51 protein-coding genes (2 of these 51 cut by a window edge) are annotated in these 57,671 nt (G+C 35.0%); 22 read left to right on the forward strand and 29 right to left on the reverse strand.

Annotated features, from left to right (window positions below):
- The 3 genes from KBJ98_RS09865 to KBJ98_RS09875 all read right to left on the reverse strand — a co-directional run.
- Positions 1–479, reverse strand: the start of a protein-coding gene (locus KBJ98_RS09865) for a phosphoenolpyruvate carboxylase (RefSeq protein ID WP_210790179.1). 2,107 nt of this gene lie to the left of the window's left edge; only the first 479 of its 2,586 coding nucleotides appear in the window; the start codon lies at positions 477–479; its stop codon lies off the left edge, out of view.
- A 95-nt stretch (positions 480–574) separates the two neighbouring features.
- Complete coding sequence (locus KBJ98_RS09870) at positions 575–1,054, reverse strand: Lrp/AsnC family transcriptional regulator (protein WP_072943262.1); 480 nt, start codon at positions 1,052–1,054, stop codon at positions 575–577.
- Between the two features lie 76 nt (positions 1,055–1,130).
- Positions 1,131–2,285 carry a M14 family metallopeptidase gene (locus tag KBJ98_RS09875; protein WP_210790182.1) on the reverse strand — a complete coding sequence of 385 codons (1,155 nt, stop codon included), beginning with the start codon at positions 2,283–2,285 and terminating at the stop codon, positions 1,131–1,133.
- 310 nt (positions 2,286–2,595) lie between these two features.
- Here KBJ98_RS09875 and KBJ98_RS09880 point away from each other — a divergent pair, with 310 nt between their 5' ends.
- Entirely contained in the window at positions 2,596–3,057 is a 462-nt protein-coding gene (locus KBJ98_RS09880) for a helix-turn-helix domain-containing protein (RefSeq protein ID WP_210790184.1), read from the forward strand.
- Between the two features lie 30 nt (positions 3,058–3,087).
- On the opposite strand, the gene KBJ98_RS09885 is transcribed toward KBJ98_RS09880, so the two are convergent.
- On the reverse strand, positions 3,088–4,089 hold the full coding sequence (locus KBJ98_RS09885) for a hypothetical protein (RefSeq protein WP_210790187.1): 1,002 nt from the start codon (positions 4,087–4,089) through the stop codon (positions 3,088–3,090).
- A gap of 13 nt (positions 4,090–4,102) precedes the next feature.
- The gene (locus tag KBJ98_RS09890) at positions 4,103–4,666 is read right to left on the reverse strand and encodes a 1-acyl-sn-glycerol-3-phosphate acyltransferase (protein WP_210790189.1); all 564 of its coding nucleotides are present in this window, start codon (positions 4,664–4,666) and stop codon (positions 4,103–4,105) included.
- A gap of 62 nt (positions 4,667–4,728) precedes the next feature.
- Here KBJ98_RS09890 and KBJ98_RS09895 point away from each other — a divergent pair, with 62 nt between their 5' ends.
- Positions 4,729–5,397, forward strand: coding sequence for a spermidine synthase (locus KBJ98_RS09895; RefSeq protein ID WP_210790191.1), 669 nt, complete (start codon positions 4,729–4,731; stop codon positions 5,395–5,397).
- Between the two features lie 2 nt (positions 5,398–5,399).
- On the opposite strand, the gene kdsB is transcribed toward KBJ98_RS09895, so the two are convergent.
- The 4 genes from kdsB to KBJ98_RS09915 all read right to left on the reverse strand — a co-directional run bounded on the left by kdsB (position 5,400) and on the right by KBJ98_RS09915 (position 9,015).
- Positions 5,400–6,131 carry a 3-deoxy-manno-octulosonate cytidylyltransferase gene (kdsB, locus tag KBJ98_RS09900; protein WP_210790193.1) on the reverse strand — a complete coding sequence of 244 codons (732 nt, stop codon included), beginning with the start codon at positions 6,129–6,131 and terminating at the stop codon, positions 5,400–5,402.
- Positions 6,132–6,234: 103 nt separating this feature from the next.
- Positions 6,235–7,065 (reverse strand): 4,5-DOPA-extradiol-dioxygenase, encoded by an 831-nt coding sequence (gene ygiD / locus KBJ98_RS09905; RefSeq protein WP_210790195.1) that lies wholly within the window; start codon positions 7,063–7,065, stop codon positions 6,235–6,237.
- A 95-nt stretch (positions 7,066–7,160) separates the two neighbouring features.
- Complete coding sequence (locus KBJ98_RS09910) at positions 7,161–8,582, reverse strand: ATP-dependent DNA helicase (protein WP_210790197.1); 1,422 nt, start codon at positions 8,580–8,582, stop codon at positions 7,161–7,163.
- A 151-nt stretch (positions 8,583–8,733) separates the two neighbouring features.
- Positions 8,734–9,015 carry a hypothetical protein gene (locus tag KBJ98_RS09915; protein WP_210790200.1) on the reverse strand — a complete coding sequence of 94 codons (282 nt, stop codon included), beginning with the start codon at positions 9,013–9,015 and terminating at the stop codon, positions 8,734–8,736.
- A gap of 466 nt (positions 9,016–9,481) precedes the next feature.
- Between KBJ98_RS09915 and porX the strand changes: the two genes are divergently transcribed.
- The 5 genes from porX to KBJ98_RS09940 all read left to right on the forward strand — a co-directional run bounded on the left by porX (position 9,482) and on the right by KBJ98_RS09940 (position 13,722).
- Positions 9,482–11,062, forward strand: coding sequence for a T9SS response regulator signal transducer PorX (gene porX / locus KBJ98_RS09920; protein WP_210790203.1), 1,581 nt, complete (start codon positions 9,482–9,484; stop codon positions 11,060–11,062).
- 69 nt (positions 11,063–11,131) lie between these two features.
- Positions 11,132–11,539, forward strand: coding sequence for a tRNA (adenosine(37)-N6)-threonylcarbamoyltransferase complex ATPase subunit type 1 TsaE (gene tsaE / locus KBJ98_RS09925; protein ID WP_210790206.1), 408 nt, complete (start codon positions 11,132–11,134; stop codon positions 11,537–11,539).
- 5 nt (positions 11,540–11,544) lie between these two features.
- Positions 11,545–12,030, forward strand: coding sequence for a GNAT family N-acetyltransferase (locus tag KBJ98_RS09930; RefSeq protein WP_210790209.1), 486 nt, complete (start codon positions 11,545–11,547; stop codon positions 12,028–12,030).
- Positions 12,031–12,110: 80 nt separating this feature from the next.
- The gene (locus tag KBJ98_RS09935) at positions 12,111–13,310 is read left to right on the forward strand and encodes an alanine dehydrogenase (RefSeq protein WP_210790211.1); all 1,200 of its coding nucleotides are present in this window, start codon (positions 12,111–12,113) and stop codon (positions 13,308–13,310) included.
- 37 nt (positions 13,311–13,347) lie between these two features.
- Positions 13,348–13,722: a DUF4258 domain-containing protein gene (locus tag KBJ98_RS09940; protein ID WP_210790212.1), complete on the forward strand. Its 375-nt coding sequence runs from the start codon at positions 13,348–13,350 to the stop codon at positions 13,720–13,722.
- Positions 13,723–13,872: 150 nt separating this feature from the next.
- Here KBJ98_RS09940 and ung read toward each other — a convergent pair whose 3' ends face one another.
- Complete coding sequence (gene ung / locus KBJ98_RS09945; RefSeq protein ID WP_210790214.1) at positions 13,873–14,562, reverse strand: uracil-DNA glycosylase; 690 nt, start codon at positions 14,560–14,562, stop codon at positions 13,873–13,875.
- Positions 14,563–14,710: 148 nt separating this feature from the next.
- Here ung and KBJ98_RS09950 point away from each other — a divergent pair, with 148 nt between their 5' ends.
- Positions 14,711–16,876, forward strand: a complete 2,166-nt coding sequence (locus KBJ98_RS09950; RefSeq protein ID WP_210790215.1) for an endonuclease MutS2 — start codon at positions 14,711–14,713, stop codon at positions 16,874–16,876.
- Positions 16,877–16,940: 64 nt separating this feature from the next.
- Positions 16,941–17,357, forward strand: coding sequence for a thiol-disulfide oxidoreductase DCC family protein (locus KBJ98_RS09955; protein WP_210790216.1), 417 nt, complete (start codon positions 16,941–16,943; stop codon positions 17,355–17,357).
- A 74-nt stretch (positions 17,358–17,431) separates the two neighbouring features.
- Here KBJ98_RS09955 and ettA read toward each other — a convergent pair whose 3' ends face one another.
- From ettA to holA, 3 genes are all read right to left on the reverse strand, one after another.
- Positions 17,432–19,126, reverse strand: coding sequence for an energy-dependent translational throttle protein EttA (gene ettA / locus KBJ98_RS09960; RefSeq protein ID WP_210790217.1), 1,695 nt, complete (start codon positions 19,124–19,126; stop codon positions 17,432–17,434).
- Between the two features lie 50 nt (positions 19,127–19,176).
- Positions 19,177–19,359 carry a CAL67264 family membrane protein gene (locus KBJ98_RS09965; protein WP_166134592.1) on the reverse strand — a complete coding sequence of 61 codons (183 nt, stop codon included), beginning with the start codon at positions 19,357–19,359 and terminating at the stop codon, positions 19,177–19,179.
- A 67-nt stretch (positions 19,360–19,426) separates the two neighbouring features.
- On the reverse strand, positions 19,427–20,431 hold the full coding sequence (holA, locus tag KBJ98_RS09970) for a DNA polymerase III subunit delta (RefSeq protein WP_210790344.1): 1,005 nt from the start codon (positions 20,429–20,431) through the stop codon (positions 19,427–19,429).
- A 94-nt stretch (positions 20,432–20,525) separates the two neighbouring features.
- On the opposite strand from holA, the gene KBJ98_RS09975 reads away from it, so the two are divergent.
- The 3 genes from KBJ98_RS09975 (at position 20,526) to KBJ98_RS09985 (ending at position 22,893) form a co-directional block, all read left to right on the forward strand.
- Positions 20,526–20,981, forward strand: a complete 456-nt coding sequence (locus tag KBJ98_RS09975) for a type I restriction enzyme HsdR N-terminal domain-containing protein (RefSeq protein ID WP_210790218.1) — start codon at positions 20,526–20,528, stop codon at positions 20,979–20,981.
- Between the two features lie 9 nt (positions 20,982–20,990).
- The gene (locus KBJ98_RS09980; protein WP_210790220.1) at positions 20,991–21,977 is read left to right on the forward strand and encodes a glycosyltransferase family 2 protein; all 987 of its coding nucleotides are present in this window, start codon (positions 20,991–20,993) and stop codon (positions 21,975–21,977) included.
- A gap of 82 nt (positions 21,978–22,059) precedes the next feature.
- Positions 22,060–22,893: an OmpA/MotB family protein gene (locus KBJ98_RS09985; RefSeq protein ID WP_210790222.1), complete on the forward strand. Its 834-nt coding sequence runs from the start codon at positions 22,060–22,062 to the stop codon at positions 22,891–22,893.
- A gap of 325 nt (positions 22,894–23,218) precedes the next feature.
- Here KBJ98_RS09985 and KBJ98_RS09990 read toward each other — a convergent pair whose 3' ends face one another.
- The 3 genes from KBJ98_RS09990 to KBJ98_RS10000 all read right to left on the reverse strand — a co-directional run bounded on the left by KBJ98_RS09990 (position 23,219) and on the right by KBJ98_RS10000 (position 27,144).
- On the reverse strand, positions 23,219–23,839 hold the full coding sequence (locus KBJ98_RS09990; RefSeq protein WP_210790224.1) for an L-threonylcarbamoyladenylate synthase: 621 nt from the start codon (positions 23,837–23,839) through the stop codon (positions 23,219–23,221).
- Between the two features lie 85 nt (positions 23,840–23,924).
- On the reverse strand, positions 23,925–26,258 hold the full coding sequence (locus KBJ98_RS09995; protein ID WP_210790227.1) for an ATP-dependent helicase: 2,334 nt from the start codon (positions 26,256–26,258) through the stop codon (positions 23,925–23,927).
- Between the two features lie 118 nt (positions 26,259–26,376).
- Positions 26,377–27,144, reverse strand: coding sequence for a sulfite exporter TauE/SafE family protein (locus tag KBJ98_RS10000; protein WP_210790230.1), 768 nt, complete (start codon positions 27,142–27,144; stop codon positions 26,377–26,379).
- Positions 27,145–27,266: 122 nt separating this feature from the next.
- Between KBJ98_RS10000 and KBJ98_RS10005 the strand changes: the two genes are divergently transcribed.
- On the forward strand, positions 27,267–27,788 hold the full coding sequence (locus KBJ98_RS10005; protein WP_210790232.1) for a DUF7935 family protein: 522 nt from the start codon (positions 27,267–27,269) through the stop codon (positions 27,786–27,788).
- An 8-nt stretch (positions 27,789–27,796) separates the two neighbouring features.
- Here the strand turns inward: KBJ98_RS10005 and KBJ98_RS10010 are convergent, their stop codons facing one another.
- A complete protein-coding gene (locus tag KBJ98_RS10010; protein WP_210790236.1) occupies positions 27,797–29,863 on the reverse strand; it encodes a M1 family metallopeptidase in 2,067 nt (688 codons plus the stop codon).
- A gap of 93 nt (positions 29,864–29,956) precedes the next feature.
- Here KBJ98_RS10010 and KBJ98_RS10015 point away from each other — a divergent pair, with 93 nt between their 5' ends.
- Entirely contained in the window at positions 29,957–30,700 is a 744-nt protein-coding gene (locus KBJ98_RS10015; protein WP_210790239.1) for a Dph6-related ATP pyrophosphatase, read from the forward strand.
- A 24-nt stretch (positions 30,701–30,724) separates the two neighbouring features.
- Here KBJ98_RS10015 and KBJ98_RS10020 read toward each other — a convergent pair whose 3' ends face one another.
- From KBJ98_RS10020 to KBJ98_RS10050, 7 genes are all read right to left on the reverse strand, one after another.
- The gene (locus tag KBJ98_RS10020) at positions 30,725–31,936 is read right to left on the reverse strand and encodes a sensor histidine kinase (protein ID WP_210790241.1); all 1,212 of its coding nucleotides are present in this window, start codon (positions 31,934–31,936) and stop codon (positions 30,725–30,727) included.
- A 265-nt stretch (positions 31,937–32,201) separates the two neighbouring features.
- Entirely contained in the window at positions 32,202–33,686 is a 1,485-nt protein-coding gene (locus KBJ98_RS10025; protein WP_210790244.1) for an aminopeptidase P family protein, read from the reverse strand.
- A 422-nt stretch (positions 33,687–34,108) separates the two neighbouring features.
- Entirely contained in the window at positions 34,109–34,657 is a 549-nt protein-coding gene (locus KBJ98_RS10030) for a DUF1697 domain-containing protein (RefSeq protein WP_210790247.1), read from the reverse strand.
- A 99-nt stretch (positions 34,658–34,756) separates the two neighbouring features.
- On the reverse strand, positions 34,757–35,236 hold the full coding sequence (locus KBJ98_RS10035) for a GyrI-like domain-containing protein (RefSeq protein WP_210790250.1): 480 nt from the start codon (positions 35,234–35,236) through the stop codon (positions 34,757–34,759).
- Positions 35,237–35,397: 161 nt separating this feature from the next.
- Positions 35,398–36,033 carry a nitroreductase family protein gene (locus tag KBJ98_RS10040; protein WP_210790253.1) on the reverse strand — a complete coding sequence of 212 codons (636 nt, stop codon included), beginning with the start codon at positions 36,031–36,033 and terminating at the stop codon, positions 35,398–35,400.
- Between the two features lie 22 nt (positions 36,034–36,055).
- Positions 36,056–36,478 (reverse strand): organic hydroperoxide resistance protein, encoded by a 423-nt coding sequence (locus KBJ98_RS10045; RefSeq protein WP_225899106.1) that lies wholly within the window; start codon positions 36,476–36,478, stop codon positions 36,056–36,058.
- A 13-nt stretch (positions 36,479–36,491) separates the two neighbouring features.
- Positions 36,492–36,917, reverse strand: coding sequence for a MarR family winged helix-turn-helix transcriptional regulator (locus KBJ98_RS10050; protein ID WP_210790254.1), 426 nt, complete (start codon positions 36,915–36,917; stop codon positions 36,492–36,494).
- A gap of 420 nt (positions 36,918–37,337) precedes the next feature.
- Here KBJ98_RS10050 and recG point away from each other — a divergent pair, with 420 nt between their 5' ends.
- The 6 genes from recG to KBJ98_RS10080 all read left to right on the forward strand — a co-directional run bounded on the left by recG (position 37,338) and on the right by KBJ98_RS10080 (position 47,200).
- Complete coding sequence (gene recG / locus KBJ98_RS10055; protein ID WP_210790257.1) at positions 37,338–39,449, forward strand: ATP-dependent DNA helicase RecG; 2,112 nt, start codon at positions 37,338–37,340, stop codon at positions 39,447–39,449.
- A gap of 268 nt (positions 39,450–39,717) precedes the next feature.
- Positions 39,718–40,776, forward strand: a complete 1,059-nt coding sequence (locus tag KBJ98_RS10060; protein ID WP_210790260.1) for an efflux RND transporter periplasmic adaptor subunit — start codon at positions 39,718–39,720, stop codon at positions 40,774–40,776.
- Positions 40,777–40,842: 66 nt separating this feature from the next.
- A complete protein-coding gene (locus KBJ98_RS10065) occupies positions 40,843–43,938 on the forward strand; it encodes an efflux RND transporter permease subunit (RefSeq protein ID WP_210790264.1) in 3,096 nt (1,031 codons plus the stop codon).
- Positions 43,939–43,997: 59 nt separating this feature from the next.
- Positions 43,998–45,311, forward strand: coding sequence for a TolC family protein (locus tag KBJ98_RS10070; protein WP_210790266.1), 1,314 nt, complete (start codon positions 43,998–44,000; stop codon positions 45,309–45,311).
- 28 nt (positions 45,312–45,339) lie between these two features.
- Positions 45,340–46,203 (forward strand): bestrophin family protein, encoded by an 864-nt coding sequence (locus tag KBJ98_RS10075; protein WP_210790269.1) that lies wholly within the window; start codon positions 45,340–45,342, stop codon positions 46,201–46,203.
- A gap of 73 nt (positions 46,204–46,276) precedes the next feature.
- Positions 46,277–47,200: an AraC family transcriptional regulator gene (locus tag KBJ98_RS10080; RefSeq protein WP_210790272.1), complete on the forward strand. Its 924-nt coding sequence runs from the start codon at positions 46,277–46,279 to the stop codon at positions 47,198–47,200.
- 1 nt (position 47,201) lies between these two features.
- Here the strand turns inward: KBJ98_RS10080 and KBJ98_RS10085 are convergent, their stop codons facing one another.
- Together KBJ98_RS10085 and KBJ98_RS10090 are read right to left on the reverse strand one after the other, a co-directional pair.
- The gene (locus KBJ98_RS10085) at positions 47,202–47,576 is read right to left on the reverse strand and encodes a DUF779 domain-containing protein (protein WP_210790276.1); all 375 of its coding nucleotides are present in this window, start codon (positions 47,574–47,576) and stop codon (positions 47,202–47,204) included.
- A gap of 76 nt (positions 47,577–47,652) precedes the next feature.
- Positions 47,653–49,158, reverse strand: coding sequence for an aldehyde dehydrogenase family protein (locus KBJ98_RS10090; protein WP_210790279.1), 1,506 nt, complete (start codon positions 49,156–49,158; stop codon positions 47,653–47,655).
- A gap of 284 nt (positions 49,159–49,442) precedes the next feature.
- Between KBJ98_RS10090 and pheT the strand changes: the two genes are divergently transcribed.
- Positions 49,443–51,863 carry a phenylalanine--tRNA ligase subunit beta gene (gene pheT / locus KBJ98_RS10095; RefSeq protein ID WP_210790281.1) on the forward strand — a complete coding sequence of 807 codons (2,421 nt, stop codon included), beginning with the start codon at positions 49,443–49,445 and terminating at the stop codon, positions 51,861–51,863.
- 125 nt (positions 51,864–51,988) lie between these two features.
- Here the strand turns inward: pheT and KBJ98_RS10100 are convergent, their stop codons facing one another.
- Complete coding sequence (locus tag KBJ98_RS10100) at positions 51,989–52,543, reverse strand: fasciclin domain-containing protein (protein WP_210790284.1); 555 nt, start codon at positions 52,541–52,543, stop codon at positions 51,989–51,991.
- A gap of 223 nt (positions 52,544–52,766) precedes the next feature.
- Here KBJ98_RS10100 and KBJ98_RS10105 point away from each other — a divergent pair, with 223 nt between their 5' ends.
- Positions 52,767–53,312: an ExbD/TolR family protein gene (locus tag KBJ98_RS10105; protein ID WP_210790287.1), complete on the forward strand. Its 546-nt coding sequence runs from the start codon at positions 52,767–52,769 to the stop codon at positions 53,310–53,312.
- A gap of 345 nt (positions 53,313–53,657) precedes the next feature.
- Here the strand turns inward: KBJ98_RS10105 and KBJ98_RS10110 are convergent, their stop codons facing one another.
- Together KBJ98_RS10110 and rpsA are read right to left on the reverse strand one after the other, a co-directional pair.
- Positions 53,658–57,032, reverse strand: coding sequence for a DUF7619 domain-containing protein (locus tag KBJ98_RS10110; protein WP_225899107.1), 3,375 nt, complete (start codon positions 57,030–57,032; stop codon positions 53,658–53,660).
- Positions 57,033–57,164: 132 nt separating this feature from the next.
- A protein-coding gene (gene rpsA / locus KBJ98_RS10115; protein ID WP_210790290.1) for a 30S ribosomal protein S1 crosses the window boundary here: on the reverse strand, positions 57,165–57,671 show its 3' end. Its footprint extends 1,269 nt past the window's final position; 507 of the gene's 1,776 nt are visible here — the last part of the coding sequence; the start codon falls outside the window, past its right edge — the gene reads right to left on this strand; its stop codon occupies positions 57,165–57,167.

A 57,671-nucleotide genomic window follows, 5' to 3' on the forward strand; every position in this document is an offset into this window, starting at 1 on the left:
ATGATTCCCAATACTGCACCGGGATAAAACTGCGTTGGATGTGCTGTTAAAACCGTTCGAACATTAAAATTTTCTAAAAAATCGATAACCTCTTCCTCCTTCGCAGTGGCATCTGTTTTTTCTTTAATATCACGCAAAGATCCAATTCCTTCCATATTGTTTACAACAGGAAAAGCAGCATCTTCAATGGCATCAAATAATACTATCTGCCTTTCGATGTATTGAATAAAACGGAACATAATGTCAATCTTTTCAGACTCAGATGCGTTCTGTAAATATTTATCAGCAAAAAAATCGAAGATTTCTTTAGGAGTTTCTTGTTTTTTAAAACCCGTATCGCAAACTTCTGTAAACAGAGGAAGTAATGCTCCCGTATTATCAATAGAGTGAAAAGGTAAAGTTATAAATACACTATTGTAAATATGGTATTTTGATAGAACGTCTTGATTAAAGCGTTCAATTTTAGGTAAAGTATACATAGTTGGTGTTGTGTAGTTGGTTTAGTAAATAGTTGTTATAAAAAAACCCCAAGAACGAACTTGAGGTTATATTTCATATAAGCGTTCAAGATCAATTACATATTTTTGAAAATAGTATGCATTAAACGCTTTTTATCATTGATGCTTTCTTCAAGAGAAATCATAGTTTCAGTTCTATAAACACCATCGATATCATCAATCATAAAAATTACATCTTTAGCATGCTTAGTATCTTTTGCTCTAATTTTGCAAAAAATATTAAACTTACCAGTTGTTACAGAAGCTACAGTCACGAAAGGTATTTCGTTAATGCGCTCCAAAACAAATTTAGTTTGAGAAGTGTTGTTTAAGAATACACCAACGTAAGCAATAAAAGAGTAGCCTAATTTATCATAATCTAAAACCAATGACGATCCCATGATGATTCCAGCATCTTCCATTTTTTTAACCCGTACATGCACCGTCCCCGCAGAAATTAATAATTTTTTTGCAATATCCGTAAATGGAACTCTAGTATTATCTATCAACATATCCAGAATCTGGTGATCTACTTCATCTAAACGAAATTTACTCATAACTTTATTATTAACATTATTAATTGCTTCAACAAAGTATAAAATTATACATAAAAACAATAAAATGAGAAAAATATTAAATATTTATCATTCCATTAACAATTTTTATGTCGTTATCTAAATAAAAATCAGCTTTTTTATTTAATTCAGGAATAGAGTTGCTATCATCTTGGTATAAAGCTCCTTTAGCATCGTACTCTATGTGACCAAAATTATGCTCTAAATCCCCTATTTGTGAGAAAAAAGCATTAAAACAAATTTTATTGTCGACTAATTCTTCTTTGTATTGTAATGCAAAATTGGTGATTATTTCGATACCATCATAATTTATTTTGATGTTTTTATACATAAAATCATAAAAAACGACTTTATTTTGAGAAATATTCAAATATTTCTCGATTCCATTGCTAACTATAACGTTTTCGCTAAGTGCTTTAAATCCAGAAATCAAGGCTATGAAAACATATTTTCGAGTTTCCTCTCGCTCGTAATCACCTTGAAAATGCCCCGCTTCAAATAGCACAGTTGGCACGCCCATGGACTGAAAAGTATCTCCAATACAATTGATATTAAACGAATCATCAAAGCGACCAATTTGTCCCGGCAAATAAACTTGTAACTCCTCGTTAATAGCCGCAATTAAATCAATCGCTTTTCTACGACAGTCATTAATGTCACGATTTTCATTAAAGGAAGGAGCTAAAAAAGACATTGTAGCAGATTTTCCTGTATCACCAACACCGAAAATGGTTCGCTGATCATGTAAATTAAAACAAAAGTCAGGCTGAAAACTTTCAAAAGTAGCCCGTAGTAATTTGCTTTCTGGCTGCGTTAAATTTTGAGAGTCTCGGTTTAAATCTACTTTATTCGCATTTTCTCGAGTATACAAATTAGCTCCATCAGGATTAAGCATGGGAATAGCATAAAATGTAAATGCTTCTAAAAATTGTTTCGCTAATGAATCATCACTGTGCAAAAAATTTATAAAATCAAAGAGCGCTTTCGTAGTTGTACTTTCGTTTCCATGCATTTGCGACCATAAAAAGATTTTGGTTTTACCAATTCCAATTTGATAGGAGTAAATGGGTTTTCCTTGCACAGATTCACCAATAACCTGCAATTGATTATCAGTGTTTAATTGAACTAAAATAGGCTCAATCATTGACAAGGGAAGATACCTGCCGGATATACGTTCTTCTTTATTTTGATAGAATAACTCTTGTAAATTCATAGTCTACTATTTAATTTACAAAAGTAAACATCTTATTATTTACAAATGTAAATCGTTGTTTTTTATTAAATTTCAATTTTGTAAACAAATTAAGCTACTACCAAGAACAATTGATTTATCAACATATTCATAATTATTACATATTTAAAAAATACGTTTTAAATTACATAATAACAGTGTTTTAATAACAATTATATAAAGCAATAGTTTTAATATAATGAGTGTATGACACTAAATACAGACTTAAAATTGGATTATTTGCTTTAATTAATTACATTTGTAAATAAAGTAATTTATAAATTAATTCACAATGGTAAACATAGAAGATTTTATAAAAAGACTAGAGCTACTACTGGATTATTACAGTTTAAATGCTTCTTCGTTTGCGGATAAAATAGGTGTACAACGCTCTAGTTTGTCGCATTTGCTTTCAGGCAGAAACAAGCCAAGTTTAGACTTTATTTTAAAAATTCTAGAGGTTTATCCTGAGGTAGATTTATATTGGATTTTAAACGGCAAAGGTACTTTTCCGGCTTCTGACAAAAAACAAATATCCTCTACTCTAAATGAAGATGTTGCAAAAAAAATAGAAGAAACTACATTATTCACCACTGATTTATTCGCAAGTGATAAAGAAGTGATTACTCCTAAATCTGAAATAAAAGATACGACGTCAAATACAAGCATAGCTACCGATCCAGAAGTTCAGATCGATAAAATAGTTGTTTTTTATACCGATGGTTCCTTTAAAAGTTACCATCCTAAACTATAATCAATTAAAAAAATTGACTTACAGCATTGTTTAACGGGTTGCAAAAATTGAGCTCACACCTGCCTCTGCCCTTACCAACAATGGCGCACTGTCTCCAGATTGACTTGGAAAACGAAAGTACATTACTTGCCCTCCATTTTTTAAATTTTCTGCAATAAAAATTTGCTGAGATTGTTTGTCATAAGCCACGTCAACTGGATTTCCTAACTGCGAATTAGGTCCATAAACGCGTAGTTGTTTGTCCATTTTAAGCGTACCGCCATTTGCGGTAAGTGCAAAAAGATTCGAAAAAGAAGGAAGTACAACAAAACCGCCATCTGATGCTGAAGTTGCACTTGCAATGTCTGTTACAACCATAACGTCATCTGATGCGGAATACGTAATGCCGTGAATTCGATTGATGCCTTCAATACTAATTCGTTTTGTTGGCGTTATTGCTCCGCTATTTGCATTCAATAGGTTTTCAAATTGCACGACATCACCCGTTAAATCAACCACAGCATATAAATCGGTACCGTCTAAATGAATTCCCCAAAGTTTAAATGTTGTACTAAAAGTTTTTAGCAAAGTAAATCCTGTACTCGACTTTTGATAAACAAATAACTTATTGGTTAGGTTATTAGAAGCTGATTGATCTTGTGCAACCACGACAATATCATTTAAAACCGCCGTTTCTCTGGCATTTGTAAAATCAGTTCCTGAACTACTCGAAATTAGTGTAAGATTATCAAGTCCTGCATCACTTGTTGTGCGTAGCCTAGCATAAGCTTCGAGTCGGTTATTAGAACGTGATGCTAAAACAACAGCATCAGAAATCGGATCATAAGAAATACCATCCGCATCAGCTGAAACAATAGTAAATGACCCAACTTTAGGAGTGGCTGCTAATAGATTCGTATAACTTATTTTACCAGAAGTATTACTTGATGTTAATAAATACAAGTTTCTTTCTGTCATTGAATTATCATTAGTACAAGATAATAAAAAAGTACAACTTAATCCAAGTGCGAGTAAACCTTTATAATTCTTCATTCTAGTAAGTTATTTAATTTTTAAAATCAAAATGATATCCATTTTCAGGTATTTTTCCTTCAACTCCTTTATAATGTTCTTTTAATATTGACAAGTCATTTTCAAAATTTCCGGTTGGTTGTAATGGCGCTCCCAAGTGAACTTGTTTTCTACCAAAATCAAAAGAGACAGGAATAATAGGCACATTTGCTTGCAGAGCAATATAATAAAATCCTGTTTTGAGTTCTGTTACTTTGTGGCGTGTGCCTTCTGCTGCCACAGCCAAGCGAAAGGTTTCCTTCTTTTCAAAAATAGCGGCGATTGATTCTACTTTATTCAAACCTCCAGAACGATCCAGTGGCTCACCTCCCATATATCTGAAATAATATCCAAACGGAAAACGAAACAATTCCTTTTTGCCTACCCAATTCATTTCTAATTGCGTAATACCTCTGGTAAAAATTCCTAAATAAAAATCGTGCGCGCTCGTATGAGGCAATACCATCATGACACATTTTTTAACCGAAGCGTCAATGCCTCCCACAATTTTCCAACCCATAAGTTTGAAAAAGATAAACTCGTACAACCGTTTTTTCATTATTTCGAAATTTGGTGTAAAATAAATAATTTAAATCTTATTTTTGAGTAAAACAGACCGTAATGATTAAAAAAATATTGAGCTACTTGACTCCTATCACCATTTTTCAAACTAAATCTGACTTAAGTAAGTCAATCGAAGTAACTTGGAATAATGGTGAATTGGTCCTCGATTCTAAAAACGCGAATTACTCGTACGGAAGTTTACAACGTATTTTACGTCACGGATTAAAAGAAATTGGTTTTAATCGCATTCAACCCATGCAAGACATATTGGTTCTTGGCGTAGCAGGCGGCAGCGTTATTAAAACCTTAGTTGATGAAATAGGATTTAAAGGAAAGATCACGGGTGTTGAACTTGATGCTGAAATGGCTCGCATTGCCAACGCCTACTTTCAATTAGATCAAATTAAAAACGTTTCCCTAATAGTTGATGATGCGTTTGAATTTGTTTTAAAAACCAAACAAAAATACGATCTCATCATCATCGATGTGTTTCAAGATACACACATGCCGAATTTTTTATTTGAGTCCTTTTTTAGCAACAGAATTTGTTACTTATTGCGGAATAATGGTTTTGCGTTGTTCAATACCATGATTTTAAACGAAATACAAAACCAGCGCAATAAGGATTTTATCGCTGGGTTCAATGCTGCCTCTTGTAAAATTCGCTCACTCCCGCGACTTGAAACTCACAACGAATTAATTATCATCTCAAAATTAGAAAGTTAAACTTATTGAGCAATCATTTTTCGTGCTTTTTCGAGATCTTCTGCCGTATCAATTCCAATTCCTACGTGTGTGGTCTCGACCATTTTGATTCTTTTGCCAAACTCCAGATAGCGCAATTGCTCTAGTTTTTCGGATGCTTCCAAAGATTGCATTGGTAAGCTGTAAAAATCTAATAATGCTTGTTTTCTGAAAGCATAAATACCGATGTGCTGCATGTATCGAACACCTACGTTTTGCTCTCGTGGATACGGAATTACAGAACGTGAGAAATACAAAGCAAATCCATTTTGATCCACCACCACTTTTACATTATTCGGATTATAGATATCTTCTTGATGAGTAATTTCGCGCATTAACGACGCTAAATCAACTTTTTTATCCAAATCGTTTCTAAAAACTTCAATGACTTTTGCAAGAGGTTCGGCATCAATAAAGGGTTCATCACCTTGCACATTAATCACAATATCAACATCCAGATTTTCAACTGCTTCAGCTATTCGATCACTGCCAGATTCGTGTTCTTTGACACTCATAATCGCTTTTCCATCGTTAGAAATAATTTCGTCATAAATCAAATCAGAATCTGTCACCACAAAGACATCGTCAAACAGTTGCGTGTTTATGGCTGCCTCGTAAGTTCTTAAAATTACGGTTTTCCCTCCAAGATCTTGCATTAATTTTGCTGGAAATCGTGTAGAGGCGTATCGTGCTGGAATGACTGCTATTATTTTCATGTGGCTAAAAAAGTTTTGGTTCAAAAATACATCATTGCAACTAAGGATGAAATTATTTTAATGCCATTTTAAAATTCGTTTTAAATGGCTTATTTTTTCAATGTTACATTATTTTTACCGAAGTCATACTCAGCGAACCTCCCAATAATTTATCATTGAACAAACCGAGTTCTTCTTGTTTTCCTTTTAAACCCAAAGTATAAATCAAAGGTAAATAATGTTCTAGTGTTGGTATCGCTAATTGTAATGCATGGCTTTGTTTTTCAAAATCAATAAGCGGTTTGAAATTTCCATCTAGCAAAAAAGCATTGATCGTTTCTCGAGCTTCAATTGCCCAATCATAGCCGTAATTATCTTTATCTAAATTCGGGAAATCGACTAATCTCAAATTATGAATAATGTTTCCACTACCAACAATTAAGATACCTTTGGTACGTAAAGCACTTAATTTTTGTGCCAAATCAAAATGGTACTGCGCAGGTTTTGTATAATCAATACTTAACTGAATTACAGGAACATTGGCATTGGGATATAAATGTTTAATTACACTCCAAGCACCGTGGTCCAATCCCCAATGTTCATCGAGTTCAACCGCTATCGGCGTCAATAATTGTTTAGTTTCTACTGCTAATTCAGGACTACCTTTTGCAGGATATTGCACGTCAAACAACGCTTGCGGAAAACCTCCAAAATCGTGAATGGTTCTTGGCATTTCCATTGCTGTAACCTTAGTCCCGTGGGTAAACCAATGCGCCGAAATACACAAAATAGCGTTGGGTTGTGGCAGTGTTTTGGCTAAATTCCGAAAACCTGTTACAAACTGATTTTCTTCAATGGCATTCATTGGACTTCCATGACCAAGAAACAAAACGGGCATTTTTTCGGTATTTGAAAAAGAGCCTGAAATTTTATGTAAATCGTTTAATGAATCCATAACGAAACTATTTTAAAAAATTGAACCATATAAGTCATTTAAGGTCATTTAAGTTTTCTTTAATTTTCCTTACATGACTTATATGGTAACATGATTTACTCCACAAAACTATCATCCTTGAAACCTATTAAATACAATTTGTTTTTGGCACGTGTCATAGCGGTATACAACCAACGAATATAATCCCTATCAACACCATCAGGTAGATACGGTTGCTCAATAAAAACGGTGTTCCACTGCCCTCCTTGCGATTTATGACAGGTAATGGCGTAGGAGAATTTCACCTGCAAGGCATTAAAATATTCATTTGCTTTTACTTTTTGGAATTTTTTGAATTTGGTTTCGCCTTCGTAATCTTTCAAAACTTCTTGATAAAGTCGGTTTGATTCTTCATACGTAAGTGAAGGAGATTCGCTTTTAATCGTATCCAAAAGCAAAACAGTTTCAAAAGGTTTTTGATCGGGATAATCTACCATTCTGATTTTTACTTTGGCAAATTTGAAGCTGTACAACTCTTTGATGCTAAAAATTTCTAGCACTTCAATAATATCACCATTGGCGATAAAACCTGCTTGATCAGAATCCTTTAACCAAAAATAATTATTCTTAACCACCATTAAAAAATCTCCTGTGGAAAGCTCGCTTTCTTTGTCCAGAATTTTGGTGCGAATTTGTTCGTTGTATTGATTAGCTCTTTTATTAGAGCGAACTATAAATGCAGTGTCTTCAATGCTGTAATTACTGTAGGCAGAATTAATAGCATCTTGAATATCATAGCCGTCTGTCAAGCGCACAATGTCTTTGAATTTTTTGAGATCAAATTTAAAATCTGTGATAAATGATTCTTTGAGCACTTCACGTAATTCTGTAGCGTTGAACAAAATTCCCGAATTTTCCTCTTGACGCATCACTTCGTCTAGTTCAATATGTTCAATTTCCTTATCGTAATTCATTCCAAGCGTCCGAATATCAAGTGCTGGACTGATATCTAAATTCACCGGAGGCAACTGAGCTGTATCTCCCAATAAAATCATTTTGCAATTCGCACCGGAATAAACATAGGAAATCAAATCATCTAACAAGGAACCGTTTTCATACAGTTTAGAATCTGAATTCGTATCAGAAATCATCGAAGCTTCATCGACGATGAAAATGGTGTTTTTGTGTTTGTTAGGTTGTAAAGTAAAAGATACTCCGCCACCAGAAGATTTTTTAGGGAAATAGATTTTTTTGTGAATCGTAAAAGCGGGCTTGTTAGAGTAATTAGCAATTACTTTGGCGGCTCGACCTGTTGGTGCCAGCAGCACATACTTTTTATTTATGTCAAGCAAGCTGTTAACGATGGTCGAAATAACTGTTGTTTTCCCTGTACCTGCGTAACCCTTGAGTACAAAAATGGTTCTGTTCTCTGCTTCAGTCAAGAAGATGGCTATTTTTTGAAAAAAAATATCTTGTTTGTAAGTGGGCTGAAAAGGAAATTGTTTTTGTAAAAAACTGTAAAACAGGGAGGAATTCATAACAATAATTTTGGCAAAAATGAATTCCAAAGGTAGGCAATATCCAGCATTGCAACTGCCGTATTTTGGTATAAATTAGAACTGCAAAACAAATAGAAATTCTCTTTTTTGTTAAAAGTGATTCCTATTTGTTTTGCTAGTAACTGGATTTTTAAAATAATCTGTGAATACGGTGAATAGGAATCATTACACCTTGTTTTAAGATAATATTTTTATCAGTTACGGCCCAAACGGTCGTATCTACAACTTTTTTAGACTCTACGTCTTCAAAAAATATTTTAATTTTTGAATGCTCAAGATTTCCAAGAGCTAAGGCGCGGTTAATTTCGCTCAATCGTTCTTTAATTTCTTGATCGTCTTCTAGTACTTCGATTGCTGGAAATTTCAATTCGGCAATCGCTTCTTTATCGATGGTGGTAAAATCGTGTGTCATGGTATTTGTAATTTAATTAATTGTATTTATGTTCCATTTCGAAGTCTACAGACTCTCTTCCTTGCTACAAGATAAGAAAGAATTTTATAAACTTAATACAAGAATACTGCCAAATTTTTATTAATTTTTTGTGTCTTTTTAAGAAACAAATTCAAGTCACTGGAAAACAATGCATTTGGAACTTAGTTTCGAATTATAAAATAGTCTAGCGTGAAGGATGGAAGCGGCATCCTTTGCTTTTTTTGCAAAAAAAAGGAAAGATATAGCGTACAGCCTGACCTAAGCGGAGTTTACGTAGCGCGGGGCACGCCCAAAAAAAAGAATTAAAAGAGTAAAATAAGAACGTTTTGGGCAGTAAGGAAGTTGAATTTCTTTTAAAAATTATCAAAAATTTAGGAAAGCTACGCTCTAAAATGATGTAATTTGGCACTTTGATTACTTTTTTTAAACTTTATTGACACTACATATGAACACTATAAAAATACTTTGGGTTGATGACGAAATTGATTTGTTGAAACCACATATTTTATTCCTAGAGAAGAAAAATTACGAGGTAACTACTTGTAATAATGGCTTAGATGCAATTACGATATTTGAAGAAAACAATTTTGACATTGTTTTTTTGGATGAAAATATGCCTGGAATGAGCGGATTAGAAACACTTTCAGAAATGAAGGAAAAAAAATCAGCAATTCCTATGATCATGATTACCAAAAGCGAGGAAGAATATATTATGGAAGAAGCAATTGGTTCTAAAATTGCTGATTATTTAATCAAACCCGTTAATCCGAACCAAATTTTACTGAGTTTAAAGAAAAACTTAGACCATTCGCGCTTGGTATCGCAAAAAACGACTTTGGATTACCAAAAAGAATTCCGCAAAATAGCCACTGAAATGGGTATGGTAAATTCCTTTGAAGATTGGATTGAGTTGTACAAAAAATTAATTTTTTGGGAATTAGAGCTCGAAAATATTGACGATCAAGGCATGATTCAGATTTTAGAGTCGCAAAAAGTAGAGGCCAACTCGCAGTTTGGAAAATTTATTGAGCGCAATTACGAAGATTGGTTTGCTCCGATGCCTAAAAAAGTTGCTAGTGTTAGCGATGCCGACCGTCCAATACAATCACATACTTTGTTTAAGGAGTTGGTATTGCCGGAATTGAAGAAAAAAGACAAGCCGATTTTGTTTGTTGTGATTGACAATTTGCGTTACGACCAATGGAAAACTTTTGAAACTGTTGTGGGCAACTACTATAAATTGGAAAAAGAAGTTCCCTACTACTCTATTTTACCGACCGCAACGCAATACGCCCGCAACGCCATTTTTTCTGGATTAACACCTTTGGAAATGGAAAAACAGTTTCCGCAATACTGGAAAAACGATCCTGAGGAAGGTGGTAAAAACTTGTTTGAGGCCGAATTTTTATCAGCACAAATCAAACGTTTGGGATTGAATATCAAAGAAGACTATTTTAAAATCACAAGTCTAGCCGGCGGGAAAAAATTAGCCGAAAGCTTCAAAGCACTAAAAGAAAACGACTTGGTTACCATAGTCTATAATTTTGTGGATATGTTATCGCACGCAAAAACAGAAATGGATGTGGTAAAGGAATTAGCATCAGATGACAAAGCTTACCGTTCTTTGACTTTGAGTTGGTTTAAAAATTCGCCTTTGCTTGAAATTATTCAGCAGGCGCAAAAAATGGGTTTCAAACTTATTTTAACTACTGATCATGGTACCATTAACGTCAAGAATCCATCAAAAGTAGTAGGCGACAAAAACACGAGCTTAAACCTGCGTTACAAAACAGGCAGAAGCTTAACCTATGAATACAAAGATGTGTATGCCGTGAAAGAACCAAAAAATATTGGTTTACCTGCCATAAATATGAGTAGTTCTTTTATTTTTGCAAAGACAGATTTGTTTTTGGCTTACGTAAACAATTACAATCATTACGTGAGTTATTACAAAAATACGTACCAACACGGTGGTATTTCGTTAGAAGAAATGATCATTCCGTTTTTGGTATTTAATCCGAAATAAGTAAGCAGTATCAGTTTGCCATGCATCGATTGCTCTTTGAATGGCAAACTTTAAACCCTTTTTATAAAAATGACTACCATTTTTTCAATTGACCAATTAGCAAACGTTGCACAAGCTATACTGGAGCAAAACCCATCAAAAGTGATTCTTTTTCACGGCGAAATGGGCGCTGGCAAAACCACTTTAATCAAGGAACTTTGCCGCACATTGGGCGTACGAGGCGCAACGAGTAGTCCAACTTTTTCGTTGGTAAATGAATACGAAGCAGCCAATAATCAGTTAGTGTATCATTTTGATTTTTACAGGCTGAATAAGGAAGAAGAAGCCTTGGATATGGGCGTTGATGATTACTTGTACTCTGGACATTTTTGTTTTATAGAATGGGCCGAAAAAATTGAGAATTTAATTCCACCCGTACATTCTGTGATTACGATCACAGTGTTACCCGACGGAAACAGATCATTAACCCTAAGCTAATCATCATGTCAATCACATCGACTGTAACCATATTTCCTTATACTCCCGCTTTAAAAGAACACATAAAAACACTTAATTTAGAGTGGCTTACCAAATTTTTTAAAGTAGAACCCAAAGACGAAAAAGTGCTCTCGGATCCGCAGGGAGAAATTATTGATCAAGGTGGTTTCATTTTTTATGCGCAATACCAAAATGAAATAGTAGGAACTGCGTCACTCCTCAAAATGGAAGAAGGTGTATTTGAATTAAGCAAAATGGCAGTTACTGATGCAGTACAAGGTTTAGGAATTGGCAAGGATTTGCTACAACATTGCATTGATTTTGCCGAAAAGGAAGGCTTTAGCAAGCTTGTTTTGTATTCAAACCGAAAATTACATTCAGCAATACATTTGTACCGAAAATATGGCTTTGTCGAAATCGAATTGGAAGACGGCGTGTACGAAAGAGCAGATATAAAAATGGAAAAACCGCTGACTCAAAATGCGGTTTAAAAAGCTTTTTTTTATTGTATTTCAAGTCAAATCGTAGCCAACTTTTGCGTAAATTGTACCCTTAAAATTCAAAACCAATCATGTCCATCACTATAACGCCATTTTCCAAACAAGATCTTTTACCTCAAGAGGAAAAATTAGAAGTAGCCCGCCATAAGAGTGAACTTTTTATTGGAATCCCAAAAGAAACCAGTTTTCAGGAGCGCCGCATTTGCCTCACGCCAGATGCAGTAACTTCATTAACATTTCAAGGGCACCGCGTAATGATTGAGGCTGGCGCTGGTTTAAGCTCAAGTTACACTGACAAAGAATACAGCCAAGCCGGTGCCGAAATTACCAACGACACTCAAAAAGTTTTCAGTTGCCCTATGATTTTGAAAGTAGAGCCGCCTACTCTTGCAGAAATCGACATGATGCAACCGCAAACTATTTTAATATCAGCCATACAACTCAAAACGCGCAAAAAAGAATATTTTGAGGCTTTGACCAAAAAGAAAATTACAGCACTCGCTTTTGAATATATTAAGGACGAAGGCGGGACCTATCCTGCAGTGAAATCCTTGAGCGAAATTGCAGGAACAGCTTCTATTTTAATTGCTGCCGAGCTCATGATTACCAATGAACTAGGCAAAGGATTATTATTTGGCAATATCACAGGCGTTCCTCCTACTGATGTGGTTATTTTAGGAGCAGGCACCGTGGGCGAGTTTGCGGCTAAAACCGCCATTGGTTTGGGTGCTACGGTAAAAGTTTTTGACAACTCCATTACCAAGTTACGCCGCTTGCAAAACAATTTAAACCAACGCATATTTACCTCTACTATTCAACCTAAAGCTTTGCTCAAAGCCTTGCGTCGCTGTGATGTTGCCATTGGGGCCATGCGTGGCAAAGACCGTTGTCCGGTTATTGTTACCGAAACTATGGTGGAACACATGAAAAACGGTGCCGTAATTGTTGATGTAAGTATTGACACCGGAGGTTGTTTTGAAACTTCCGAAGTTACCTCGCACGAGAAACCAACTTTCATCAAAAACAATGTGTTGCACTATTGCGTGCCTAATATCCCGTCGCGCTATTCCAAAACCGCTTCCCTCTCTATCAGTAATATTATCTCGCCTTATTTGATCCAAATTTCCGAAGATGGTGGCATCGAAAGCGCCATTCGTTGTGACAAAGGACTCAAAAACGGCGTGTACATGTACCACGGAATCCTAACGAACAATGCCATTGCTGATTGGTTTAATTTACCAAGTAGCGACATTAATTTAATTGTTTTTTAATAGAACTTTCAGCTACCTTTGCACAAAAAATAAACACATGAAGTTAGTTCACCGTTTTGCTTATTACTTGGTTGGTATGGTTCTCGGCCTGTTTTTTGTAGGCCTCGTTTTTAGTGGCAAGGACACACGCTGCAACTATTTCCCAAATGCCAGAGTCCTCAACGACCTTCGAAACAAACCCTTCTATTATTCTGAAAAAGCTACCAGAGTAATGCAGGAAAAATGGATTGATACAGCCGATATCAAAAATACCTTGCAATTTGGCGATGTTGATTTTGACCAAAGCAACGTTAAAAAAGAGAACGGAAAACTTTATGTTATTGAAGGAAAAACAGTAAAAAATCAAGCCGTTACTCTAAAAATAATCAACTACAGCAACAAAGCCGTTCTCGACGAAATTATCAAAAAATAGTCTCTTTTCGGTTTTTATTCTGGCGTGCCCCTACGCAAAAGCTTCGGGTCCTGCTGTACGTTCCCGCTTTTTTGGGGCGGCTAAAAAAGCTGCCCCAAAAAGAGCTCCACTGCCATCAGTCACGCAAAACAGTGGTTGTTGGCGTTTTTTTTACCCCACATTTCCGTTCAAAACCCAATTGATAGTTTCTTTATCTTGTGATTTTAAATAGGTATTTACTTGACTAAAATGTTTGTTTCCAAACCACTTGCCTTGATTGGCACTCAGTGGCGAAGGATGTCCGCTTTCAAGTACCAAGTGTTTGTTGCGGCCAATCAATTTTCCTTTTTTTTGCGCAAAGCCACCCCAAAGTAAAAAAACAACCCCTTGTTTATCGGCATTGATTCGCTCAATAATTGCCGTTGTAAATTCTTGCCAAGGCAAGTGTTTGTGGCTGTTAGCGCTGTCTTTCCGCACGGTTAAAGTCGCATTGAGCAACAACACTCCTTGTTTGGCCCAAGCCAATAAATTGCCTGATGAAGGCAACAAAATTTCGCCCAAATCATCATTTAATTCTCTAAAAATATTGCGTAACGAGGGCGGAATTGCCACACCATCGGATACAGAGAAACAAAGTCCGTTTGCCTCGCCTGCTCCATGATACGGATCTTGACCAATAATGACCACTTTTATATCCTCAAACAAACACTGGTTCAAAGCTTCAAAAATCAATTCCTGTGGCGGATAACAAGTATGTTGCGCATATTCTTGTGCTACTGCCTCTTGCAAAGCAGCCACATACGGTTTTTTCAATTCTTCTGCTAAAACAGCTTGCCACGAAGGGTGCAAATTGGGTATCATTTTCATTTGTAATTTAAAACCAAAGATACATTCATTTTGGTTCAGGACAGCTTTTTTGACCAACCTAAACATTATTTAATTCTTTGTGAAAATATGTTAAAAAAGGCAGTAATTGGTTATTTTTGTGCCACAAAAGACCCAACGATACATGATATCAATTACTGAAAAAACATTACAAGATTTACAGTTTCCTGTAATTCTTGACACCATATCTACCATTTGTAACACCGAAATAGGAAAACTAAAGGCGCTAGAAATCACACCTTTTAGAGATAAAGACACTTTGATACAAGCCTTGTTGCAAACTTCAGAGTATGTTTCTTCTTTTCAAAACAACAACGCCATACCCAATCATGGGTTTGATGCCATTACACACGAAATTAAATTTTTGGCCATTGAAGATAGTTTTCTGGAAGTAAGCAGCTTTCGAAAAATTGCAAACTTATCGGCAACGGTCAATTTCATGTTGCAATTTTTACAAAAATTCGAAGAGTATTATCCTAACCTAAACCACCGCGCCAAACAAGTCACTTTGACCAAAGACATCATTCACATGATTGACGATGTAGTCGACAAGTACGGCGAAATTAAAGACAATGCCTCACCTGATTTGCTTAACATACGGAGGAGCATGAACGCAGTCCGAGGAAAAGTCAATCAAAGTTTTGGTACTGCTCTAACCCACTACAATTCATTGGGTTATTTGGATGATATTCGCGAAAGTTTTGTTCAAAACCGACGCGTTTTAGCCGTTTTAGCTATGTATCGCCGTAAAGTGAAAGGTTCGATTATGGGAAGTTCAAAAACAGGCAGTATTGCTTATATTGAACCCGAAGCAACCTTACAATATTCGCGTGAACTAAGCAATTTAGAATACGAAGAAAAAGAAGAAATCACCCGAATTTTAAAATTATTATCGAACCAAATTCGTCCTTTTTTACCATTATTGGTGCAATACCAAGACTTTTTAAGTGACATTGACGTTATCGCCGCAAAGGCCAAATATGCCAATAAAATCAACGGAATTCTGCCAACGATTACTGAAGAACGTCGTTTGTATTTTAGAGATGCCTACCATCCTATTTTGTATTTGAACAACAAACAAAAAGACGAAATTACGCATCCACAAACCATAGAATTGGGGCAAGAAAATAGAATAATTGTGATTTCAGGACCTAATGCCGGAGGAAAAACAATCTCGTTAAAAACTGTTGGTTTGCTGCAATTAATGCTACAATCTGGTATGCTAATTCCGGTGCACGAGCGCAGTGAAACTTTTTTATTCGACCGTATTTTAACTGATATTGGCGACAATCAATCGATAGAAAATCATCTGAGTACCTACAGTTACCGATTGAAAAACATGAACTATTTTTTAAAAAAATGCAACCGCAAAACCATGTTTTTAATTGATGAGTTTGGTACAGGATCTGACCCGGAATTGGGTGGCGCTCTTGCCGAAATTTTCCTCGAAGAGTTCTACCACCGTGAAGCTTTTGGAATCATCACGACACATTATTCTAATTTGAAAATTTTGGCTAACGAATTGCCTTTTGCAACCAATGCCAACATGTTATTTGACGAAAAAACACTGGAACCCATGTACAAATTGGTTTTAGGCCAAGCCGGAAGCTCTTTTACTTTTGAAGTGGCTTTAAAAAATGGGATTCCATTTAGCTTAATCAACAGAGCCAAAAAGAAAATTGAAGTAGGCAAAGTACGTTTTGACAAAACCATTGCTACTTTGCAAAAAGAGCGTTCAAAACTCGAAAAAACATCGCAAACCCTCAAAGAAGAAGAGTCTAGAGCGCGTGAAGAGGGCAAAAAAATGGAGACCATCAATGTCAAAATCAAACAAAAACTAGAGAGTTATCAAGAGTTGTATGATAGCAATCAAAAGACGATTTACATTGGTCAAAAAATTGAAGACATCTCTGAGAAATATTTCAACAACAAGAACAAAAAAGAACTCATAGGCGAATTTTTGAAAATCATTGAAATAGAAAATTCAAAACGTAAAAAAGCAACTGCCAAAGAAAGCAAAGCCCAACTCGAGAAAAAGAAAGAGATTATTGAGGAAGTAACTGTTCAGGTAGAAGAAATTCGAAAAGAAAAGAAAGAGAAAAAACAAAAAGTGGTGGTTGAAAAACCAAAACCGATTTTAAAAATTGGCGATCGCGTACGCATGTTTGACGGTAAAGCTGTGGGAACAATTGACAGTATCGAAAAAAACAAAGCCACAGTAAACTATGGTGTATTTACCTCGAAAGCGAGCCTCGAAGTTTTGGAATTGGTAGAAGCTGTGAAAAAATAAATACTTTTTTGAATTTTTCTGATAAAAATAAAAATTCACATAATTAGTTTTGACAAAAGACAAGATGCAAAATTTACCAAAAGACAAAAAGATAATCATTTTTGATGGCGTATGTAATTTGTGCGATGCAAGTGTGCAAAAAATAATAAAACACGACTCCAAAGATGTTTTTCGCTTTGTAGCCTCGCAGTCAACCTTAGGACAGGAAATCATTAATTATTTAGGAATCGACACTACAAAAACCGACAGTATCATTTTATATCAGCCCGGTGTAGCTTATTATTACAAAGCTGAGGCTGCGTTTGAAATCGCGAAAGATCTTGGTGGCATTTTTGTTTTTGGACCACTTATTAGTTGGTTGCCTAATACTATTTTAAATTCAGTTTACGATTATGTAGCTAGTAATCGCTATAAATGGTATGGTAAGAAAGAGGCTTGCATGGTTCCTTCAAAAGAAATTTTGAATAAATTTTTAGTATAAAGTCTTGCTGTAATTACAAACAAAAAAAAGGATAATCGATTGGATTATCCTTTTGTGTTTAGTAAAATCAATTCTTAACTACGAATCAATTTTCTGTATTTCAATCGTTTTGGAGTTAAATCACCACCTAAACGCTTCTTTTTGTTTTCTTCGTATTCAGAGAAACCACCTTCAAAGTAATACACTTCTGAATCTCCTTCAAAAGCTAAGATGTGTGTACAAATACGGTCTAAAAACCATCTGTCGTGTGAAATCACCACTGCACAACCTGCAAATTTCTCTAAACCTTCCTCCAATGCACGAAGTGTATTTACATCCAAATCGTTCGTAGGCTCATCTAATAACAGAACGTTACCTTCTTCTTTTAAAGTCATAGCTAAGTGCAAACGGTTGCGTTCTCCACCTGAAAGCATCGAAACTTTTTTGTTTTGCTCACCGCCTCCAAAGTTAAAACGAGAAAGATAAGCTCTTGAATTTACTTGCTTTCCTCCCATCATAATTAATTCCTGTCCGTCAGCAAAATTTTCCCAAATTGATTTATTTGGATCGATGTTAGAGTGCGATTGGTCAACATAAGCAATTTTTACCGTCTCTCCTACTGAGAATGATCCGCTATCTGTTTCTTGCTCGCCCATTATCATTTTGAAAATTGTAGATTTACCCGCACCATTTGGCCCAATAATTCCAACAATTCCTGCTTGTGGCAGAGTGAAATTCAAGTTGTCGTACAGTAGTTTTTCACCAAACGCTTTTGCTACATTTTTTGCTTCGATAACATTTGTTCCTAAACGCGGCCCGTTCGGGATATAAATTTCTAGATTTTCATCTAGTTGTTTTTGATCTTCGTTCAGCAACTTATCATAGTTTTGCAAACGCGCTTTTTGTTTGGTTTGACGCCCTTTTGCACCTTGACGAACCCAGTCTAACTCACGCTCCAAGTTTTTTCTACGTTTAGAAGCTACTTTTTCTTCTAATGCCATTCTGCTTGACTTTTGATCCAACCAAGACGAATAATTTCCTTTCCAAGGAATACCTTCACCACGATCTAATTCTAAAATCCAACCCGCTACATTATCCAAGAAATAACGATCATGCGTTACTGCAATTACAGTACCTGCGTATTGTGCCAAATGCTGCTCTAACCATAAAACCGACTCCGCATCTAAGTGGTTGGTTGGCTCATCAAGTAACAAAACATCCGGTTGTTGCAGCAACAAACGACAAAGTGCTACACGACGACGCTCTCCACCAGAAAGATTTTTAATTGGCGTATCTCCCTCAGGTGTGCGTAAGGCATCCATAGCGATTTCTAGTTTGGTATCGATTTCCCAAGCACCTAAAGCATCAATTTTATCTTGTAATGCCGCTTGACGATCCATCAATTTATCCATTTTATCTGGATCAGAATAGTTTTCTTCTAAGCCAAACAAATCGTTGATTTTGTTATATTCTTCAAGTACAGCCATCGTTTCAGCAGCACCTTCACGCACAATTTCGATAACTGTTTTTGTCTCATCCAAAATTGGTTCTTGCTCTAAATAGCCAACTGTGTAGCCTGGAGCAAAAACAACATCGCCTTGGTAGTTTTTATCAACTCCTGCGATAATTTTTAATAAAGATGATTTTCCAGATCCGTTCAAACCTAAAATACCAATTTTAGCTCCATAAAAGAAACTTAAATAAATATTCTTAAGTACTGGTTTATCAGCTCCTTGGTAGGTTTTACTCAATTTTGACATTGAGAATATAACTTTCTTATCGTCTGCCATGATTTATCTTTTTTTTAATGTATTTTTTCTAATTTTTAATTAAATGTAGTTTACAAACGTCCTTTTAAAGAACTAAATACCCAAGCGTTAGCAAAAAAACCAACTCCTACAGCAGCAAAGCCCCAGCCAGCGACATCATCATAACGAAAAGCTCCTAGTGCAATAAGCAAAAGCCCCATTAATATCATAATTAAAGTAGCCCAACCTAAAATTGTATTTTTATTCATTCCCATATTTGTGGTGTTACATTTTTGAAATCCTGTTACTCATAACGGGCTACAAATATCGTTCTTTTGAGTTTTAATTGAAAATTTTATAAAGCATTTCTCGTAGTAAATCAGATTGCGACATTTGATTAGCGCCTACTCCTTTGCTCTTGACATCAATTTCGCGCAAAGCGCCCACGATTTGGCTTACTTTTTTCATGGGATAATTTTTTAAGGCTAAATCGTATTCCTTCATAAAAAATGGATTTATACCAAGTACAGCTGCCACATTTTTCGGGTTTTTGTCCTTTAAACCGTGGTATTTTAAAAGCTGTATGAAAAATCCAAAAACCAAACTAGTAGTTACCACCATTGGATTGTCTTTTGGATTTTGGGCAAAATTGGCTGCAATTTTGTATGCTTTGAGTTGATTGCGTTCCCCCAAAGCTTTTCGCAATTCAAAAACATTATAATCTTTACTAAAACCAATATTCTCCTCAATGTCTTGTGGCATTATAGTGCTTCCTGGTGGTAGAATTATTTGTAGTTTTTCGAGTTCATTATTTATTTTACTCAAGTCGGTTCCCAAAAACTCAACAAGCATAGCATTAGCTTTAGGGTCGATACCATATTTTTTACCTGACAAAACGCGTTTAATCCAATCGCCTACTTGGTTTTCATACAATTTTTTACTTTCGAAAACCAACCCGTTTTTAGCCAATAATTTAGTTACCTTTTTTCGTTTGTCTAAAGTTTTATATTTGTAACACATCACTAAAACCGTGCTTGACATGGGGTTATCGGCATAGTTTTCCAATTTTTCAATGTTACGCGACAAGTCTTGGGCTTCCTTGACAATAATCACTTGACGATCTGCCATCATAGGGTAACGTTTGGCTGCAGACACAATATCATCAATTGTTACGTCGCGACCATATAAAACCGTTTGATTGAATCCTTTTTCCTCTTCTGTTAAGACTTTTTGCTCAATAAAATCAGAGAGTTTGTCAATATAATAAGGTTCTTCACCCATTAAAAAATAAATAGGTTTGATAACTCCATTTTTAATATCGGTGACAATTTTTACAACTTCGTCCATAAAATGTGGTGTTTTAGCAAAAGTATGGAGCGAAATAAAAAGCATTCCTGCTATTTTACGCCACCACTTTAAACTAAATACTTATTTTTGCCGCATGCAGCAATTACAATTTTCTTCTTTTCAATTTCGTTTCAAAAATAGCGAAAATAAAACAGCAATTTTTGATGTTATTCGTAAAAAATTCATCATTCTTACACCTGAAGAATGGGTCAGACAGCATGTCATTCACTTTTTGATAGAAGAAAAAAAATATCCAAAATCACTCATCAATGTTGAGAAAGTACTTCAAGTGAATGGCTTGCGCAAAAGATATGATGTGGTTGTTTACTTAGCAGACGGCAGTATCTATGTACTAATTGAATGTAAGGCTCCCGAAATAAAAATTTCGCAAGCCACTTTCGATCAAATTGCACAGTACAATATGACCTTGCAAGCACAATATTTAATGGTGACTAATGGTTTGAATCACTATTTTTGCCAAATGGATTTTCTAGAAGAAAAATACCAATTTTTGAGAGACTTACCCGATTATCCAAACGTTACCATTTAAAATCTAAAAATGAAAATAGCCGTTGTTATATTAAATTGGAATGGAGTTCAATTGCTCGAAAAGTTTTTGCCATCAGTGGTTCAATATTCTCCTGAAGCAGAGATTTACGTCGCCGATAATGCCTCTACTGATGCATCAATAGCTTTTGTAAAAGCCCACTTCCCTGCTGTTCAAATCATTCAAAATAATGGAAATTATGGTTTTGCAAAAGGATACAACGAAGCTTTAAAAAATCTACAAGCAGATGTGTATGCTTTAGTAAACTCTGATATTGAGGTAACACCAAATTGGTTAACCCCAATTGTAAAAACATTTCAAGAAGAACGCTCAACAGCAATCATACAGCCAAAAATTTTAGATTACAAACAAAAGCAACTATTTGAATATGCGGGTGCAGCCGGCGGATTTATTGACAAATATGGGTATCCGTATTGTCGCGGCCGCATCTTCGATACGATCGAAAAAGATAATGGACAGTACAACGACAAACGAACTATTTTTTGGGCATCGGGCGCTTGCTTTTTTATTCGCACCTCCGTGTACCATGAGTTGAAAGGTTTTGATGATGATTTTTTTGCACATCAAGAAGAAATTGATTTGTGTTGGCGTGCCAATAATAAAGGTTATCAAATAAAATATGTACACGAAAGTACCGTTTTTCATGTTGGCGGAGCAACATTGCAGCAAGGCAATCCCATGAAAACCTATTTGAATTTCAGAAACTCCTTGTTTATGTTGACCAAAAATTTACCAAGAAAAAAATTGTTTCCAATTCTTTTTACAAGAATGGTTTTAGATGGACTTGCCGGAATACAATTTTTAACACAAGGAAAAGTGAAACATTTCTGGGCAATATTAAGAGCGCATTTTTCTTTTTATCAGGGATTTAGAAAGCATTATAAAAAACGGGATATGGTGCAAATGGCACAGTATTTCCACATAAAAAGTATAGTTTATCAATACTTCATTAAAGCTGGCAAGGTCTTTGAGCAATAAGTTTTAACAATTAATTGTACTTTTGTAGACTGTTTAATTAACACTTTAAACCTATTTTTGTAAAACAACAAAATAATTATTTATGAAAAAAATCGTATTAGCATTATCCGTAATGGCACTTTTGACCTCATGCGTTTCTAAAAAGAAATACACTGAGTTAGAAGCTAGAAACAAAGAAACTCAAGATTTATTAAACACTGCTACTGTAAAGTTAAATGCTTGTTTAGAAGAAAAAGCGGGACTTGCTGCTACAGCTGCCACTTTAAAAGAGCAAAATCAAGGTTTAATCAGCGTTTCGAAAGATATGACGGTTTTATCTACAAAAGGTGCACAAAATATTGAAAAAGCCCTTGAATCTATCAAGGAAAAAGATTTAAAGATAAGCAGAATGCAGGATGCTTTAACTAAAAAAGACAGTGTTACACTAGCTTTGGTTACAAGTTTAAAAAGTTCTGTAGGTATCTCTGACCCAGATATCGAAATCAATGTTGAAAAAGGAGTTGTATTTATCTCAATTGCTGATAAATTGTTATTCAAAAGCGGTAGCTATGATGTAACTGACAAAGCTAAAACAGTTTTAGCAAAAGTTGCAAAAGTGGTAAATGACAAACCAGATTTTGAATGTATGGTTGAAGGTCATACTGATAATGTTCCTTACAACGGTTCAGGAGTATTGTTAGACAACTGGGATTTAAGTGTAAAACGCTCTACTTCTATCATTCGCGTATTGACTAATCAATTGGGTGTAAAACCGGAGCAATTGATTGCTGCAGGAAGAAGTTCATACATTCCTTTAGTAGCTAATGATTCTGCTGAAAACAGATCTAGAAACAGAAGAACGCGTATTGTAGTATTGCCAAAGATTGACCAATTTTACGATATGATCGAAAAAGAAATGAAAAAACAAAAACAATAATTAATTTTGTGTTTTAATGAAAAAATCACCTCTCGCGAGGTGATTTTTTTTTGCATTCATTTAAAATAAAAAAGGCAGATCCTAAGACCTGCCCTTATGTATCCTCAATTTTTCTTTAACAACCAATTAAATATAATTAAGAATAGCATGCTATATATTAAGTTTTACTGATGCGATTTTTGTAAATATAGATATTAAAATCAAAATACCCAAAATCAAGCCAAAATATTATTTGTCAGACGAAAAACTAAAAATATCGACAATAGACAGCGAAACGAATAAAATACTTATAAAAACTACTGATTATCCATAAAACAGTGAAATGCTATAAAATATCCAAGCTACCTTTTCCTTCACGAACAACTACTGGCTCAAAATCAGATAAATCGATGATGGTAGAACCTACATTATCTCCGTAACCGCCATCAATAACAAGATCAACTAGATTTTGCCACTTTTCAAAAATCAGCTCCGGATCTGTTGTGTATTCAATCACATCATCTTCATCTCGAATTGAGGTTGATACAATTGGATTACCTAATTGTTTTACTAATTCCAGAATGATGGAATTATCTGGAACACGAATTCCGACTGTAGTCTTCTTTTTAAATTCTTTTGGCAAGTTATTATTTCCGGGTAAAATAAAGGTATACGGTCCTGGCAAAGCACGTTTTAGGATTTTAAAAGTAGGCGTATCAATTTGTTTTACGTAATCGGATAAATTGCTTAAATCATGACAGATAAAAGAAAAATTAGCTTTCTCCAGTTTAATTCCTTTGATTTTGGCAATGCGTTCAAGTGCTTTTGTATTAGTAATGTCACAACCCAATCCGTAAACCGTATCGGTTGGATAAATCACCAATCCTCCTTCTTTTAAAACCTTCACTACTTTTGCAATAGCGGCCTCGTTGGGTTTGTCTTCGTATATTTTGATAAACTGTGCCATTTATTTTTAAGTTTAAAGTTTAAAATGTTTAAGGTTTGAAGTGCTTTTTAATGACATCTTTAAACCTTAAACTTCAAACAAATTTTTATCCAATAATATCCAATTTCGCAAAGCGCAGTAATAATTTTTTGATGCCACCTACTTCAAACTTGATTTCTGCTTTTTTATCAGCACCAGCTCCTTCCAAATTAAGAACTTCGCCTTTACCAAAACGTTCATGCATAACCACATTTCCTATTGCCAATTGATTGTCGAATAAATTACTTGTTCCTGAGCCAGCATTAGAACCAACTGGTTTTAATTTTCGAACATTAATTTCTGGTTTTGGTCCTGGAGCACTTGTTTTAGGTGGCGGAGTTCCGTTGGATGGTTTTGCTAATCGCAGTTTAGATTTATCAACATCGCCAAAAATATCGCTGTCAATCATTGGTTTAAATCGGTAATTACTCTCTGCTGGAGTTAAATACTCTAAATATTGAGGGTCAATTTCTTCAATAAATCGTGATGGTTCACTATCGGTCAGTTTGCCCCAGCGGTAACGCGATTGCGAATAAGTTAAATATGCCTGGTGTTCGGCACGTGTTAAAGCTACGTAAAACAACCTACGCTCCTCTTCAAGCTCACTTCTGGTGCTCATACTCATGGCACTAGGAAACAAATCTTCCTCCATACCCACCACAAAAACGTGCGGAAACTCAAGTCCTTTGGCCAAGTGAATGGTCATAAGAGCCACACGATCCTCATCGCTAGTATCTTTATCTAAATCAGTAGCCAAAGCGACGTCTTCCATAAATTCAGCCAAAGATCCTCTTGCGCCATCAACTTCAATTTGTCCTTCGGTAAAATCTTTGATACCATTTAAAAGCTCTTCGATATTTTGAATTTTTGCCATTCCCTCAGGAGTCGCATCTTTTTTGAGTTCTTGAATTAAACCTGTCTTTTTAGCAACATGTTCAGCCAAATAAAAAGCATCTTGATTTTCATTAATTGCTTGAAAACTCTGAATCATGGTCACAAAATCCAATAACTTTTGTTTGGTACCAGAGTTAAGTTTTAAATCAATTCGTTCAATATTTTGCATCACTTCAAACAACGAACGTTTGTAATGATTTGCGGCAATTGTGAGTTTCTCGATGGTGGTATTCCCAATCCCTCGTGCAGGGTAATTGATAACACGAATCAACGCTTCTTCGTCTTTTGGATTCAAAACCAAACGCAAGTAGCATAAAACGTCTTTTACTTCCTTCCTTTGATAAAATGAAAGTCCACCGTAAATACGATACGGAATGTCTCGTTTGCGTAGCGCATCTTCCATGGCTCTCGATTGCGCATTGGTGCGGTACAAAATAGCAAAAGCGCCATTGTGGAGTTGATTTTGCATTTTTTGTTCCCAAATTGTACTGGCAACAAAACGGCCTTCTTCATTATCGGTAAGGCTACGATGCACTTTTATCTTGGGTCCAAAATCATTGGCTGTCCAAACAATTTTATCCAGCTTGACTTTGTTTTTATCAATAATCGTATTGGCCGCCTCTACAATATTTTTGGTAGAACGGTAATTTTGTTCCAAACGGAAAGTTTTTACACCTTCGTAATCCTTTTGAAAGTTTAAAATATTATTGATGTTGGCACCTCTAAAAGCATAAATACTTTGAGCATCATCACCAACAACACAAATATTTTGAAATTTATCCGACAATGCGCGCACAATTAAGTACTGCGAATGATTGGTATCTTGGTACTCATCAACTAAAATATATCTAAAACGATTTTGGTATTTGGCTAAAATTTCAGGAAAACGCGTTAAAAGCTCATTGGTTTTCAAGAGCAAATCATCAAAATCCATTGCACCTGCTTTGAAACAACGGTCTACGTAATTTTGATAAATTTCGCCCATTCTTGGTTTCTTCGACATGGCATCAGCCTCCTGAAGTTCCGGATTATTGAAATAAGCCTTTACCGTAATCAAACTGTTTTTAAAACTAGAAATGCGTCCTAAAACCTGCTTTGGTTTGTAAACATCACGATCAAGCTGCATTTCTTTGATAATTCCTGAAATGGCACGCAACGAATCCTGAGAATCGTAAATAGTAAAATTAGACGGATATCCTAAATGTTCCGCTTCTGAACGCAAAATTCGAGCAAACACAGAGTGAAAAGTACCCATCCAAAGATTTTTGGCTTCGCCTGCTCCAACGATATCTGAAATTCTTTTTTTCATTTCGCGCGCGGCCTTGTTTGTAAAGGTTAACGACAAAATGCTAAAAGCATCGATGCCTTGGTGCATCAGGTAAGCAATACGAATGGTGAGCACCCTTGTTTTTCCGGAGCCGGCACCCGCAATGATGATCATAGGACCGTCCTTTTGCAAAACAGGTTCGCGCTGGGCTTCATTCAGTTGATCGATATATTTGTGCATGGAGAATAATATAGTTTAAGAGAACAAAAATAGGCATTTTGAGCGAGCTTTGGAACATCAAAAACAACATTTACGCTGCCGCAAAAGCTAGAAAGTAACGTTGCATTTAAGATCATTTTTATTTAAAAAACACATCGTAGGCAAACCTAGTCAAGGTGCCAATTACTACAATCAAGAAAAAGATTCTGATAAATCCATTGCCTTTATTTATAGCCAATTTAGCTCCCAAAAAACCACCAAAAGCATTACTTGCAGCCATAGGCAAGGCTATACTCCAAATGATTTTTCCTTTGATAAAAAACAAACAAATAGAACCAAAATTAGTCGCTAGATTCACCATTTTGGCATTGGCACTGGCTTGTAAAAAGTCGAAACCCATAATAGCTATAAACGCTACTACCAAAAAACTTCCTGTGCCTGGTCCGATAAAACCATCATACAACCCTATCACAAAACTGATGGAAACAGCATTCCAAATTTGGGTTCTGGCAGAAGTATCTTTTGTTTTCTGTTGTCCGAAATTTTTATTCGCATAAGTGTAAATCACCAAAAACGATAGCACAACGAGCAATAAAGGTTTCATAAAATCATTGCTCACATATGTCAGTAAAGTTGATCCTAAAAAAGCGGAAGGAAGTGCCAAGGCCATCATTATTGCTAATAATTTCCAATTCATACTCACTTTCTTTAGGTATTGGTAGGCCGCAATTGAAGTACCACTAAAGGCAGGAATCTTGAGTGTGCCAATTACAGTTGCCACTAGAAGATTTGGTAATAACACCAATCCCATTGGAGTTTGAATCAAGCCTCCACCGCCTACAATTGCATCAATAAATCCCGCACAAAAAGCAGCCAAACACAATAAAGGTAAAATGTAGTTTTCCATCGTTAATTTTTCAAAGCTGAAACAAAAATAGTATTCCACCACCTTATTAGCTAAGAATCCTAAGTTGATTTGTACCTAAAAAAGTATATTTTTGCTTTTTGATTAATACTATAACAATCGCCATGGATACTTCTAAATTAATTGACATTCTTGCTTACACAGTACCATCACTTGTAACAGGCTGTGTAGCCTATTATTTTTTTACCGCTTATTTTGCAGAAATGCAGCAAACAAGAAAATTTCAGTTACAAAATGAAGCCAATAAACAAGCTTTACCACTTCGTTTGCAAGCATACGAGCGATTGACCTTATTTTTAGAACGAATTAATCCGAATAAACTATTGTTGCGCGTGTCTCCTATTAGTGACAATAAAAACGATTATGCTAATTACCTAATCAGTCAAATAGAGCAAGAATTAGAACATAATTTAACACAACAACTATACATCTCTGATGAAGCTTGGACTATTATTCTTACCGCAAAAAACAGTACGATTCAAATGATTCGCAAAGTAGCTAGTGAAGCCAACGTAAACAATGCCGATCAGTTACGAGAACAATTGTTGCAACAATTTTTAGAAAAACAAACTCCGAGTCATGCTGCCCTAGCGTTTTTGAAAAATGAAGTGGCGGAAATGTGGTAAAATCACAATTACAATTCTTTTAACAATCGGTTGAGCTGCGCTTTCTCAGTTGCCTCTAAACTAGGTTCTAAACCAATGAAAGCGTTTCTCCATTGTGGATTTTTTAATAACAAACGAATGGAATCGCGACCAAATTTAGAAAACTGCCACATGTGATGTGTAGTTGCCTGAACCAACTCACGTAAAACAACCTCATCAATTAACTCAAACGCAATTAGTTTTTCAAGCGCATTTTGACGGATGTTGGCCTCGTATTTTGCAGATGCGTACGATTTGAGTTCTTTAACTTTTGAATCCAAATCATTAAGATAATTTGGCGTGGTAATCGCAAGCGAAAGCCATAGTACCCTCAAATTATAATCGTTAAAACCCACCCAATTTCTTGATTGATCTAAATATTTAGATCGGTTTTCTGGAAATAAATCACATAGTGTAAACAAGGCAATTTCCTGGGTTTGATAAGAGGCGTCTTGTAATAAAGTTTCGTATTGCTCCCTAAAACTAGCTGGGAACTGCGGTAATAATTGCGCAACAACTTGCCGTAATTGCAAATCATTTGATTGCAAGGCCTTGGTAAAAAAGATAACTTGACGTTCCCACTTTTCATTTTTTAGTTGTTTGAGTACAGCTTCTTTTACGGGAAAGTACACTTGAGAATCCATAATTTTGAGCATCGAATCGAACTTTTGGTCCCAACCTACTTTTTTAAGCTGCTCCACTTCCAATAAGCTTTGTGTCATTTTGTTTTTCGAAAGTAATTCATTGCTTTTTGGAGTGTCAAATGCCGTACTTTCGAGCCAAATTTTGCTAAAGTTCTTCACATCATATGAAGCTACTTTTGTAACCTCAGCAAAAAAGTCATCTGTATCTACCGTTTGATATGCGTGTTTAGTGAGATAATTTCGAATGACTTTTTTAAAAGCTTTGTCGCCAATATCTTGATGTAAAACAAATAGCGCCCAAGCTCCCTTTTGGTAAAAAGTTAAGGAGCTGGCTTTCGCATTTAAAACAGGAATTGCATCCGTTCGTGAAGCATATTTTAACTGCTGGGCCGATTCGTATAATTTAAAATAAAAATAATCATCGCCATACAATTCCCTTTCTGCAAGCAACGCAAAATAAGTAGCAAAACCCTCTTGTAACCAATGATGTGTGCTACTTTTTGCAGTGATCAAATTTCCAAACCATTGATGCGCCAACTCATGTGCATTCACATTGGTATAACTTCGATCATTGAAACCTACTTCATCTACAACATAGCGCGAATTAAAAATTGTTGCTGTTGTATTTTCCATTCCTGCGTACAAAAAGTTTCGCACAGGTACTTGCTGGTACACTTCCCATGGATAAGGCACGCCAATTAGTTTTTCAAGTGCATCAAACAATTGCTTGTTGTAACGATAGGTCCAATCAAATCGTGCAGAATCACTGGGATCTAAATAAGTATGTAGTGGAACTTTCGATTTCGAAAATTCAATTCGTTTATCAAATTTCCCGATAGCTAACATCAACAAATACGAACTCATTGATTTAGTCATCTTGTACTTCCATGTCGCTGTATTGTCCTTTACGATCTTTTCTATTAAATTTCCATTTGAGATAATAGTATAATCCTTATCAAATTGTATGGCAAGATTAAAAACTACTTTTGAGTTGACATCATCAAAACTCGGAAACCAATTACTAGTATATCTCCCTTGGCCTTGTGTCCAAATTTGTAAATTATCCAAAGCAGTTGATCCCACAAAATAAAGGGCTTGCTTCGGGCTGCATTGGTAATTAAAACTTAATATATAGTTTCCTTTTTTAAAATTAGAAACTAAGAGTAAGGCTTTTTTGGTGTTTTGAAAGCGAATAGACTTTTTATCAAGAAGCACCTCATCGAATGTCATATTTTGTGCGTCAATGGCTATTGTGTCGGTATCTTTTAATACTTCAAAAGTATAGGTAACGGTACCCGAAATAGATTTATTCTCTGCGTTGATTGTTAGCTCTGCATTCGCGGTAGTAAAATCAACAAAATTGGTTTGCTGTCCCCAAGCAAAAGAACACAACAGTAAAAAAATATATTTCATAAAAGTATTTTCAGCAAGAGTTTCAAAGTTACAAAGGATTGCAATACTACCGCTTGAAATTTTGTAAGTTTACCGCACAAAACACAATTTACATTGAAAAAGAAAGCCTTATTTAATTGGAGCAGTGGTAAAGATTCTGCACTGGCATTATATAAAATTTTACAACAACAAGAAATCGAAGTGACTTGCTTACTTACAAGTGTAAATGAAAAGTACGGTCGTATTTCAATGCATGGCGTGCGCGAAAGTTTACTGCTGCAGCAAGCTAAGAGTATCGGAATTCCACTAGAAATTATGTATCTGCCAGAGATGCCGAGCATGGAAGTTTACGAAAATGTAATGCATGAAAAACTATCGAAATTAAAAGAGCAAGGCATCACCCAATCAATTTTTGGAGATATATTTTTAGAAGATTTACGCCGCTACCGCGAAGAAAAATTAGCTACGGTTGGTCTTCAAGGTATTTTTCCCCTTTGGAAAAAGTCAACTCCTGAACTCATTCAAGAATTTATTGATTTAGGATTTAAAACAATAGTAGTTTGTGTAAACGAACGATATTTGGATCAAAGTTTTGTTGGGCGAATTATTGACGCTTCCTTTTTAGAAGATTTGCCTGAAAATGTGGATCCTTGCGGAGAAAATGGAGAATTTCACACCTTTACTTTTGATGGTCCTTTGTTTAAACAACCAATCAATTTTGAAATTGGAGAAACTGTATATCGAAAATATGAAAAACCAGCTACTTCAACTGCTTCTAACACAGCCTGTGATACCGATTCTGACGCTCCATATGAATATGGCTTTTGGTATTGTGATTTGATAGAAAAAACAAAGTAAATAACGCGATTTACTTTGTTTTCTTTATTTCAATCGAGGTAAATTAAATGTGAATAGCGAACCTTTTCCAATTTCTGAAGAAACTTGAATAGTCCCTTTATACGCATCAACCAGACGTTTTACGGTTGCTAAACCAATCCCGCTACCTTTTTCTCCAAAACGATCCTGCTCTGCTACAACTTCAAATTCATCAAATATGATTTTTTGATGCTCAGGTAAAATGCCTAAACCGTTATCCTGAACCGAAATGATATAGCTATCTGCTTCAGCATTTATCGAAATTGTTATTTGTATATTTTCTTTGTTATTATACTTAATTGCATTTGAAATCAAATTGAGTAAAATTTGCTCAAGGATTGTTTTATTGATGTACAACGCCACCACATTCGAACTTAAAACAATTTTACAATTCTCTTCAAAGGATAACAAATTTTTTAACTCCGTCTCTAACGTAGCCACTAAAACCTCGTCATTACTTGTATCTGCAACACTTTCCGCTTTGCTTATTACAAGTAAATTATCAATCATTTCCTTTAATTTGAGTGCTGAACTTTTAATTAAACCAATGACTTCAATAGCTTCGCCATCAATCTTATTTTCATAACTTTCTATCAATACAGTTGACAAACCTGAAATGTTTGACAGTGGCGATTTCAAGTCATGAGCTGCACTGTATGAGAAACGTTCTAAATCCTGATTTTTTTTCTCCAATAAAGCAATATTTTTCTCCAACTTTAGTTTATTGGCACGCAACTCCAAAAGTTTCATCGTTTGTCTAGAAAGTGCTTGCAAAGAATTAATTTGGCCTTCACTTAAATTTTTGGGTTGATGGTCTAGTACACAGATAGTACCTACAGGTAAACCTGTTGCATCATCAATGAGCGATACTCCTGCATAAAAAAGAATTGGTGCTTCTCCCTTTGTGATGGGATTATCTTGAAAACGATCATCAACTCTAGCATCAGGGACTATAAAAATGTTTTGGTTGTCATTGATAGCATGACCACAAAAGGAATAGTCTCTTGAATTTTCATTTAAAGGAGTTCCTACTCTAGATTTAAACCAATGCCTATTGGCATCAATAAAGCCAATAATAGCAATTGGTGTGTCACATATTTGCGAAGCAATAGCAGCGAGGTTATCATAATCCTCTTCCGGTAAAGTATCCAAAATGGAATAGGATTCTAAGACTTGTAGTCTTTTAAATTCTGCATGGTGTATTTGAGGTGTAATCATTCTATTATATATTTTTCTTCATCTCCCTTCCCCACCCTCTGAATGTTTAAAAAGTAATGTCACCAAAACTTTATATAACAGATAATCAAAGAAATAAGTATGCAAAAATACAATTTTATTATGTTTGCATATAAAAAATAAAAACTTTTATAACAATTTTAATACAAAGTCGAAATATTTATCCGACAAAATACAATTTTTATCGTTAAAAAGCTTAATTTTAGGTTGGAGACGCCATTAGACAATTTTATTTAATCAATAATTATTAGTCTAGTTTAGGAAGCAAAAATGAGTCCAAAATACTTTTTTCAAGCATTAATTTTTCAATTTCGCTACTACTTCTTGGCGCTTCAGCAGAAAGATTGATTGGACCTTTAGTAGTTGTTAAAATATCATCTTCGATGCGGACGGCAATTCCCCACCATTTTTTGTCGCAATCACTACCAATTGGAATGTAAATACCTGGCTCAACTGTTACGATCATATTGGGTTTGAAGGCTTGATAAGTTCCCGGATCATGTACATCTAAACCAATATGATGACTTGTACCGTGTGGAAAAAATCGTCGGGCATCCATTGCTGATTTAGCAATTCCTAATCGAACTAAACCTTCTGTAATTACATTTCTTGCAGCGGCATCTGGAGCATTAAATGAATTTCCTAATTGCACTGCAGCAATGCCTGCTTCTTGGGCTTGAAAAACTAAATCATATATCAATTGTTGCTCTGTAGAAAATTTTCCATTTGCAGGAATTGTTCTTGTCACATCAGCAGTGTAGCCGTGATATTCTGCTCCCAAATCCATAAGAACCAAGTCATTTTCAACCTTTAACTTTGTATTTTCAATATAATGCAAAACACAGCCATTGTTTCCCGCTCCTACGATGGATGGATATCCTTCGTATTCGCTTCCGTATTTCTTATACACATATTCATGAACACCTTGTACCTCCATTTCAGACATGCCAGGATGCATCGCTTTCATTATTTCGCGTTGTCCCATCGCAGAAATTCGCACCGCTTTTGTAATTAATTTAATTTCCTCATCTGTTTTTATCTCTCGCATTGCTGCCATAAAATTCAACATCGATTTTGTATCTAGCTTAGTTTTTCTAACTGGTGTTGAAGTTGTCGGACTAACAGTTTTTAATTCTGCAGGATCATTTTGAGCGTTACTTTCTTTATCAAAATCAATTTGAGCTTTAAAAGCTGAAATTAACTGGTACAAATTTGCTGCTTCGCTTTTTTCGTCGCGAACATCGTTTTGAAACTCTTTGAACAAAATGGTATCAAACTTTCCGAAAGTAATTTGGGCTTTTAAAAAATCACTACCATTTTTGACTACTGCAAAGCCAAGTTCCTTTTTGGCTCCCTCTACTCCTAAACGAATGCCTGTCCATTGCTCGCGTCGTGAATTTTTTTCTTGAACATATAAAATTTCGTTGGTTGAAGTTCCGTCAGACAGGGTTTGTTTCTCAGAAAAAAGAACCAAAACCGCATTGGGTTCATTGTAACCTGTTAGGTAATAATAATCAGGATCTTGGTGAAAAATAAAATCAACATCATTCGCTCGATTACGTAAAGGATTGCTAAAGAAAACGGCTACCGAATTTTTTGGCATTTTTAAGCGAAATGCGTCACGTTTTTCTTTGTGAAATTGTGGACTTAAATAGTCAGTTGGCTTATTATTTTGCGCAAAAAGATTCGCTGCGCTGAAAATTACTGCTATGATACAAAGTTTAAAAGTCATCTCGATGGTTTGATATATATTTTGGTAATAGTGCCTTAATAAAAGTTTAAACATAAGATAAAATTCTGTAAATCATCTTTGAAAGTTTGCAATTGTTTTATTTTGCATAAAAAAAAGAGCACCAAAAGATTTTCACCTTTTAAATGCTCTTTGTAAAGTACTTCATTTTCTTAAAATTAACCAAACTAATCTTTATGAAAAATGTTAATGTAAGCACTCCTTTATTTAAAATTTTTATAACTCAAAGTATAACTAACCTATGTTTTATTTTGCAAAGGACATTTGTAAGATGTGGTTTAAAAAAAAGGTTGCGTGGCAAAAGCTTTTTTTTTTGAAAAAAAATAAAAAAATTTCAGTAATGCATGTGTGTTCATTGGATATTTTGACACAATAAAACTCTCAATACCCTTTTAAACAGAAATTTACTCTCGTTCTACAAACAACTGTAACAATTGAGTAACCGTATTCCAATTGCGGATTGTAGCTGTTACATTCAATTTTTTTTCGATGTATTTTTGATCGAATCTTGTTTTACCCGCACCAACAGCATATTTAATAAAAATTTTATTGCCGTCAATTCGAGCTTCATCGGGTTTAAATTGACTTACTTTTAAATCATTGATACTTGTATCTTTTAGCGTAGTAGAAATGAAGGCCACGTATAACTTTTTAATATCAAGCTCTTTTTCTTTCAAAAAGGGATTGTTGTTTAGGCACGCATCTAAATCAGATTTTGCAATGACAACAACAGGTACTTCATGACCAAAATTTTTAAACAATTCTTGCTTTATTTTGAATCCCACAGCCGCAGCATTGGTTTCATCTGTATCTACAAAAACATTGCCCGACTGAATATAGGTTTGTACGTTTTGAAAGCCTGCTGCTTCAAGCACTGTTTTTAAAGCCTCCATTTTAATCATATTGTGGCCCGATACGTTGATACCGCGCAACAATGCAAGATGAGTTATCATGTTGTATTTTTTTTGACAAATGTAAGAGCTATTTTAAAAGTAGAAGCTATGAATTTGATTTCAACTGCAAAAATTGTTCTTTAAAATAATCGAAACGCTTTATTTCAACTCAATTGGGATATAAACTTCTTCTTGAGAATCAGGATTACCACGTTGGTACTTTTCTCCTAAAAGTTCAAAATGCGGACGATGAGCTAATTGATAATTTGAGTTGGGCAGCCATTCTGTAAAAATTGACTCGAAAAATGCAGACGTATCGGTTCCGTCTCCTTTGTAGATAAACACAGCATACAGACCTGATCGAATTGTAATTGTTTCCATTCCTTGAGGTAGCGATGAATAATCAGTTACTTCTGCAACCGCCCATTTCTGGAACAAAGAATTGGGATTAAAATTACTCCAAAAATGTGCATCAGTAACTTGAACCGATAAAAAGTATTGCCCCAACCTATTTTCTATTTCATTTCTGCGTGGCATAAAACGCTGCCAAACTTCATGCGCTTTGTAATCCGCAAAAGACATATCTTGACGAATACCAATGCATTTTTTTTCAGGAATAGATATAATCGTTGGGTTCATATAGACACTATTTAAAATTGAAAACAAAAAATCGAAAGTGCAAGTTTACAAATTTGTTCCCGCACTGCGAGACACATGAAAAAAAAAGTTCAAAGCAAATAATATCCTTTGCTTTGAACTTTCCACAAAATCAGTTATCGTGAAATATGACTTATTTTAATTTATTTGAACTCTACTACAAATTCCTCAGTTGGGATTCGCACTTTTTTCATAGGTGCAATCCAATCGTTTGGTGTATCAGCATGACCTACATACATTAAGGAAACACTTTTCAAACCTAATTCGTTTAGTTTTAAAATCTCATCAACAACCTCGTTTTTGAAACCTTCAACAGGCGTTGTATCCACTTTTAACTCTGCCGCCTGTGCCAATGCTAAGCCAAGAGCGATATAGGTTTGTCTGGCAATGTGAGCAAAATTTTCTTCGGCAGGTTGCGCTAAATAAATTTTCTTTAGCATGTCTGTATAACTATTAAAGCGGCCTTGTGGCAAACCACGTTCAGCAGTTGTAAAATCATAAACTTTATCAATACGCTCAGCAGTGTACCTGTCCCAACCTGCAAAAATCAATACATGCGAGCAATCACGCATACATTCCGGATTTAGAGCGCCTTGCACCAATTTTTGTTTTAACTCTTGATTTTCGACTACCAAAACCTGAAATGGTTGCAAACCAGATGAAGTTGGAGCCAAACGAGCAGCCTCGATTATTTTATCAATATTTTCTTTACTTACTTTTTTGGTAGGATCGTATGCTTTTACAGCGTGTCTCCAATTTAAATCTTCAATTAATGCCATTGTATTTATTTTAATCAGGAATTTAGTCGTTTGAAACTGATAGTGCAACTTCCATATTTCCTCTAGTTGCGTTAGAGTACGGACATACTTGGTGTGCTTTTTCAATTAAATCTTGTGCTACCTCGATTGTAACGCCGGGAATATTGGCATGCAAAGCAGCTTCAAGGGTAAAACCTCCGGTGGCGTTTGGTCCGATACCAATGTTAGCAGTTACCGTAGTTTCTCCAGTTGTAATTTTTTCTTTTTTGATAACTAAGTTCAACGCGCTATCAAAACATGCTGCGTATCCTGCTGCGAATAACATTTCTGGATTGGCGTGATCATCATTTGCTCCGCCTAAGGCTTTTGGATGCTGAACTGTTAGTTCTAAAACGCCATTTTCGCTTTTAACTTGACCGTTTCTGCCGCCTTGTGCAGTTGCTTTTGTACTGTATAATGCTTTCATTTTTCTAATTGTATTATTTATTTTTATTTGAAATTTTTGTGATAATTCTTTTTAATTCTTCCAGATCTTCCATTTCTAAATTCATAGCCTGCATTAATTTTTGCGGTATAGTAGCCGCTTGAGTTTGTAACTCTTTCCCCTTTTGGGTTAAAGTAATGTTTACGATACGCTCATCAGTTGTGCTGCGCGTTCTGCTCACCAATGATTTAGTCTCCAATCGTTTTAGCAAAGGCGTAAGTGTTCCGCTGTCTAAATGTAACTTGCCACCTAGCTGATTGACGGTTTGTGAATCGTGCTCCCACAACACCATCATGACCAAGTACTGCGGATAGGTCAACTCAATAGCATCTAACATAGGACGGTATTGATTGATGATTTCCTTTGCAAAGGCATAAATAGGAAAACAAACTTGCTGACTTAAATTGAGTTGCTCATTCATAGTTGAAATAATTTATAGTACAAAGATATGACGTAATTAAATTGTGTACAATTTAATTTTATAAAATTAATATAGTTTTAACAATGAGAGAATTTACAAACCGAAGTACTTTATTGCTATTGACAACAATTTCGCAGCCTTGATAGTAATGAAAAGCCTTTGCAGACAGAAAACCATTTTTTTCTGGTTTTGACAGAGCGACCAAAGGAAGCTCCTGACAAAGGCAAGAAAAAAGGTTTTGTGACAAAAAGCTTGAAATGAAGAGCAAGAATAGCTGCCAAAACAAAAGAGAAAGATTTGTTTTAAAGTAAAGAGCATTTTCTATTTTAGGAACAAAAAACTATCTTCGTGCGGTAGAAATAAGTCGCAATTACGAATAAAAACAGATACGTAGCGAAACCTTAATTCCAACAGCAAAAGATGTCATTGAATCAAATTTTACTAACTCCGATTGAATATTTAAAAGGCGTGGGACCTAGTCGCGGTGCTTTGTTGCGCAAGGAATTGGGGATTCATACTTACGCTGATTTGGTGAATTTTTACCCGAACAGATATATTGACCGAACCCGTTACTACAAAATTAACGAGCTGCAAAATAATGTTGCTGAGGTACAACTCATTGGTAAAATTATTCATGTAAAAACGGTGGAGTTTGGCAAAGGTAGAAAACGCCTCGTTGCTACTTTTGTGGACCAAACCGGGCAGATGGAATTGGTGTGGTTTCAGGGTCACAAATGGGTGCGTGAATCGCTAAAATTGAATGAAATGTGTGTTGTTTTTGGGAAATGCACCTCGTTTAACGGGGCGTACAACATGGCACATCCTGAAATTGAATTGTTGAGTGAGCATGAAAAAAGCTTGCGTTCAGCCATGCAACCGGTTTATCCTTCGACAGAGACTTTGACTAACAGAGGGATTTCGAACCGCACAATCAATAAAATGATGCTGCAGTTGTTTACGGAAACGCACAGTTTGATTGTTGAAACGCTACCAAACTATTTGCTACAAGAATTGCTGCTCATTTCTAAAAAAGATGCGTTGCTGCACATACATTTCCCAAAAAATCCAGATGCTTTAGCAAAAGCGCAATTCCGACTCAAATTTGAAGAATTGTTTTTTATACAATTGCAATTGATCACCAAAAATTTGATTCAAAAACACAAAATAAAAGGCCATCCTTTTCGAATTGTGGGTGATAATTTTAATAGTTTTTACAAAGAACACTTGCCTTTTGATTTGACGAATGCCCAAAAAAGGGTGATTAAAGAAATTAGAACCGACATGGGAAGCAATGCACAAATGAACCGTTTGTTGCAAGGTGATGTGGGTTCGGGGAAAACAATTGTGGCTTTTTTGACTATGTTATTGGCTTTGGATAATGGTTTTCAGGCTTGTTTGATGGCACCTACAGAAATTTTAGCCAATCAGCATTATGTAGGTTTAGCCGAATTGGCCGAAAAACTACAACTCAATATTAAAATTCTCACCGGATCAAGCAAAACAGCAGCCCGCCGACAAATTCACGAAGAACTTGAAAACGGAAGTCTGCAAATCCTTATTGGCACACATGCTTTGCTTGAAGATAAGGTTAAGTTTAAAAATTTAGGACTCGCCGTTATTGATGAGCAACATCGTTTTGGGGTGGAGCAACGCTCGAAATTGTGGAAAAAAAATAGTATTCCTCCGCACGTACTTGTGATGACCGCTACTCCTATCCCGCGTACTTTGGCCATGAGTTTATATGGAGATTTGGATATTTCTGTCATTGACGAACTACCGCCGGGACGAAAACCCATACAAACCGTACACCGTTTTGACAGCAACCGCTTGAAGGTTTGGAAATTTATTAGAGACGAAATTGCCTTAGGTCGACAAATCTACATTGTCTATCCACTGATTCAAGAATCGGAATCAATGGATTACAAAGATTTGATGGATGGCTACGAAAGTATTTCTCGTGATTTTCCGTTGCCGCAATACGCCATTTCAATTGTTCACGGTAAAATGAAAGCTGCCGATAAAGAAGCCGAAATGAAACGATTTGTTGATGGTAAAACCAATATCATGGTGGCTACTACTGTGATTGAAGTTGGTGTAAATGTCCCCAATGCTTCGGTTATGATTATTGAAAGTGCGGAACGTTTTGGATTGTCGCAGCTACATCAATTACGTGGTCGCGTAGGTCGTGGTGCCGATCAAAGTTACTGTATTTTAATGAGCAGCCACAAGCTAAGCGCCGATAGTAAAACCCGATTAGAGACGATGGTGCGCACGATCGACGGATTTGAAATTGCTGAGGTTGATTTAAAATTACGTGGCCCGGGTAATTTAATGGGAACACAACAAAGCGGTGTTTTGAATTTGCAAATTGCTGATATTGTCAAAGATCGAGATATCCTTAGCTTAGCGCGACATCATGCTATGAAAATTTTAAAAGCTGATGCTCCTTTAGAAAAACCAGAGCACGCTACTTTACGTGCAGTCTATTTGGAATTAACTAAAAAGAAAAATATTTGGAACTACATTAGTTAGATATTTTCTGCTACTTGACAAATCCATTTACTAAATCCATTTAGCTTTTTTTGTTTTTTTTTAAATAATCAAATTAAACCTTTTTCATTTCTTATTGTCTAAAAAATCAATCAAGCATATTTTGCTATGAGATTTTTTGCTTTTCAATACAACAGTTGTAGCTACAAACGTTAAATAATAATTAAGAAAAGCAACTATACACTAATAAAAGCTAAATTTGCTTTTAACTCAATTTACACAAACATAATCTTACTTTATACTTTAATTTATGAAAATCAAATACTTATCCTACACCCTTTTAGCTGCCGGAATCATTGGTTTTATTGGTTACCGCATCATGGAAAACAAAAGTGAAAATGGTGATGGAAAAGATCCAAAAGGAAAAGGCAAAAAAATGAATGTAAGTGGAATTGTAATCAAAGCCCAAACGTTTGACAATAATTTGTCACTTTCAGGTTCTATCGAAGCCAATGAGCAAGTAGAAATAAGAAGCGAAGTTTCAGGTATTGTTGAAGGTATTTATTTTCAAGAAGGAAGTAACGTAAGCAAAGGACAAGTTTTGTTCAAGGTAAATGATATTGAACTTAGAGCACAGCTTACGCAAATGCAAACTCGTGAAGGGCTAGCATCCGAAAACGAACGCAGAGCTAAATTATTATTACAAAAGGAAGCCATAAGTCAAGAAGAATATGATTTGGCAAGAGCAGATCTAAAATCGGCTCAAGCACAAAGTTCATTAATTCGTGCACAAATTGCTAAAACATCTGTTAGAGCACCATTTTCAGGGAAAATTGGTCTTCGTAGTATTTCACCTGGAACTTACATCACACCTACAGTTTTAGTAGCAAAATTGGTCAACACAAGCCGCTTGAAAATTACTTTTTCGATACCAGAAAAATACGCTACGCAAGTTAAAAACAATACCGTGCTTCATTTCAAGATATCTGGCTCAGAAGAAAAATATACGGCAACAGTTTACGCCATTGAACCTGAAGTAGCTGTAGCAACTCGTACGCTGCAAGTTCGTGCCTTGGCCGACAATAAAAACGGAAAATTATTACCTGGAACATTTGCTGATGTTGATTTGCCGCTAGACATCATAAAAGACGCCATCATTGTTCCTACAGAAGCGGTTATTCCGGTTCAAAATGGTAAAAAAGTTTTTATATCTAAAAATGGTCTTGCTCAAGAAGTAAATATCGAAACAACTACAAGAACGGCTACCTCGCTACTTGTTCTTTCAGGATTAAATGTAGGCGATACATTGATCACATCAGGCGTAATGTCATTAAAAAATGAGGCCGAAGTTGCCGTAAAAGTTAAATAGATTCAAAAGGTAGATTTCTGAACAACACAAAAATCTAAAAACAGCAATCAAAAATTAAAAATCTAAATGAGTTTATCAACAACTAGTATTAGAAGACCTGTATTTACCATTGTAATTAATTTAGCCATTGTTTTATTTGGTTTAATTGGCTACACCTTTCTGGGCGTGAGGGAATTCCCTTCTATTGACCCCGCTCAAGTATCGATTCGAACGAATTACGCTGGTGCAAATGCTGATATCATCGAATCGCAAATTACAGAGCCTCTCGAAAAAGCAATTAATTCAATTGATGGAATCCGAAACGTTACTTCGTCAAGTGCACAAGGAAGCAGTAACATCACCATCGAGTTTAACTTGGATAAAAACCTTGAAGATGCAGCTAATGATGTGCGTGACAAAGTATCGCAAGCTGTTAGAAACTTACCACAAGACATTGATTCGCCACCAGTAGTATCAAAAGCGGATGCCAATGGTGATGCCATTATTTCGATGACGGTTCAAAGTGATACGCGAAACGCTTTAGAATTGAGTGATTACGCTGAAAATGTAATTTCGCAACGTTTAGAAACTATTCCAGGAGTATCTGGAGTTCAAATTTGGGGGCAAAAACGCTACGCGATGCGTTTGTGGATTGATCCGGTAAAATTAGCTTCCTACGGTTGTACAGTAGCCGAAGTGAGAACCGCTTTAAACAAACAAAATGTAGAATTACCATCTGGAAAATTAACCGGAAACAATACGGAATTAACGGTAAAAACTATTGGAAACCTTTCAACTGCAGAAGAATTTAACAATATTATCATTCGTTCAGAAGGTGAAAAAGTAGTACGCCTAAGCGATGTTGGAAACGCTGTTTTAGGTCCTGAAAATACCGAAACCAAAATGACACAATCAGGAACACCGCTTGTGGGAGTTGCTATTGTACCGCTTCCAGGAGCGAACTATTTGGATATTTCCGCTGCATTTTACAAAGAATTTGAGCAACTAAAAAAAGACCTACCCAAAGACATCAAACTGAATATTGCTATTGACAATACTGTTTTTGTAAAAAAATCAGTAATTGAAGTAGCTGAAACTCTCGGTATCTCCATTGTCTTGGTAGTTTTGATCATTTTCTTATTCTTTAGAGATTGGGCTATTGCTTTCAGACCTTTAATTGATATTCCGGTATCACTTATTGCTACCTTTTTTATCATGTGGTTGTTCGGATTTTCAATCAATGTGTTAACACTTTTAGCCATTGTTTTGGCAACGGGTTTGGTTGTTGATGATGGTATTGTAGTAACGGAGAATATTTTCAAAAAAGTCGAAGAAGGAATGACGCCAATTGAGGCAGCAATTAAAGGATCGAACGAAATCTTTTTTGCAGTAATTTCAATTTCGGTAACCTTAGCCGCAGTATTCCTACCTGTAATTTTCTTAGAAGGATTCGTAGGCCGACTGTTTCGGGAATTTGGAGTAGTAATTGGAGCCGCCGTTTTAATTTCTGCTTTTGTATCCTTGACATTAACACCAATGTTAAATGCTTATTTAATGAAAGGTGGCGAGCAGAAAAAGTCTAATTTTTACATCAAAACAGAACCTTATTTTGAAAAATTAAATAGCAGTTACGCAAGTTCGTTAGCTTCTTTCATCAAAAACAAATGGTTGAGCTTCCCTATTTTAATTGCTTGTTTTGGTTTAATTTACTTGTTTTTTAGTTTGATTCAAAAAGAAACTGCGCCTTACGATGATCGTTCTGGTTTTGTAATGCGAATGTCTACGCCAGAAGGCTCTTCATACGAATATACCGATCGCTTCATGCAAGAAGTTTCAAAACTAGTAGATGATTCTATTCCGGGTAAAAAAGTAGCGCTCGTAATTACCTCACCAGGTTTTGGTTCATCATCTGTAAACAGTGGATTCATACGAGTTTCATTGGTACAACCAGACGAACGTAAAGATTCTCAGAAAGAAATTGCCGAAAAACTAACCAAGTGGACCAAGCAATATCCAGATGCAAAAACATCTGTTATCGAACAGCCAACAATTGCTGTAAACCGTCGTGGTGGTTTGCCAATTCAGTATATCATTCAAGCACCTAACTTTGAAAAATTGCAAGAAAAGATTCCTGTTTTTATGGATGAGGTGGCGAAAAATCCAACTTTTGCTGTAAGTGATGTCAACTTGAAATTTAACAAACCGGAAGTCAATGTAACTATTGATAGAGAAAAAGCTGAAAGTTTGGGTATCTCAGTAATTGATATTGCACAATCGTTACAACTTTCTTTAAGCGGTCAACGTTTTGGATATTTTATGCGAAATGGTAAACAGTACCAAGTTATTGGGCAGTTTGATCAAGATGACCGTTCTAAACCATTGGATTTAACCTCGATGTTTGTAAAAAACAGTGCGGGCGAATTAATTCAAATGGACAACGTAGTGACTATTGAGGAAAAAAGTAATCCGCCACAGTTGTACCACAACAACCGTTATATGGCGGCAACGGTTTCTGCAGGTTTGGCACCAGGAAAAAGTATCAGCGACGGAATTGATGCTATGAACGAAATCAAAGCTAAAGTTTTAGACGACAGTTTCACAACTGATTTAGGTGGTGAATCTCGTGATTTTGTTGAAAGTAGCTCGAATACTGCTTTCGCCTTTGGTTTGGCTTTACTTTTAATTTTCTTGATATTAGCAGCACAATTCGAAAGTTTTATCGATCCATTTATCATCATTTTAACGGTACCAATGGCTGTTGCTGGTGCATTGTTCTCGTTGTGGCTATTTGATCAAACATGGAACATTTTTAGTCAAATTGGAACCGTAATGTTGATTGGTTTAGTAACCAAAAATGGAATCCTGATCGTAGAATTTGCTAACCAACTCCGTGAACAAGGAAAGCCAAAATTAGAAGCAATTCTCGAAGCTTCTGAAGCACGTTTGCGACCTATTTTAATGACCAGTTTGGCTATCTCATTAGGTGCATTGCCAATTGCTTTATCATTAGGAGCAGCTTCTACAAGTCGTATTGGTATGGGAGTTGTTATTGTAGGAGGAACTATTTTTTCTCTCGTATTAACATTGTTTGTTATCCCAGCTATGTATTTAATGTGGTCTAAAGCACGTAAACATTATCCTGAATTTGACCGTATTGAAGAGTACGAGAAAGAATTCAAATAAAATTAAGTAATTGTATTCAAGCCAAATAGCCATTTTTTTTGGCACGAAAAATTAGAAAAATGACAAATTTTAAAAAACATATCGTAACCGAACTGTTCCTACTTTTATGCTGTACAACCGGTTTTGCGCAAGAAGTACTTTCTCTAGAAAACGCTGTCAAAACTGCACTAGAGAATAATTATGATATAAAAATTGGGCGTAATAATCTGGATGTTCAAAAGATAAATAATGCTATTGGTAACGCTGGAATGCTACCTACGTTAACTGCTAATGTTTTGGATAACAATAGTGTACAAAACAGTTCGCAAATAAGGCAAGATGGTACACAAAACGAATTAGATAATGCCAAAAATAACAATCTAACCTACGGTGTTGGATTGGATTGGACTATTTTTGATGGTATGCGCATGTTTGCTCGCAGGGATCAATTAAAAGAATTACAAAAACTAGGTGAAGCACAATTAAAGCTCACTATTTTAACTAGAGTTAGTGATGTCAATGCCGCCTATTACGATTTGGTACAGCAACAACAACAATTAGCAGCTCTTGATACAACTATTGTAATTTCGAACCAACGATTAGCATTGGCTCAAAACCGATTTACAATTGGTAAGGCGTCAAAACTTGAAGTTTTAAATGCGCAAGTGGACTTAAATACAGATCAAGTGGCACTTTTGCGTCAAAAAGAATTGTACGCTAACAGCAAAATTTTGCTCAACCAACTACTTGCACGTGATGTGACCACTGATTTTAAAGTAGTAAATGAACTAGCTGTAGATTCGTTTTTAACTTTACCAGAGTTGAAAGCCTTAGCTGAAAAGCAAAACCCTCAATTAGAAGCTCAAATCATCAATAAGAGAGTGGCTGAATTAGAGCTAAAACAGGTAAAAGCTGCGCGCTACCCTACTTTGAGAGTGAATACGGCCTACAATTTTTCAGAAAGTGAAAGTAGTTTAGGATTTGTTAGAGAATCACAATCCAGAGGTTTTAATTACGGATTTACGGCCTCGATCAATATTTTTGATGGTTTTGCACAAAACAGAAACGAGAAGATAGCAAAATTACAAGTAGCTAATTCTAAATTAACCATTGAACAGCAAAATCTGACTCTTAATTCACAGTTGGCTTCCTCCTATCAAACGTATTTGACTAACTTAGAATTGATACGTTTAGAAGAAAAAAATGAAGCTATTGCACAACAGAACTTAACAATTACTTTAGATAAATTCCGAATTGGAACCATTACCACTTTAGAGTTTAGAACAGCGCAGTTAAATTATGTAAACGCCAAAGTTCGTTACAGCAATGCTCAATTTCAAGGTAAACTATCTGAAATTGCCTTACGTGAATTGGCTGGTAATTTAGTTTTTTAATTACTTTTACCGAAGTAAAAAAAACAAAATGGTTTCGTACAACACCAAAGATTGGTTTACATTTATATTCCGCTTTCACAAAGCAGATACTTTTAGAAAATTATTTCCAGTGATGATTGCCATTGGAATTTATTCCGGAGTAGTTGGTTATGTTGAAGTAGAATATTGGAAGCTAGCCGAAGACAGTTATGTCAGAAACATTACCATTATGCATGGAATGTTAGGCTTTGTCATATCTCTTTTGCTTGTTTTTAGAACCAACACTGCATACGATCGTTGGTGGGAAGGCAGAAAATTATGGGGTGCGTTGGTAAACAACAGTCGCAATCTTGCTTTGAAACTAGCTGCGATTCTCAAAGACGAAGAAGATGTAGCTTTTTTTAGAAATCTAATCCCGAATTACGCTTTTGTTTTAAACTTGCATTTAAAAGACGAAGCAACGAGCCAACAATTAAATGAAAATTTAGTTATTGATTTAGACCAAGACAAACATAGGCCCAATCAAGTGGCTAAACTAATGTTTGAGAGAATCAATTTATTGTACATCGATAAAAAAATTACAGGCGACCAACTTATCATTTTAAACGACGAATTAAAGTCGTTTACTGATATTTGCGGTGCTTGTGAAAGGATTAAAAACACGCCAATCCCCTACTCCTACAGTGCTTTTCTAAAAAAATTCATCTTTTTTTATGTCATGACTTTACCGTTCGGCTATTCCTTCAGTTTAGGTTATTATGTGGTGCCAGTAGTGGTATTTATATTTTATGTTTTGGCGAGTTTAGAGTTGATTGCTGAAGAAATCGAAGAACCTTTTGGTACCGATGAAAATGATTTACCAACTGAAATAATTAGCGAAAATATCAAAAGGCACGTCAACGAATTATTGTAAAAATGTTAAAGTAAGTTACCGAATAAAGCTTTTTTAGTATATTTATATTTCCCTCATCGAAAAGTAATATACTATGAATAATAACCGCTATTTCATTCAGCCACCACTGTTATCTAACGAAAAATCACTTAAAACTTTAGTAGAAAACAGAACTGTTTACGGATTGAATCATTGCGAGTTAAACTTGTTCGAAACTTATGAATCCTCAATGGCTGTGCCGCTACAGTTCAATGATTTGGTGGTAACCAGTATGCTTCGAGGTAAAAAAGTAATGCATCTTTTTGATGACCCTAGTTTTGTTTATTTACCTGGCGAAACTGTTGTGATTCCGTCAAATGTAGCTATGAAAATCGATTTCCCAGAGGCTTCAAGTCACAACCCCACACAATGTTTAGCACTTGCCATTGACCAAGTAAAAATTACAGATACACTCCAATTTTTGAACGAACGTTATCCTAAAGAAGGAAACAATCAGTTTTGGGAGCTTAATTACCAAAATTACTTTTTCTACAACAATGTTGAGTTAGCTACGACTATTAATAAACTAATTCAGGAATGCATGAGTACATCCATCACCAAGGATGTTCTCGCTGATTTGACATTACAAGAATTATTAATCCGCATTATACAATCGCAAGCTACCCAATCTTTAGAAGAAGGAACCCCAACAGATCCTAATAATCCTATGACTCAAATTGTTGCATTTATCAGGGAAAATATAAAAGAAAATTTCAACATGAAGCAGCTTAGCGACAAAGTATCTATGAGTACAAGCTCTTTTTATCGCTATTTCAAACGCGAACTAGGCATGAGTCCTGTAGAATTTATTCACGTAGAAAAAATGCGTTGTGCTAAACAATTACTTAAAAATCCAGCGATTCAAATTAATGAAGTTTGCTATTTATCTGGTTTTGAAGATTGTAATTATTTCATTCGACTATTCAAAAAGCACGAAGGTATCACGCCAAAACAATACCAACAACTGTTTGTAAATTAGTCTATTCTATAAATCGCAGCGGTTCTAAATCAAGAAGTTCTTCTTCTGAAAACAATCGATATTCAATTCGAAATGTCTTTTTAAGCGGAGTTTCCAATGAAAAGCCTCCTACGCCAAAGCCATCCAAAACATCAAGTGTAAAATGAGCATGTTTCCAATATTCAAATAAATCCTTATCTACCCAGAACTCTGTGTTTTCTAGTGTACCAATGCACACATCACCATACCGTTGGTAGAAACCTCCTTTTTCAAAACATTGTGGCTGCGTTCCTTCACAGCAACCTCCTGCTTGATAAAACATCAAATCGCCATGTTTTTCTTGTAAAATGTGTATTAAATCAATCGCTTTCTGAGTAGCATGAATTCGTTTTTTCATTTTTTAGTCTTTAAAATAAAACCTGGCAAATTGAAGTACTTGCCAGGTTTTGAATTGAACAATCTATTGTAACCAATTAAAAGAAACCCAATTTATTTTTATCGTAAGAAATAAGCATATTTTTAGTCTGACGGTAATGACCCAACATCATTTTATGGTTTTCACGACCAATTCCTGATTGTTTGTAGCCTCCAAATGGAGCTCCTGCAGGATATGAATGGTACTGATTAATCCAAACACGACCAGCTTGAATAGCTCTAGGCACTTGGTAAATTTCGTGAGCGTCGCGTGTCCATAAACCAGCGCCCAAACCATAAATTGTGTCATTCGCAATCTCGATGGCTTCCTCGGTTGTTTTGAAGGTAGTCACTGCTAAAACTGGTCCGAAAATTTCCTCTTGAAAAATTCTCATTTTGTTATGTCCTTTAAAAAGAGTTGGTTTAATGTAGTAACCACCTTCTAATTCCCCGTCGTGCGTATTTTCGAAACCGCCAGTAAGCAACTCTGCTCCTTCTTCTTTTCCTAATTTAATGTAGGATAGAATTTTTTCCTTCTGAATCATCGAAGTTTGCGCACCCATCATGGTATTTTTATCCAAAGGATGTCCTGTTGCAATTGCTTCGGTACGTTCAATTACTTTGGCAATAAACTTATCATAGATTTCTTCGTGCACCAATAAACGTGATGGACAGGTACAAATTTCACCTTGGTTTAAGGCGAACATCACAGCACCTTCGACTGCTTTATCAAAAAATTCATCATCGGCATCAGCCACCGATTTCATAAAAATATTTGGTGATTTCCCTCCAAGTTCTAAGGTTACAGGAATAATATTCTCAGTAGCATATTGCATAACCAAACGTCCTGTTGGAGTAGATCCTGTAAAGGCAGCTTTTGAAACTTTTTTGTTGGTTACCAATGCTCTTCCTAACTCAGAACCAAATCCATTAACGATGTTTACAACTCCGGGAGGCAATATATCTCCTATCAATTCCATTAAGATCAAAATCGATATCGGAGTACTCTCAGCTGGTTTGAGCACCACCGTATTTCCTGCTGCAAGCGCTGGAGCCAGTTTCCAAACTGCCATTAAAATAGGGAAATTCCAAGGAATAATTTGAGCTACAACCCCAAGAGGTTCGCTTAATGCAATTGAAACTGTTTGCGAATCTAGTTCGGTTATTGAACTTTCTTCAGCACGAATTACACTTGCAAAATATCTAAAATGATCTATTGCCAACGGCAAGTCGGCCGCTAGAGTTTCACGAACCGCTTTACCATTATCTATGGTTTCTACAATTGCTAAATATTCTAAATTATCTTCGATTATTTGAGCGATTTTATTTAATAGAACACTTCTCTCGGTTACTGATGTTTTACCCCAAGTTTTGAAAGCATCGTAAGCCGTATCGACAGCCAAATCAAGATCCGCTTTGTTAGAATGAGCTGCTTGCGTAAATACTTTTCCATCAATTGGTGAAACAACATCAAAATAAGTTCCGCCTATTGGCGCAACAAATTTACCGCCAATGTAATTATCATATTTTGCCTTAAATTCAGGTCTTTTTAACACATTATCCATAGTACTACTTTTTATGTTTTTTTCAAATTTAGCAACACAATTCTAAAAAATATAGCACGATAGTATCAATTAGTAGCATAAAATTTTCAAATACATTTTTTTAAGAACTATTTATTACACATTTCACATTTAATTAGGCTTTCATATCGAAAAAGATTAACTGTACAATGCTAATGAAACCGTTTAAAAAAGCAAAAAAATTGTTTCTTTCTACACGCTTCAATCCTTATATTTGCACACGGTTTCTAAAATGAAGCTCTTTGCACTTTTATTAAAATTATCACATGAAAATATCATACAACTGGTTAAAGCAATTTATTAAAACAGACTGGAATTCAGAGGAAACATCTGCTCTATTGACCGATTTAGGTCTTGAAGTAGAAGGCGTTGAAAAATACCAATCTGTAAAAGGAGGCTTAGAGGGTATTGTGGTAGGTCATGTGTTAACCTGCGTACAACACCCTGACGCTGATCGACTAAAAGTAACTACCGTTGATTTAGGAACAGGAACTCCCGTACAAATTGTTTGTGGAGCAGCCAATGTAGCTGCAGGACAAAAAGTACCGGTTGCAACTATTGGAACCGTTTTATACGATGCCAATGGAGAAGCTTTTACCATCAAAAAAGGAAAAATCAGAGGTCAAGAAAGCCACGGTATGATATGTGCCGAAGACGAATTAGGTTTAGGCGATAGTCACGACGGAATTATGGTTCTTGATGATGCTTTAGTTCCTGGCACAGCAGCTGCAACGGTGTTTAAAATAGAAAACGACGAAGTTTTTGAAATTGGATTAACACCAAACCGTGCAGACGCCATGAGTCATTGGGGAACAGCACGCGATTTGAGAGCTGGAATGCTACAAAAAGGAATTAGTGTAGAACTAATCACGCCATCTGTGAGTAACTTTAGAGTAGACAAGCGCACCCTTAAAATAGATGTTGATGTTAAAGAGAGCAAATTAGCTCCGAGATACTGTGGTGTAACCATTTCGGGAATCGAGATTAAACCATCACCAGCTTGGTTGCAAAACCGATTAAAAGCCATTGGTTTAACACCAAAAAACAATGTAGTTGACGTTACCAATTATGTTTTACATGAACTTGGTCAGCCGCTGCACGCTTTTGATGCAGCTAAAATCAACGGTAAAGTGATTGTACAAACGCTTCCTGCGGGAACTAAATTTGTTACGTTGGATGATGTTGAGCGCACACTACATGAAGAAGATTTGATGATTTGCGATGAAAAAGGGCCGCTTTGCATCGCAGGGGTTTTTGGTGGAAAAAAATCGGGCGTTTCAGAAAGTACGAACTCTATTTTCTTAGAAAGCGCTTATTTTAATCCTGTTAGTGTTCGTAAAACAGCTAAAAGACATCAATTGAATACGGATGCGTCTTTCCGATTTGAAAGAGGTATTGACCCTACAATTACAGAATATGCATTGAAACGCGCTGCTTTATTAATTCAAGAAGTAGCAGGTGGAGAAATCACATCTGATGTGGTAAATTTTTACCCAAAAAAGATTGAGGACTTCACGGTTTTCTTAAACTTCAGCAAAGTTGCTAAGATCATTGGTCAAGAAATCCCGAAAGATACAATAAAGAAAATTTTAGTTTCACTTGATATTAAAGTTAACAGTGTTTCTGATGCTGGACTCGGTTTAACTATTCCATCCTACCGCGTAGATGTACAAAGAGAAATTGATGTTATCGAAGAAATTTTAAGAGTTTACGGTTACAACAATGTTGCTTTTTCAAATAAGTTACATGCAACCGTGTTTAACTCTCCTCGAAACGAAGATTACAAAATTCAAAATACTATTGCCACACAATTGAACTCTCAAGGATTTCATGAAATGATGGCGAACTCGTTAACAACAGCGTCGTATGTTGATTTATCTGAGCAGTTGAATCCTAGCAATAATGTTACAATTTTAAATCCGTTGAGTGCCGATTTGTCTACTATGCGCCAGTCTTTATTGTTTTCTGGTTTAGAGGCTGTCTCGTATAATATCAATCGTAAAAATGCCGATTTAAAGTTATTTGAATTCGGAAAAACGTACCACAAATATTTGGCAGGTTACGAAGAAAAAAAGCATTTATCTATGTTTTTAACGGGTAGTCGCAACGCTGAAAGCTGGACGGCTACACAAAAACCATCTGACTTTTTCTTATTTAAAGGTTATGTAGAAGGAATTTTATCACGTTTGGGATTATCTAAATTTCAAAATATCCCTACTACTCTTGATGTATTGTCAGAAGGAATTTCATTATCGATAGGAAACGATGTTTTAGTATCGTTAGGAGTTGTGAAAAAGAGCATTTTGAAACAATTCGGAATCAAACAAGAAGTATTTTATGCTGATTTTGACTGGGATTTAATTTTGAAAAAACTTTCAACTAAAATTAAATTTGTTGAAATTCCAAAATACCCTGAGGTACGACGAGACTTAGCTTTGTTGATTGATGAAAACGTAACTTACAGCAGTATTTACAACTTAGCGAGACAAACAGAAAAAGGCTTACTTAAAAATGTAGATTTATTTGATGTATATCAAGGCCAAAATCTTGCCGAAGGAAAAAAATCATACGCTATAAGTTTTACTATTCAGGATAGCGCTAAGACCTTGACCGATGTGCAAATTGACAAAATCATGAGCAAGTTGCAAAAAACATTTGAAACGGAATTAGGTGCTGTTTTAAGATAAGAAGAACCAACAAGAATTAAAAAAACCGATACTCTCAAATAGTATCGGTTTTTTTATTGCACAAAAAAGCCTCAGAAATCTGAGGCTCTTAAGACTAACAAACATATTAACCTTAAACTAAATTGTTATTGTTTAGGCAAAACTACTGTGTCTACAACGTGAATTACACCATTTGATTGGTTTACATCAGCAATTGTAACTTTTGACATGTTTCCGTTTTCATCAGTGATGTACAAATCTTTGCCTTTCATCCAAGCTGTTAACGTACCACCACTTACGGTTTTCACGGTAGCTTTACCGTTTCCTGCTTTAATTGCTTTAGCAATATCAGCAGCATTCATTTTTCCTGCAACTACGTGGTAAGTCAAAATAGTTTGCAAAGTTTTCAAATTTTCTGGTTTTAGCAAAGTATCTACTGTACCTGCTGGCAATTTCGCAAACGCTGCATTTGTTGGGGCAAAAACGGTGAATGGTCCTTTACTTTGTAATGTTTCTACTAAACCTGCTGCAGTAACTGCCGCTACAAGAGTAGTATGGTCTTTCGAATTTACAGCATTTTCAACAATGTTTTTAGAAGGATACATTGCTGCTCCACCTACCATTACTGTTTTTTGAGCGAAAGAAGTTGCTCCAAATACTAAGGCCATAAATGCGATTGATAAGAATTTTTTAGTTTTCATAAAATTTATTTTTGTTAAGTTATATAAAGTCATTTACGCACATTAAATGGTTTTGGTTTTCATTTTTTACGAATTTGACAAAACAAATTCACCAAGCCTTAATCTATAAGGAGTTACAGACCAAAAATTTTAGTAAAATTATTCTGCAAGAATGATTTTTTTGTACCTTTAGTACAATTGAAAAACGATTTTGCTACTACTATCAATTTAAATCAAAACGATTATGGAAGATTTTAACCCGAATAGCGAAAAGAAACTTAAAAAAATTAGAACCAAAAAACTAGAATCAAGAGTTGACCTCACTGCAATGGTTGGCGTATCTTTTCTTTTGATCGTATTTTTTATGGTCACTATTGATTTGGCAAAGCCAAAAACTATGAGCATGGGCTTACCTGATAAGAATCCAGAATGGGATGGTAGAACAAATTGTGGATCAGGAACAGACATTCGCATGATTACCATTTTACTAGACAATAATAACAGGCTAGTAAGCTACCATGGACTTTTAAGCTACCCTAATGAAAAACCCAAAACATTATCCTACGATTCACATGGAATCCGAAAAGAATTACAAAATAAAAAACGTTTAATTCAAGAGATTTACGGTGATCCGTCAAGAGGACCAATTGTGATTATAAAACCGAGTAAAAAATGCAACTATAAAAATCTAGTTGACATTTTAGACGAAATGGCTATTGCCAAAATTGATACTTACGCGATCATTAACGAGTTCACTCTAGAAGAATCTAAATTACTGGCAGCTAACTAAAATACACCTCACTATAAATACATTACTAAATAATAAAACACGAATTACACAGATTCACACGAATGTAAATTGATACAATTCTGAGTAAATTTTAAAGTTGAATGAATATAAAATAGGTGAAATTTATAAAGAATGCATGTACTGCAAACGAATTCCCTAGCCCTGATAGCAGCGTAAATCCTTTCATAAAGCTTTAGCCTTTTGGCTAAAAACTTTATAAAAGATTGCAGCGAATAGCAGGATTAGCTCCTAGAAAAATTTAAGCATAAAAAAAGTCCCACATTGCTGTGGGACTTTCTATTTATGAAAAAACGGAGAATTATTTTTTCTCTGATATTCTTAAACTTAATTTTTAATGAACTTCTTACTTGAAAATCCTTTATCTGATTTTACTTTTACAAAATAGTTACCGGATGAAAGTTTGGAAACATCGATTTTTGAGACTGATTTAGCATTAGGAACAGCAATAACTACTTGTCCTAAAATATCATATATTGTTAAAGACTGTATTTCTATATTTTGTTTAGCAATAATATTTAATTCTTCATTTGCTGGATTTGGATACAAACTGAAATAATTAGAAAAATCAAAGTCCTGAATATTTAAAGTTGTTTCAAATTTTGATATCGCTTTATTTGTAACTATTGGGAAATTATAATCAAAATAAATATTAGCCTCGTTGGTAAATGAATCTCCAACTTTTAAAGTTGGCTTTGTTTTGATTTTAAAAGAAACATAACCGTCATTATTTGCGTCATCAAAAGGAAGATTGATGTTTTCGAAAATGAATTCAACTTTATTTATATCAGAAATTTTAGTAACAAAAGAATGACTTGAACTAGTTGGAATTAAACTTGAAATATCAAATTTTGACAAATCAATCATATCTTTTATAACAATGTTTTGTGCTGCATAAGTTCCTGTATTTTCAAAACGAATCATGTAATGTACATATTGCCCAATTAATTCTGGTTTAATTTTATTGCCCTCCAAACAAGTTTTATCATTTGGGTCGTATGAACCAACAACAGTTTGATTTAAAGTAAATATGTTATCAATTGGGGTTTCATCAATAACTACCGAAGTTATGTTTGCTGTAAAATCCAAAATATCCCCATTGTTTACTGCAGGGATTTCCATTGGGGAATTTACATTTAATGTAAAGATTATTTCCTTACTTTCAAACGGCTTAAGATTTGTAAAATTCCAAGAGAGACTATTTACTTTTTGATCAGTTGCAACTGGAATCGCTGAAATAAAATCTAATTTAGTATCATCAAAAGTTAGATTTACGGAACCAGATTGTGTTTGATTTCCTTTGTTTTTATATACTATTTTATATTCAACATCAAAACCTGGTCTAGAGTTTTGTAATGGCAATAATGTGATTTCTAAATCCGGATGTACACCAATTGGCGTAATACAAAAATCTCGGATATTAGGATTGGTTTGAGTTGGGAAATTGACATTTACTGTTGATGGAGAAATAGTGAAATAATTTGAGTTTTCTATTGCTGGAGTTATAGTGTACATTCCTGCTTGTAGTGGAATTGAATATTTTCCAGAAGCATCAGATATTAAACTTCCAGAAATTGAACCATTTATCAATTTTAATTTTACATATGGGACACCATTATCTAAAAAATCACACCCATTAGCATTACTGTCTAATTTATTATTTCCTTTAATTGTATAAAAATTTCCGCCTGGAGTAAACGAACAAGATGAATTTACATTACAACCACTCATTTTATTGGTTAAAATTTGTGCTTCTACATTTGATATTTGTGTATCGTCTGCACATATATAAGTTAAACCAGGATTATTGCCAAATTCTAGATTTTTCTCATTGATACCGTTTTTTAAAAACAATGACTTTAATAGATTATTATTACAATATAATGAGCCAAGACTAAACAAATTACTAACATCCAAATTTGTAAGAAGATTATAATAACATGCTAAAGATTTAATTTTTGTTGAATCATTAAAATTCAAAGAAGTAAGTTTATTACTTTGACAACTCAAATCTAATAAATTTGTTAAACCACTCAAATCTATTGAACTTAGTAGATTCGAATAACATTCTAAAGTCTGTAAATTACCTAGCCCACTTAAATTTAATGATTTCAGTTGATTAGAACTACAATGTAAAGTTTTAAGATTAGCTAAACCGTTCAAGTTTAATTGTGACAATTTATTAGAATCAAGATACAAATTATTAAGGTTTATTAGACCTGTGACATTTACAGATGTAAGAGCATTATTAGATCCTTGAATAGTTTGAAGTTTAGTCAAACCAGTTAAATCTAACGACGTTAGTTGTAACTGGTTGCAATACAAATTTTGAAGATTCGTAAAATTTTTAATTCCAATTAAAGAAGTAATAGGTTGTGTTGAAGAAATAAATAAATAACTTACTTGTAATGCTTCATTGACTTGAATTTCACCATCAGCATTCTTGTCAATCCGAATGATCTTGCCAGTTAAATCTTTAGCGGTAGCAGTAAAACAATTAGAATACACCAAATTATTTTTAAAATTTACATCCGGAACATTAACAATAACATCACTATATGGATTGGAAGAACAAGAGGAATCTATAACCAGACAATTATAACCGGCACCATTTTGGCCATACTTAGATGTTCTTTGTTGCAAATAAGGAATTAGACCAGAATTAGCACAAATATATTGCAACGCAAATTGAGTGTCAAAATTAAATAAATGAGTTGGATCATTACTATTAAACCCAATGTCCTTTATATAAAGTGATTTTAAGCTTGTGTTAAAATCAAGGTCAATAATATTTAGATTTGACAAACCATTTAAATCTAATGAACCAAATGGATTTGCTCTACAATTTAAATTTTGAAGTTTTTTTGAACTTTTAACATCTATAGATTTCAGCATATTACGAGAACAATTTAGAACTTGAAGATTTGTTAAACCACTAACATTCAGCGTTACGAGATTATTAGTAGAGCAATTTAAATTAGTTAGATTAATCAAATCTGTAAGTTCAAGTGTAATAAGGCTGTTATTTCTACAATTTAATTGTTGAAGACTTGTCAGTCCACTTGTAATTAATTTATTAAGGGTTATATTACTGCAATCTAAACGCGTTAGATTTGACAATCCACTTAAATCTAATGTCGAGATATAAGAACTATTATCATGACAATCTAAATCAATGAGATTTTTCAATCCCCCTAAATTCAAGGATGAAAAATTATTACTTGAACAATTCAAAATTTGAAGATTTGTTAAACCACTCAAATTAATTGAAGATAGGTAATTAATATCACAAAATAAAACTCGAAGGTTATTCAAGCCTGCAATATTTAATGAACTAATTTGATTATTTGAACAATATAAGTTTTGAAGATTTATCAAACCTCCTAAATCTAGAGAAGTAATTTTGTTGTTTGAACAATTTAAACTTTGCAGATTGGTAAAACTCAAAACACCTTGTAATGAAGAAAGTGTCGAATTACTCATATCTAAATAACTAACTTGCAATGCCTCAGTAAGTTCAATTTGATTATTATAATTAGAATCTATTCTAAAATAATTTCCTAGTAAATTTTTAGCTATTGTATTTCCCGAACTTGCCGAAAGCAACTTTGATTTAAAATTCGAATCAGGAAAATTAATAATCTGGGCACTCAAACCATTAAAAAAACAAAGAGCTAACAACAAAAAGTAGATTTTTTTCATCAGTAATTTTTAAAAAATCAAATATATACTTTTGGATTTAGTTAACACCTTTTCTTATTAAATAAATCTTACAAAGCACAAAAAAAAGTCCCACATTGCTGTGGGACTTTCTATATTCAAAAAATCAAGAAATTATTTTTTCTCTGATTTTTCCATTTTAGCTTTCAATGCAGCTAACATATCATTGTTATCTCCTAAAGTTGCAGCTGGTGCATTAGTAGATGAACCTGAATTGTTTTCTGAAGCTGATTTCACATTTTTCTCTTCTTCTTCACGGAAGATAGCAGTGTGAGATGCAACTACTCTTTTGAATTCTTTGTTGAATTCGATTACTTTGAAATCAGCTGTATCGCCTTTTTTCAATTTCTTTCCGTCTTCTTTTTCAAGGTGACGAGTTGGAATGAAAGCAACGATATCATCTCCGAATTCTACAGTAGCTCCTTTGTCAACAATCTCAGAAATTTCACCATTGTGGATAGTTCCTACAGCGAATGAATCTTCGTACTGATCCCAAGGATTAGCAGTAGTTTGTTTGTGACCTAAAGATAATTTACGTCCGTCAACATCCAACTCTAATACTACAACGTCAAGTTTTTCACCAACGTTTACGAATTCAGATGGGTGTTTGATTTTCTTAGT

Source organism: Flavobacterium erciyesense, from assembly GCF_018069925.1.
Lineage (GTDB): Bacteria > Bacteroidota > Bacteroidia > Flavobacteriales > Flavobacteriaceae > Flavobacterium > Flavobacterium erciyesense.

Bases quoted from the DNA above. Each gene is read 5' to 3' on its own strand.
- KBJ98_RS10035 (WP_210790250.1), bottom strand. From the start codon at position 35,236: ATGAACCCAACGATTATATCTATTCCTGAAAAAAAATGCATTGGTATT.
- KBJ98_RS10100 (WP_210790284.1), bottom strand. From the start codon at position 52,543: ATGAAAACTAAAAAATTCTTATCAATCGCATTTATGGCCTTAGTATTT.
- KBJ98_RS09885 (WP_210790187.1), bottom strand. From the start codon at position 4,089: ATGAAGAATTATAAAGGTTTACTCGCACTTGGATTAAGTTGTACTTTT.
- KBJ98_RS10000 (WP_210790230.1), bottom strand. From the start codon at position 27,144: ATGGAAAACTACATTTTACCTTTATTGTGTTTGGCTGCTTTTTGTGCG.
- pheT (WP_210790281.1), top strand. From the start codon at position 49,443: ATGAAAATATCATACAACTGGTTAAAGCAATTTATTAAAACAGACTGG.
- KBJ98_RS09890 (WP_210790189.1), bottom strand. From the start codon at position 4,666: ATGAAAAAACGGTTGTACGAGTTTATCTTTTTCAAACTTATGGGTTGG.
- tsaE (WP_210790206.1), top strand. From the start codon at position 11,132: ATGACTACCATTTTTTCAATTGACCAATTAGCAAACGTTGCACAAGCT.
- KBJ98_RS09940 (WP_210790212.1), top strand. From the start codon at position 13,348: ATGAAGTTAGTTCACCGTTTTGCTTATTACTTGGTTGGTATGGTTCTC.
- KBJ98_RS09950 (WP_210790215.1), top strand. From the start codon at position 14,711: ATGATATCAATTACTGAAAAAACATTACAAGATTTACAGTTTCCTGTA.
- KBJ98_RS09995 (WP_210790227.1), bottom strand. From the start codon at position 26,258: ATGCACAAATATATCGATCAACTGAATGAAGCCCAGCGCGAACCTGTT.
- KBJ98_RS09880 (WP_210790184.1), top strand. From the start codon at position 2,596: ATGGTAAACATAGAAGATTTTATAAAAAGACTAGAGCTACTACTGGAT.
- KBJ98_RS10040 (WP_210790253.1), bottom strand. From the start codon at position 36,033: ATGGCATTAATTGAAGATTTAAATTGGAGACACGCTGTAAAAGCATAC.
- KBJ98_RS10050 (WP_210790254.1), bottom strand. From the start codon at position 36,917: ATGAATGAGCAACTCAATTTAAGTCAGCAAGTTTGTTTTCCTATTTAT.
- KBJ98_RS09915 (WP_210790200.1), bottom strand. From the start codon at position 9,015: ATGACACACGATTTTACCACCATCGATAAAGAAGCGATTGCCGAATTG.
- KBJ98_RS09975 (WP_210790218.1), top strand. From the start codon at position 20,526: ATGCAGCAATTACAATTTTCTTCTTTTCAATTTCGTTTCAAAAATAGC.
- KBJ98_RS09930 (WP_210790209.1), top strand. From the start codon at position 11,545: ATGTCAATCACATCGACTGTAACCATATTTCCTTATACTCCCGCTTTA.
- KBJ98_RS10110 (WP_225899107.1), bottom strand. From the start codon at position 57,032: ATGAAAAAAATCTACTTTTTGTTGTTAGCTCTTTGTTTTTTTAATGGT.
- recG (WP_210790257.1), top strand. From the start codon at position 37,338: ATGTCATTGAATCAAATTTTACTAACTCCGATTGAATATTTAAAAGGC.
- KBJ98_RS09955 (WP_210790216.1), top strand. From the start codon at position 16,941: ATGCAAAATTTACCAAAAGACAAAAAGATAATCATTTTTGATGGCGTA.
- KBJ98_RS10060 (WP_210790260.1), top strand. From the start codon at position 39,718: ATGAAAATCAAATACTTATCCTACACCCTTTTAGCTGCCGGAATCATT.
- KBJ98_RS10030 (WP_210790247.1), bottom strand. From the start codon at position 34,657: ATGATAACTCATCTTGCATTGTTGCGCGGTATCAACGTATCGGGCCAC.
- KBJ98_RS09895 (WP_210790191.1), top strand. From the start codon at position 4,729: ATGATTAAAAAAATATTGAGCTACTTGACTCCTATCACCATTTTTCAA.
- KBJ98_RS10085 (WP_210790276.1), bottom strand. From the start codon at position 47,576: ATGAAAAAACGAATTCATGCTACTCAGAAAGCGATTGATTTAATACAC.
- KBJ98_RS10010 (WP_210790236.1), bottom strand. From the start codon at position 29,863: ATGAAATATATTTTTTTACTGTTGTGTTCTTTTGCTTGGGGACAGCAA.
- KBJ98_RS10020 (WP_210790241.1), bottom strand. From the start codon at position 31,936: ATGATTACACCTCAAATACACCATGCAGAATTTAAAAGACTACAAGTC.
- KBJ98_RS10080 (WP_210790272.1), top strand. From the start codon at position 46,277: ATGAATAATAACCGCTATTTCATTCAGCCACCACTGTTATCTAACGAA.
- KBJ98_RS10070 (WP_210790266.1), top strand. From the start codon at position 43,998: ATGACAAATTTTAAAAAACATATCGTAACCGAACTGTTCCTACTTTTA.
- ettA (WP_210790217.1), bottom strand. From the start codon at position 19,126: ATGGCAGACGATAAGAAAGTTATATTCTCAATGTCAAAATTGAGTAAA.
- ygiD (WP_210790195.1), bottom strand. From the start codon at position 7,065: ATGGATTCATTAAACGATTTACATAAAATTTCAGGCTCTTTTTCAAAT.
- KBJ98_RS09910 (WP_210790197.1), bottom strand. From the start codon at position 8,582: ATGAATTCCTCCCTGTTTTACAGTTTTTTACAAAAACAATTTCCTTTT.
- KBJ98_RS09875 (WP_210790182.1), bottom strand. From the start codon at position 2,285: ATGAATTTACAAGAGTTATTCTATCAAAATAAAGAAGAACGTATATCC.
- holA (WP_210790344.1), bottom strand. From the start codon at position 20,431: ATGGACGAAGTTGTAAAAATTGTCACCGATATTAAAAATGGAGTTATC.
- ung (WP_210790214.1), bottom strand. From the start codon at position 14,562: ATGATACCCAATTTGCACCCTTCGTGGCAAGCTGTTTTAGCAGAAGAA.
- KBJ98_RS09870 (WP_072943262.1), bottom strand. From the start codon at position 1,054: ATGAGTAAATTTCGTTTAGATGAAGTAGATCACCAGATTCTGGATATG.
- KBJ98_RS09980 (WP_210790220.1), top strand. From the start codon at position 20,991: ATGAAAATAGCCGTTGTTATATTAAATTGGAATGGAGTTCAATTGCTC.
- KBJ98_RS10025 (WP_210790244.1), bottom strand. From the start codon at position 33,686: ATGACTTTTAAACTTTGTATCATAGCAGTAATTTTCAGCGCAGCGAAT.
- KBJ98_RS10045 (WP_225899106.1), bottom strand. From the start codon at position 36,478: ATGAAAGCATTATACAGTACAAAAGCAACTGCACAAGGCGGCAGAAAC.
- KBJ98_RS10090 (WP_210790279.1), bottom strand. From the start codon at position 49,158: ATGGATAATGTGTTAAAAAGACCTGAATTTAAGGCAAAATATGATAAT.
- KBJ98_RS09990 (WP_210790224.1), bottom strand. From the start codon at position 23,839: ATGGCACAGTTTATCAAAATATACGAAGACAAACCCAACGAGGCCGCT.
- KBJ98_RS10105 (WP_210790287.1), top strand. From the start codon at position 52,767: ATGGAAGATTTTAACCCGAATAGCGAAAAGAAACTTAAAAAAATTAGA.
- KBJ98_RS09965 (WP_166134592.1), bottom strand. From the start codon at position 19,359: ATGGGAATGAATAAAAATACAATTTTAGGTTGGGCTACTTTAATTATG.
- kdsB (WP_210790193.1), bottom strand. From the start codon at position 6,131: ATGAAAATAATAGCAGTCATTCCAGCACGATACGCCTCTACACGATTT.
- KBJ98_RS09985 (WP_210790222.1), top strand. From the start codon at position 22,060: ATGAAAAAAATCGTATTAGCATTATCCGTAATGGCACTTTTGACCTCA.
- KBJ98_RS10005 (WP_210790232.1), top strand. From the start codon at position 27,267: ATGGATACTTCTAAATTAATTGACATTCTTGCTTACACAGTACCATCA.
- porX (WP_210790203.1), top strand. From the start codon at position 9,482: ATGAACACTATAAAAATACTTTGGGTTGATGACGAAATTGATTTGTTG.
- KBJ98_RS09935 (WP_210790211.1), top strand. From the start codon at position 12,111: ATGTCCATCACTATAACGCCATTTTCCAAACAAGATCTTTTACCTCAA.
- KBJ98_RS10065 (WP_210790264.1), top strand. From the start codon at position 40,843: ATGAGTTTATCAACAACTAGTATTAGAAGACCTGTATTTACCATTGTA.
- KBJ98_RS10075 (WP_210790269.1), top strand. From the start codon at position 45,340: ATGGTTTCGTACAACACCAAAGATTGGTTTACATTTATATTCCGCTTT.